The organism is Enterobacter cloacae complex sp. P47BA (assembly GCF_014930485.1).
Taxonomy (GTDB): domain Bacteria; phylum Pseudomonadota; class Gammaproteobacteria; order Enterobacterales; family Enterobacteriaceae; genus Enterobacter; species Enterobacter bugandensis.
Genome location: NZ_JADBRF010000003.1, coordinates 170,343 through 226,897 on the forward strand (window position 1 = coordinate 170,343; position 56,555 = coordinate 226,897).

The following is a 56,555-nucleotide window of genomic DNA, read 5'->3' on the forward strand; positions in this document are numbered from 1 at the left end:
AGGCAAAGCTCAGCACGCCAGAGATAATGAATGCCATCTGCCAGCTGTGCATCACGATGGCCCACACCACCAGCGGCGGCGCAATCATTGCGCCGATGGACGAGCCCACGTTGAAGTAGCCCACCGCGATGGAACGCTCTTTTGCCGGGAACCACTCAGAGCTGGCTTTCAGCCCCGCCGGGATCATTGCGGCTTCTGCCGCACCGACCGCGCCACGGGCCAGCGCCAGGCCGCCCCAGCTGCCTGCCAGTGCGGTTGCACCGCAGAATACCGCCCAGGCGATGGCGAAGAAGGCATAGCCGATTTTGGTACCCAGAATATCGAGAACATACCCAGCAACAGGCTGCATGACGGTGTAAGCGGCAGAATAGGCCGCGATGATGTAAGAGTATTGCTGCGTGGAGATATGCAGCTCTTCCATCAACGTTGGCGCCGCGGCTGCCACGGTGTTACGTGTCAGGTAGCCCAGCACGGTGCCCAGCGTCACCAGTGCGATCATATACCAACGTAACCCTTTAATTTTACGCATCTAAAACCTCATCGTTATGTTATTTCCGCGCCAGAGCACGGCAACCTCTCAACCGTTGCCGGGAGCAGTTGTGTAACGGGAGGGGCGTAGCCGGGAGAATGTCCCGGAACGGCCCGAACCTTGCCATAAGTAAGCGTGCATAAGTCGGTATCCGTACCGTTAAATCCGATGTGTCTCACACCGGTAACGCATTCCGTCGGCTTAGTGTTTGCGACGGCGAAACGATAACTTGTCATACAACTTTAAAAGGTGAGTGACATCACAAATGTATGATTCTTTGTAGGGACATTAATCGCTGCGCGCAAAGCCAGAAACGGCGCGGCCTGTAGAAGGGTTTAACCCATTGAGGGTGATTTATTTGTTAGCGTTTATTGATCTCACTCACGAAAAAAGCTTCGGTGGGTGGAAATTGGTGTGATAACTTTGCAGCATATGAACATACGCTTTCTGACGCTCCCGTAATGAGGAAGACGATAATGACGCCGTTTATGACCGACGATTTTCTGCTAGATACCGAATTTGCCCGCCGCCTGTACCACGACTACGCTAAAGACCAGCCGATTTTCGACTACCACTGCCACTTACCGCCGCAGCAGGTTGCCGAAAATTACCGCTTCAAAAACCTGTATGATATCTGGCTGAAGGGTGACCACTATAAATGGCGCGCAATGCGCACCAACGGCGTGGCCGAGCGCCTGTGTACCGGCGACGCGACCGATCGCGAGAAGTTCGACGCCTGGGCGGCGACCGTTCCGCACACTATCGGCAACCCGCTTTACCACTGGACGCACCTCGAACTACGCCGTCCGTTTGGCATCACCGGCAAGCTGCTTTCTCCCGCTACGGCGGATGAGATCTGGGACCAGTGCAATGCGCTGCTGGCGCAGGATAACTTCACCGCGCGCGGCATCATGAAGCAGATGAACGTGAAGATGGTGGGCACCACCGACGATCCTATTGACTCCCTGGAGCATCATGCCGTTGTCGCCAAAGACGCCTCTTTTGACATTAAAGTGCTGCCAAGCTGGCGCCCGGACAAAGCCTTCAACATTGAGCAGGCCACATTCAACGACTATATGGCGAAGCTGGCGGAAGTGTCCGATACCGACATCCGTCGTTTCGCTGACCTGCAAACCGCGCTGACCAAACGCCTGGACCACTTCGCGGCGCACGGCTGTAAAGTCTCTGACCACGCGCTGGACGTGGTGCTGTTCGCAGAATCCAACGAAGCCGAACTGGACAGCATCCTGGCGCGTCGCCTCTCCGGTGAATCGCTTAGCCAGCATGAAGTGGCGCAGTTCAAAACCGCGGTGCTGGTGTTCCTCGGCGCGGAATACGCCCGTCGCGGCTGGGTACAGCAGTACCACATCGGCGCGCTGCGCAATAACAACCAGCGCCAGTTCAAACTGCTGGGCGCGGACGTGGGCTTTGACTCCATCAACGACCGCCCGCTGGCGGAAGAGCTGTCAAAACTGTTGAGCAAACAGAACGAGCAAAACCTGCTGCCGAAAACCATTCTCTACTGCCTGAACCCGCGCGATAACGAAGTGCTGGGCACCATGGTGGGCAACTTCCAGGGCGAAGGTATGCCGGGCAAGATGCAGTTCGGATCCGGCTGGTGGTTCAACGATCAGAAAGACGGCATGGAGCGTCAGATGACGCAGCTGGCGCAGCTCGGTCTGTTAAGCCGCTTCGTGGGTATGCTGACCGACAGCCGCAGCTTCCTGTCCTATACCCGTCATGAATATTTCCGCCGCATTCTGTGCCAGATGATTGGCCGCTGGGTGCATGCGGGCGAAGCGCCAGCGGATCTCCAGCTGCTGGGCGACATGGTGAAAAACATCTGCTTTAACAATGCACGTGACTACTTCGCCATTGAACTGAACTAAGGCCGTCTGAGGTTGATATGCAATACATCAAAATCCATTCGCTGGATAACGTGGCCGTCGCGCTGGCAGATTTAACCGAAGGCACGGAAGTGGCCTTCGATAACCTGTCGGTCACGTTGCGCCAGGCCATTGGACGTGGACACAAGTTTGCCCTGATCCCCATTGCAAAAGGGGAGAACGTGGTGAAGTACGGTTTGCCCATCGGCCATGCGCTGGCGGATATTGCGCCGGGTGAATATATTCATTCCCACAATACCCGCACCAATCTCAGCGATCTGGACGAGTACAGCTATCAGCCTGAACTACCGAAGGCAGACGTGCAGGCGGGGGATCGTGAGGTGCAAATCTACCGTCGCGCAAACGGTGATGTGGGGATCCGCAACGAGCTGTGGATCCTGCCGACCGTCGGCTGCGTGAACGGCATTGCGCGTCAGATCCAGACCCGCTTTCTGAAGGAGACCCACGATGCCGAGGGCATCGACGGGGTACATCTGTTCAGCCACACCTACGGCTGCTCCCAGCTGGGTGACGACCACATCAACACCCGCACCATGCTGCAAAACATGGTGCGCCACCCGAATGCGGGCGCGGTGCTGGTGATCGGCCTCGGCTGCGAGAACAACCAGGTCGACGCCTTCCGCGAGACGCTGGGAGAATTCGATCCTGCGCGCGTGCACTTCATGGTGTGCCAACATCAGGACGACGAAGTGGAAGCGGGCGTTGAGCAGCTGCATCAATTGTATGAGGTGATGCGCCACGACAGGCGCGAGCCGGGGAGGCTGAGCGAACTGAAGTTTGGCCTGGAGTGCGGCGGGTCTGACGGTCTTTCCGGCATTACCGCTAACCCAATGCTGGGCCGCTTCTCGGATTACGTGATTGCCAACGGCGGCACCACGGTGCTGACCGAAGTGCCGGAAATGTTTGGCGCGGAGCGCATTCTGATGAGCCACTGCCGCGACGAAGAGACGTTTGAGAAGACCGTCACCATGGTGAACGACTTCAAACAGTACTTCATTGCCCACAATCAGCCGATTTACGAGAATCCGTCCCCGGGGAACAAGGCGGGCGGAATCACCACGCTGGAGGAGAAATCCCTCGGCTGCACCCAGAAAGCGGGGGCCAGCCAGGTGGTGGACGTTCTGCGCTACGGCGAACGCCTGAAAACCCACGGCCTGAACCTGCTGAGCGCACCGGGTAACGATGCGGTCGCCACCAGCGCGCTGGCGGGGGCGGGCTGTCACATGGTGTTGTTCAGCACCGGTCGCGGTACGCCGTACGGCGGTTTTGTGCCGACGGTGAAAATCGCCACCAACAGCGAGCTGGCGGCGAAGAAAAAGCACTGGATCGATTTCGACGCAGGCCAGCTGATCCACGGCAAAGCGATGCCGCAGCTGCTGACGGAGTTCGTGGACACTATCGTGGAGTTTGCTAACGGCAGGCAGACCTGTAACGAGAAGAACGACTTCCGCGAGCTGGCGATCTTTAAGAGTGGTGTGACGCTTTAAATGTTTTATCGGGTGGCGCTAGCGCTTACCCGACCTACTGAACTTTAATCGGTGCGGGCTGGTGCCCTCACCCTGGCCCTCTCCCACGGGGAGAGGGTAGAAACACTAAAAACGGCAACCTCAGGGTTGCCGTTTTGCTGTTAACCTCGCAGCGCGTTCTTCGCTAAACGCGCGTCTTCCGCCTGACAGGCCGCTGCGGTGAACAGCACGTCTGTAGAGGAGTTCAGCGCGGTTTCGCAGGAGTCCTGCAGCACGCCGATGATGAAGCCGACGGCCACAACCTGCATGGCGATCTCGTTCGGGATGCCGAACATATTGCACGCCAGCGGGATCAGCAGCAGCGAACCGCCCGCCACGCCGGATGCGCCACAGGCACACAGCGACGCCACCACGCTCAGCAGCAGCGCCGTTGGCAGATCCACAGGAATACCCAGCGTTTGCACGGCCGCCAGGGTCAGCACGGTGATGGTGATCGCCGCACCTGCCATGTTCACTGTCGCACCCAGCGGGATCGACACGGAATAGGTATCGCGGTCCAGGTTCAGCTTCTCCGCCAGCGCCATGTTAACCGGAATGTTTGCCGCCGAGCTGCGGGTGAAGAAGGCGTATACGCCGCTCTCGCGCAGGCAGGTGAGCACCAGCGGATACGGGTTACGGCGGATCTGCCAGAACACCAGCAGCGGGTTGATCACCAGCGCCACCAGCAGCATACAGCCGACCAGCACCATTAGCAGCTGCGCGTAGCCCCACAGCGCGTCAAAGCCGGTTGTGGCCAGGGTAGACGACACCAGACCGAAGATACCGATGGGCGCAAAGCGAATCACGACCTTAACGATAAAGGTCACGGCGTTGGACATGTCGTTGACCAGGTTTTTCGTCGTTTCGTTGCCGTGACGCAGGGCGAAGCCCAGGCCGATCGCCCACACCAGAATGCCAATGTAGTTGGCATTCAGCAGAGCATCAATGGGGTTCGTAACCATGCTCATCAGCAGGCCGCGCAGCACTTCCACAATGCCTGAAGGCGGCGTGACGTCGCCCGCCGCAGAGGTCAGATGTAGCGTGGAGGGGAAGAGGAAGCTAAAGACCACTGCGGTCAGCGCAGCAGAAAACGTGCCCAGCAGATATAAAAAGAGAATCGGGCGAATGTTGGTTTTTTGTCCGTGTTGGTGATTGGCGATAGAAGCCATGACCAGCATCAGTACCAGCACCGGCGCAACGGCCTTCAGCGCGCCCACGAAAAGCGTTCCGAGAAGCCCCGTCGCTTCCGCGGCGGGTTTTGACACCAGCGCCAGCAGAATACCCAGAACCAGACCTACCAGGATTTGTTTAACCAGGCTACCCTGCGTCAGACGCGCAAGCAGGCCCTTAGATTGTGTGCTCATACTAAATTCCTAAGTGAAATTGTGTTCCATCCTGGATGTGCTCTAAGTCACATTTATTTCAGGATGTAAATATTTGTTTGCCTGGTTGAGTATCAAGGAAAGCGGGGAAAGGCGGAAGAGTAAAATGCTGGATTTTACGTGTCACATCATATTTTTTAACTATTGAGTCACAAAAGTGTGTTAACCCTCTCCCCTTTGAGGAGAGGGTTAGGGTGAGGGGATTACTCCGCCTGCTGCTTTTTATCGTGCTGGCGGTTAACCCAGGTATTGATAACCAGCGTCACCAGCAGAATGCCGAACACCACGCCAAGCGAAATGGCGATCGGGATGTGGTAGAAATCCACGATCAGCATCTTGATACCGATAAACACCAGGATCACCGACAGACCGTACTTCAGCATCGAGAATCGCTCTGCCGCGCCTGCCAGCAGGAAGTACATCGCGCGCAGACCGAGGATCGCAAACAGGTTAGAGGTCAGCACGATGAACGGATCAGTCGTCACCGCGAAGATTGCCGGGATGCTGTCTACCGCGAAAATCACGTCGCTCAGCTCGACCAGAATCAGCACCAGCAGCAGCGGGGTAGCAAACAGCAGGCCGTTCTTACGCACGAAGAAGTGCTCGCTCTCGATCTTGTCCGTCATGCGCAGATGGCCGCGGATCCACTTCACCAGCGGCTTATCACCGATACCGGTATCGTCTTCTTTCGCCAGCGCCATCTTGACCCCGGTGAACAGCAGGAACGCGCCGAACACGTACAGCAGCCATTCGAACTGGGTAATTAGCCAGCTGCCGGCGAAGATCATGATGGTACGCAGGACAATGGCACCCAGCACGCCGTAGACCAGCACGCGGCGCTGCAAGGCTGCAGGCACAGCAAAGTAGCTGAACAGCATCAGCCAGACGAAGACGTTATCAACCGCCAGGGCTTTTTCAATCAGATAACCGGTGAGGAAGGCGAGCGCCTGAGGATCGGCCACCGCACGGCCTTCAGTCGAGGCCAGGTACCACCAGAAGGCGGCGCAAAAGAGGAGCGAGAGGGTAACCCAGACCAGCGACCAGACGGCGGCCTGCTTAACGCTCATGCCGTGCTCGCCGCGACGACCCTGCAAAAAGAGGTCGATCGCCAGCATGATGAGCACGACAACCGCGAATCCGCCCCACAGCATTGGAGTGCCGACAGAATGCATACTATTTTCCTTACACATAAAAAACAAAAACGGCCATGGTCAGAAGACGATAGCCGTTAGCTTTTTATGCATAGACCTCGCCTTCCGGCAAGGTCTCACTTACAACCACGAAGGTTGCCCGGCGACCGGATGCATATTTTACGCATCGTAATGACGATCCACCGGCGAAGAAGTTACTCCCCTTTGCAGGTAACAAAATATGTCAGACCATCGGTTTCGTCAATGGCCTGCGCCGTTTCATTACACAGCTTTACGCGATCGCTTCCGCGCCGACGCCGTCTGCCGGGAACACCACGCCGGTCTGGCGGCGGATCTCGGTTTGCAGCTTCGCCGTGGTGCGGCTTACCGCAAGGCCTGGGTGATTCACTTCGTTGTCTTCCACCAGACGGGCGAAGACCTCTGCCTCATAGAGCATAGTGTTAATATGCTGAGGCTGCGTCAGTTCCTGCGCTTTGCCGCCGCGCGGCACGAAGCTCACCTTCTGGCATTCGGAGATCTTCTCGATGACCAGCGACCCGGCTTCGCCCTGAATTTCGCTCGGCAACACGGAATCGCTCACCTTGGAGTGCTGCAGCGTGACGCTGAAATCACCGTAGTCCAGCACCACCAAACCGTGTGCATCCACGCCGCTCTCCAGCAGGCTGGCGGTGGCCGTAACGCCGTGCGGCTCGCCCCACAGCGCTACGGCAGAGGCCAGGCAGTAAAAACCGATATCCATAATCGAGCCGTTTGAGAAGGCCGGGTTAAAGGTATTCGGATTCTCGCCGTCCAGATAGCGCTGATAGCGCGACGAATACTGGCAGTAGTTGATAAAGGCTTTGCGCACTTTGCCAATTTTCGGCAGGGACTGCTGCAGCAGAAGGAAATTCGGCAGGCTGGCGGTTTTGAACGCTTCGAACAGCACCACCTGGTTTTCGCGGGCAAGCGCAATGGCCGCTTCCACTTCCTCAATATTCGAGGCCAGCGGCTTCTCGCAAATCACGTGCTTTTTGTGGCTGAGAAACAGCGCCGTTTGCGGGAAGTGCAGGGAGTTCGGGCTGGCGATATAAACCGCGTCAATGGCGTCGCTTTGCGCCATTTCATCCAGGGAGGTGAAGAGATGCTCGACGAGGTAGTCGTTAGCAAAGCTCTGCGCCTGCTCAAGGCTGCGGGAATAGACTGCGGTGAGTTTAAGTTTGCCGGTTTCGTGGGCGGCGTCGACGAACTGGCGCGTGATCCAGTTCGTTCCAATGACTGCGAAACGTATCATAAACGTTTACGTACTCCGTAGCGGGGAACCTTTAGCCACTGTAGCACGGGATTATTGCAAAACCAGTGCGCTATTCCGCATTACCATTTAACGATAAATGCGTAAGCCACAGGCGGGTATCAAACTCCAGCTGGTGATACTGCGGCTCCATGTGGCAGCACAGGGAATAGAACGCTTTGTCGTGCTCTTTCTCTTTCAGGTGCGCCAGCTCATGCACCACGATCATCCGCAGAAAGGCTTCCGGCGCGTTACGAAACACCGTCGCCACGCGGATCTCCGCCTTAGCCTTCAGCTTGCCGCCCTGCACGCGGGAGATGGCGGTGTGCAGGCCGAGCGCGTTTTTCAGCACGTGGATCTTGTTGTCGTACATCACCTTGTTGATCGGCGGCGCGCTCTTCAGATACCGGCTTTTCAGATCCTGCGTATACTGCCAGAGGGCCTTATCGGTCGCGAAATCGTGCGTGCCGGGATAGCGTTTTTCCAGCACCGCGCCGAGCTTCTGCTCGGCAATCAGGCTGCGAACCTGAGTCAGTAAATGCTCCGGATAGCCCTGGAGATAAGTAAGTTGGTTCATCAAAAGCCCAAATTAATGCGAAAACGGGTATACTCACGCACCCTTTTCAGGGATACGCCAAATTTTACCATTCAGGAGGGCCGATGAGCCACTTAGACAACGGTTTCCGTTCACTCAACCTTAAACGTTTCCCGGAAACGGACGACGTTAACCCGCTTCAGGCGTGGGAAGCGGCGGATGAATATCTGCTGCAGCAGTTGGATGAGACTGAAATCCGCGGCCCGGTTCTGATCCTGAATGACGCGTTTGGTGCCCTGGGCTGCGCCCTGGCAGAGCACACGCCGTACAGCATCGGCGATTCCTACCTGAGCGAACTGGCGACGCGTGAAAACCTGCGACATAACGACATCGACGAGTCCAGCGTGAAGTTCCTCGACAGCACCGCGGACTACCCGCAGGCGCCGGGCGTGGTATTGATCAAGGTGCCAAAAACCATGGCACTGCTGGAGCAACAGCTTCGCGCGCTGCGCAAAGTCGTCACGCCGGAAACCCGCATTATTGCGGGTGCCAAAGCGCGCGATATTCACACCTCAACGCTGGAGCTGTTCGAGAAAGTGCTCGGCCCGACCACTACCACGCTTGCCTGGAAAAAAGCGCGCCTGATCAACTGCACCTTCAGCGCACCGGAGCTGGCCGACGCGCCGGAGACGCTGAGCTGGAAACTGGAAGGCACCGACTGGACCATCCATAACCATGCGAACGTTTTCTCCCGCACCGGGCTGGATATTGGGGCGCGTTTCTTTATGGAGCACCTGCCGGAAAACCTGGAAGGGGAGATTGTCGATCTGGGCTGCGGCAACGGCGTGATTGGCCTGACGCTGCTGGCGAAGAATCCGGAAGCCAGCGTGGTGTTCAGCGACGAGTCGCCGATGGCGGTGGCCTCCAGCCGTCTGAACGTGGAAACCAACATGCCGGAAGCGGTGGATCGCTGCGAATTTATGATCAACAACGCGCTCTCCGGCGTTGAGCCTTTCCGCTTCAACGCCGTGTTCTGCAACCCGCCGTTCCACCAGAAGCACGCCCTGACGGATAACGTCGCATGGGAGATGTTCCACCACGCGCGCCGCTGCCTGAAAATCAACGGCGAGCTGTATATCGTGGCGAACCGCCACCTGGACTACTTCCACAAGCTGAAGAAGATTTTCGGCAACTGCGTCACCATTGCGACCAATAACAAGTTTGTGGTGCTGAAAGCGGTGAAGCTGGGGCGTCGTCGCTAAATAACCAGTGCAAGCTGGGTGCCCTGCGCAATCGCCCGCCGCGCATCCAGCTCCATCGCCATGTCGCACCCGCCGATCAAATGCACCGTTTTACCCGCTTCGCGCAGCGGGTCCGCCAGATCACGCTTTGGCTCCTGTCCGGCGCACAAAATCACATGATCCACGCGCAACAGCTGCGGTTCACCACCGATCAGCACATGCAGCCCGTCGTCGTCGATCTTCTGGTAGCTCACCCCCGGGATCATCTTCACTCCGCGCGAGAGCAGGGTGGCGCGGTGGATCCAGCCCGTGGTTTTGCCCAGCCCTTCACCCGGCTTACTGGCCTTACGCTGGAGCATCACGATCTGGCGCGGGCTTTTCGGCAGCTGCGGCCCTTCCGGCCGTAATCCGCCGGACTGGCTCAGGCTGGTATCAATGCCCCATTCTACGCAAAACTCGGCGATGTTCTGGCTGGTGGCCTCGCCCGGCTGGCTTAAATACATCGCGGTATCAAAGCCGATCCCGCCGCAGCCGATAATCGCCACCTTCTCGCGAACGGGCGCTTTGTCACGCAATACGTCCAGATAGCTCAACACCTTCGGATGATCGATACCCTCGATTGCAGGCGTGCGCGGTGCGATCCCGCTCGCGAGGATCACCTCGTCGAAACCGATCAGATCCGCCGCGCTGACAAGCTGGTTAAGCCGCAGATCAACACCCGTCAGATCGATCATCCGGCGGTAGTAGCGCAGCGTTTCATAGAACTCCTCTTTGCCGGGGATCTGTTTGGCGATATTAAACTGCCCGCCAATTTCACCGGCGGCATCAAACAGCGTCACGCTGTGCCCGCGCGAGGCGGCATTCACCGCAAACGCCAGCCCAGCGGGGCCAGCGCCCACCACGGCCAGGCGTTTTTTATTGACTGTCGCAACCACCGGCATTTTGGTTTCATGGCAGGCGCGGGGGTTCACCAGGCATGAGGTGACTTTGCCGGCGAATATTTGATCCAGACAGGCCTGGTTACAGCCGATGCAGGTGTTGATCTCATCCGCACGGCCGCTTTGCGCTTTGGAGAGCAGTTCGGAGTCCGCGAGGAACGGACGCGCCATCGATACCATATCGGCGTCGCCGCGTGAGATCACATCGTCCGCCACCTGCGGGTCGTTAATGCGGTTAGTGGTGACCAGCGGAACGGAGACTTTGCCTTTCAGCTTGCGCGTTACCCAGCTGAACGCCGCGCGCGGCACCGGCGTGGCGATGGTCGGGATGCGCGCTTCGTGCCAGCCAATCCCGGTGTTGATAATGGTAGCACCTGCGGCTTCAATCGCCTGCGCCAGCTGCACGGTTTCGTCGAACGTGCCGCCGCCCTCCACCAGGTCGAGCATCGACAGGCGGAAGATAATTATAAAGTCCGCGCCCGCACGTTCGCGCACCGCGCGCACCACCTCCACGGCAAAGCGCATCCGGCGGGCATAGTCACCGCCCCATTCGTCGTCGCGCTGGTTGGTGCGTGCGGCGAGGAATTCGTTAATCAGATAGCCTTCAGAGCCCATCACCTCCACGCCGTCGTAGCCCGCCTCACGCGCCAGCGCGGCGCAGCGGGCAAAATCGTCGATCAGCGCCAGGATCTCGTCGTGGCTGAGGGCGTGAGGGGTAAAGCGGTTAATCGGCGCCTGAATAGCCGATGGCGCAACCAGCTTTGGCTGATAGCTGTAGCGCCCGGTATGCAGAATTTGCAGGGCGATTTTGCCGCCTTCGTTATGCACCGCGTCCGTGACAATTCGGTGATGCGGCAGCTGTGTCGCATCATTCAGGACTGCGCCGCCCTCCATCGTCACGCCTGAAGGGGCAGGGGCTACGCCGCCGGTGACAATCAGCGCCACCCCGTGGCGGGCGCGTTCGGCATAGAAGGCTGCCAGGCGCTCGGCTCCGTCCGGACGCTCTTCCAGCCCGGTGTGCATCGAGCCCATCAGCACGCGGTTTTTGAGGGTGGTAAACCCCAGATCGAGGGGGGCGAATAGCGACGGGTAGCGGCTCATAGTCTCTTCCAGTGTAAAATTATTGTTATGTGGTCGGATGAGTTACTAATTTAGCCAGCGGCAGCAGAAAGGTAAAAGCGGGATCGAATGATTGTGATAGATCTCAAAGAACTTCCCCGGTGGCGCTACGCTTACCGGGGCTACAAAACCCCAGGACGGATAAGCGAAGCGCCATCCGGCGTTATTTACGGCGTCGCTGCCCGCGCTAACCCCGGCGCCTGCCACATCGACGTGGTCAGCCCGCTGTCCACCAGCCCGAGCTGATCCGCGTACACCGCCTGCCACTTCTCCATCATGCCGTCGTACAGCTCCCGGTGCTGCGGGTTTGGCGTAAACTCGCGGCTCCACTTCACCAGCCGCTCGCCCGTCGAGGCCATATCCGCAAACAGCCCCGCGCCCGTTCCGGCGGCAATGGCGCAGCCGAGCGCCGTTGCCTCTTTGACTTCCGGCACGCGCACCGGCAGGCCGGTGACGTCGCTTAAAATCTGGCTCCACAGGGCGCCCTTTGCGCCGCCGCCCGCAAACACCAGGCTATCAAACGTCACGCCGGAGAAGCGCGAAATCTGCGTCAGGTTACAGGCCGAGACGATTGCCGCGTTCTCCTCCAGGGCGCGGAACAGCGTCGCTTTGTTGCACTTTTCCGGGTCGATGGAGAGGTTAATAAACGACGGCGCGGCGTGGTACCACTGCTTGAAATGCATCGCGTCGGAGAAGATTGGCATTACGCCGTGGGAGCCAGCGGGTACGCGGCTTGCCATCTCTTCCAGCAGGGAATAGGTGTCCATTCCCATTCGTTCGGCAATCAGCTTTTCCTCCGCGCAGAAGGCGTCGCGGAACCAGCGCATGGTCAGCCCGGTAAAGAAGCTGATCGACTCCGCCTGCGCCATGCCGGGGATGACGTGCGGATTCACGCGGATGTTCATGTCGGGGTCGGTGCGTACCTGTGGCAGATTGACCACCTGCTGCCAGAAGGTGCCGCCCAGCACCGCCGTTTGTCCGGCGCGAACCACGCCCAGCCCCAGACAGCCCAGCTGCACGTCGCCGCCGCCCATCACTACCGGCGTGCCTTCGCGCAGGCCGCTCTGCTGCGCGGCTTCATGGGTAATGGCACCCAGCACGGTGCCGGTCTCTTTTACCGGAGAGAGAATATCTGCGCGCAGCCCGGCCATGTCGAGCAGCGCCGGACGCCAGTCGCGGGAGAAGAGATCCAGCATGCCCGTCGTGCCCGCGTTCGACGGGTCGACCGCCAGCTCGCCGGAAAGCTTCGCCGCCAGCCAGTCGCTGATCATGGTGATGGTCGCGGCCCTGCGGTAGATGTCCGGGCGATGGTGCGCCAGCCACAGCAGGCGGGGCATGGCGCTCAGCGCCAGCGTTTGCCCTGAGACGTCATACACTTCGGATTCAAAACGGTTGTCGTGGATCTCTTTGAGTTCGGCCACCTCGCGGCTGGCGCGGGCGTCGACGTTGGCACAGGCCCAGATGGCCTCGCCGTTGCGATCGTACAGCACAATCCCTTCACGCATGGAGCAGCAGGCGACGGACTGAATATCCGCCGCGCTCAGGTGCGCACGCTCCAGCGCCTGATGAATGCACCGGCAGGCCAGCCGCCAGTTGGTGTCGAGATCGAACTCCATCGACCCCGGCACGTTCTCCACGCTCAGGTGCTTCCACTCGGCCTGGCCGACGGCAATCTGGTTGCCCTGCAAATCGAAAATCACGGCGCGAACGCTGCCTGTCCCTGCATCTAACGCTAAAAGGTAACTCATGAGCTTGCCTCGTTGTTAGCGCAGGGCATGCCCTTTACGTCAGGGCCAGCACCGCGCGGGCTGTCGTCTCTTCCGTCACCAGGCCATTAATACGGCGACCTTTCAGTGCGGCATAAATCGCATCGGCTTTCTCTTCCCCGCCGGCCACGCCGACGATGGTGGGCAGTTGCGCCAGTTCATCGAGCGTGACGCCCAGCAGTTCTTTGTGGATCTCCAGCTCCTCGACGCATTCCCCTTCGGCGTTAAGGAAATAACCGAGGATATCGCCCACCGCCCCTTTACGGGCGTACATCAGCTGCTCGCCTTCGCTGATATAGCCGGAGCGCAGTATCGTCGCGTCACGGCGCTGGTTCACGGAACCAATGCCGACCACCGCCACGTCAGCGGCGGTCGCGGCGAGGATCACGTCCCGCACGCTGGTCTCACGTTTTAAGATCCCGGCGACTTCCGCAGATGAGACGCGAAGCGGGGCGGGGATCATGCTGACGCTACAGGCTGCATCCAGTTGGCCGATACCGGTCATATACGGCCCCACGCCGCCGGAAAGCGTCACCAGGCGGATCTGCTGCGAGCTGATAAAGCCGCTTAAGTGTTGCAGGCTGCTCATGGTGGTTTCACCAAACCCCACCGCCAGCAGCTGGCCGGGCTCCAGCACGCCCATCAGCGACTGCGCCGCGCCGATGCCCAGCCGCACGTTCATCGGCGGCGTATTCAGGGCGGGCATCACGCGCACCAGCTTCAGGCCAAAGCGTTGTTGCAGCTCGGTTTCCAGCGCCAGACAGCCCTCGTAGCGGGAGTTGATCTGCACGCGGATAACCCCGGACTGGCGGCCCTTCTCCAGCAGGCGGGAAATCTTCAAACGCGGCAGCCCGAGCCGTTCACCGATGTCGTTCTGGGTCAATCCGTCGTGGTAATAGCACCAGGCCACGCGCGCCACCAGCTCCTCTTCCGCCAGTGCCAGCCCGGCAAACCGACCTTCTTCCGCAGTGCGTTTATCGCTCATAATTGAACTCTTATAAAAATTTAGATCATATGTTCGTAGTGGCGCGGCGTGAAAATGTGAGCCACGCGGCAAAACGGATCTTTTAGATCGTTTCTGGTTAATCTGAATCTCAATCGATAAAACTGTGATCCCTGCACGGTTGTAAATATAGTTCACCGTCTACGCTTTTGAACATTATTAAATCTAAAAATCATTTGTTCAATAGCGGAGCGATGATGACACCACTTCTCAACGCGCGAAATATCAGCAAGCAGTTCTCAGGCGTGCCGGTCTTAAAAGGCATTGATTTCACGCTGCTTGCGGGGCAGGTGCACGCGCTGATGGGCGGTAACGGCGCGGGAAAATCGACGCTAATGAAGATCATCGCTGGGGTGGAAACGCCGGATAGCGGTGAACTTTCGGTTGCGGGCGAGTCTTTTGCACGGCTTACCCCGGCGCAGGCGCACCGGTTAGGCATTTATCTGGTGCCGCAGGAGCCTCTGCTTTTCCCCAACCTGACCGTGAGGGAAAACATCCTGTTCCGCCTGCCGCGCGAGCGCGATCGGGAAAAGCGGCTGGCGGAGAAACTCCAGCAGCTGCAATGTCAGCTTAATCTCGACGCAATGGCCAGCACCCTGGAAGTGGCGGACCAGCAGATGGTTGAGATCCTGCGCGGGCTGATGCGCAACGCCAGAATTCTGATCCTCGACGAGCCCACGGCCTCGCTGACGCCCGGCGAAACCGAACGGCTGTTTCGCCAGATCAGCGCCTTACAGGCGCTCGGCGTCGGGATTGTCTTTATCTCGCATAAGCTGCCGGAAATCCGCACGCTGTCGAGCCACGTTTCGGTGATGCGCGACGGCGCGGTGGTGCTCAGCGGAGAAACCGTCCAGTTTGACGACAGCGCCCTGATCGCCGCCATGACGCCGGTCAGCCGCGAGAAAGGCTTAAGCGATGCGCAAAAGCTGTGGCTGGCGCTGCCGGGCAACCGCCGCACCCAGCCGCAGGATTTCCCGGTGCTGCGGGTGGAAGATCTCACCGGAGAGGGCTTTATCGATCTCAGCCTGGAGATTTACGCCGGGGAGATCGTCGGCCTTGCCGGACTGGTCGGATCCGGGCGCACCGAGTTTGCCGAAACGCTTTATGGCCTGCGTCCTGTGCGCGGGGGGCGCGTCTGGCTGGAGAACCAGGAGATCACCGACGATCCGGTAAATTCACGCCTGCAAAAAGGGCTGGTTTATCTGCCGGAAGACAGGCAGGTGTCCGGCCTGTTCCTCGACGCGCCGATCCGCTGGAACACCGTGGCGCTGAACGAGCCGTCGCTCTGGCAGCAGCGTAAAAGAGAGTCCGCGGTAGTGGAACGCTATCACCGGGCGCTGGGGATCAAGCTCAACCATGCGGATCAAACCGTGCGCACGCTCTCCGGCGGCAATCAGCAGAAGGTGCTGCTGGCGCGCTGCCTGGAGGCCAACCCGCTGCTGCTGATCGTCGATGAACCGACGCGCGGCGTGGACGTGGCGGCGCGCGCCGATATCTATCAGCTGCTGAAAAGCGTGGCGGCGCAGAACGTGGCGGTGCTGATGATCTCAAGCGATCTCGACGAGTTTCCGGGCCTCGCTGACCGGGTGCTGGTGATGCACCAGGGCGTACTCAGCGGTGAACTGCCGCGCCATGCCGTCAGTCTCGACAGGATGATGGCGCTGGCGTTCGGAGGGCAATCATGAAGACCTTACTGAAAAACCGCGAGCTGAGCGCGTTTCTCGCCATTCTGGCGCTGTTCGCCGTGCTGGTGGCGCTTAATCCGTCCTACTTCAGCCTGCAAACGCTGGGGATGATCTTCGCCAGCGCGCAGATCCTGATCCTGCTGGCCATCGGCGCGGCGCTGGTGATGCTGACCCGCAATATCGACGTCTCCGTGGGCTCGACCGTCGGGCTGTCCGCGATTGCCGTCGGCGTGGCGCTCAACGGTGGCTACAGCCTGCCGGTATCGATACTTTTTGCGCTGTCGATTGGCGCGCTGGCGGGGGCGTTCAACGGTTTTCTGGTGGTGGGGCTGCGCATTCCGGCGATTGTCGCCACCCTCGGCACGCTGGGGCTTTACCGCGGGGCGATGCTGCTCTGGACCGGCGGAAAGTGGATTGAGGGGCTGCCGCCGGGACTGAAATCTATCTCCGAGCCTGCCGCCATCGGCATTTCACCGCTCGGCGTAGGAGTGTTGATTCTCGTGGTCGTTGGCGCGTGGGGGCTATCGCGCACCGCGTTCGGGCGTGATTTCTACGCGGTGGGGGATAACCTCGCCGCCGCGCGACAGCTGGGCGTGGCGGTGAACCGCACCCGCATGATTGCCTTTACCCTGAACGGCATGCTGGCGGCCTGCGCCGGGATTGTCTTTGCCGCGCAGATCGGCTTTGTGCCCAACCAGACCGGCAGCGGGCTGGAGATGAAGGCTATCGCCGCCTGCGTCCTCGGGGGGATCTCGCTTTTGGGTGGCACCGGCACGCTGATCGGTGCTCTGCTTGGGGCTTTCTTCCTCACCCAAATCGATACCGTGCTGGTGCTGTTCAGACTCCCGGCATGGTGGAACGACTTTATCGCCGGGCTGGTGCTGCTGGGCGTGCTGGTACTTGACGGACGCCTGCGTCAGGCGCTTTCAAGGCATCAGCGGGCGCTGAAGTACGGTCGCTTCCAGCCGGGTAACAAAGGGGGAAAGCACGTCACCCCGTTTCCCAAACGCAAAAAAGAGGTGGCGTAAATGAGGCTTAACTGGGAAAGCGCGCTGCTGATTTTACTGGTGCTGGAGATCCTGCTCTTTGGCGCCATCAATCCGCGCATGCTTGATATCAACATGCTGCTGTTCAGCACCAGCGATTTTATCTGCATCGGCATTGTGGCGCTGCCGCTGACGCTGGTGATTATCAGCGGCGGGATCGACATTTCGCTGGGCTCCACCATCGGCCTGTGCGCCATCGCGCTGGGGGTGATGATGCAGGCGGGGTGGCCCATGACGATCGCCGTTCCGCTGACGCTGCTGCTTGGCCTGCTGTGTGGGCTGGTGAATGCGGCGCTGATCCACTACACCGGCATTAGCCCTTTAGTCATTACCCTCGGCACGCTCTACCTCTACGGCGGCGGCGCGCTGCTGCTCTCCGGCATGGCGGGGGCGACGGGCTATGAGGGCATCGGCGGCTTCCCGGACAGCTTTACCGCCTTTGCTAACCTCACGGTGCTGGGGCTGCCGATCCCGCTGGTGTTGTTCGCGGTGATTACCGCTTTCTTCTGGCTGATGACCCACCGCGGGCGCTTTGGCCGTCATCTGTTTTTGATTGGGCAGAACCCGCGCGCGGCGCGCTATGCGGCGCTGTCGGTCAACGGCATGCCGTATGCGCTGTACGGCCTGGTGGGCGTGGCCTCGGCGGTGGCCGCGCTGGTGATGGTCTCCTATTTCGGCTCGGCGCGTTCGGATCTGGGGCGCGATTTACTGATGCCTGCGCTGACCGCCGCGGTGCTGGGCGGCGCGAATATCTACGGTGGTTCAGGTTCGGTTGTCGGTACGGCGCTGGCGGCGCTGCTGGTGGGGTATCTCCAGCAGGGATTACAGATGGTCGGCATCCCCAACCAGGTGTCGAGCGCGCTGTCGGGGGCGCTGCTGGTTGTGGTGGTGATGGGACGTTCGCTAAGTCTGCACCGCGAATGGGTGCGATCTCTCTTCAGAAAACACTCCGGAGCGTAAGATGAAAACAAAACTGCTCGTCCTGGCAATGGCCCTCAGCTTCGCCTCGGCGCAGGCGGCGGACCGCATTGCCTTTATCCCCAAGCTGGTGGGCGTGGGTTTCTTCACCAGCGGCGGCAACGGCGCGAAAGAGGCGGGGAAAGATCTTGGCGTGGACGTGACCTACGACGGCCCGACCGAGCCGAGCGTTTCCGGCCAGGTGCAGCTCATCAACAACTTCGTCAACCAAGGCTATAACGCCATCATCGTCTCCGCCGTGTCGCCGGACGGTCTCTGCCCGGCGCTGAAGCGCGCGATGCAGCGCGGCGTCAAGGTCCTGACCTGGGACTCCGACACCAAACCGGAGTGCCGCAGCATCTACATCAACCAGGGGACGCCGGAACAGCTCGGCGGCCTGCTGGTGGACATGGCGGGCAAGCAGGTCACCAAACCGAACGCGAAAGTGGCGTTCTTCTACTCCAGCCCCACCGTTACCGACCAGAACCAGTGGGTAAAAGAGGCGAAGGCCAAAATCGAGAAAGATCATCCGCAGTGGCAGGTCGTCACCACCCAGTTTGGCTATAACGACGCCACCAAATCTCTGCAAACCGCCGAGGGGATCTTAAAAGCGTATCCGGATCTGGATGCGATTATCGCCCCGGACGCCAACGCGCTGCCGGCGGCGGCGCAGGCGGCGGAAAACCTGAAGCGGGAAGGGGTGGCGATTGTCGGCTTCAGCACGCCGAACGTGATGCGCCCGTACGTTGAGCGCGGCACGGTGAAGGCCTTCGGCCTGTGGGACGTGGTGCAACAGGGCAAAATTGCGGTCAATGTCGCCGATCGCCTACTGAAAAAAGGCGATCTTAACCCTGGCGACAGCGTCGACGTGAAAGATATCGGGACGCTGAAGGTCGAGCCGAACAGCGTGCAGGGCTACCAGTATGAGGCGAAGGGCAACGGCATCGTGCTGCTGCCGGAGCGGGTGGTGTTCACCAAAGAGAACATCAGCAAATACGATTTCTGACGGGGGAGCAAATGGCTGATTTAGACGACATCAAAGACGGCAAGGATTTTGGCATCGGCACGCCGCAGCAGAATGTGCCTTACACCCTGAAGGGCTGCGGCTCGCTGGACTGGGGCATGCAGTCGAGGCTTTCGCGCATCTTCAACCCGCAGAGCAACCGCACGGTGATGCTGGCCTTTGACCACGGCTACTTTCAGGGGCCGACCACCGGCCTTGAGCGTATCGATCTCTCCATTGCGCCGCTGTTCGGTGAAACAGACGTGCTGATGTGTACCCGCGGCATTCTGCGAAGCCAGGTGCCCGCCGCGACAAACAAACCGGTGGTGCTGCGCGCCTCCGGCGGTAACTCCATTCTGGGCGAGCTGTCGAACGAGTGCGTGGCGGTGGCGATGGAAGATGCCCTGCGCCTGAACGTCTGCGCGGTGGCGGCGCAGGTGTACATCGGAAGCGAGTTTGAGCATCAATCTATCAACAACATCATCAAGCTTGTCGATGCAGGGGCGCGCTACGGCATGCCAACGCTGGCGGTAACGGGCGTCGGCAAGGAGATGGCGCGTGACGCGCGCTACTTCTCGCTCGCCAGCCGCATCGCCGCCGAGATGGGGGCGCAGTTCGTCAAAACCTACTACGTGGACGAGGGCTTTGAAAAAGTGACCGCCAGCTGCCCGGTGCCGATCGTCATCGCCGGGGGCAAAAAGCTGCCGGAGCTCGAGGCGCTGGAGATGTGCTGGCGGGCGATTGATCAGGGGGCGTCCGGCGTGGACATGGGACGCAATATCTTCCAGTCCAGCGCGCCGCTCGCCATGCTGAAAGCGGTGAAAAAAGTGGTTCACGAGAACGTGAGCGCCCGGGAGGCGTTCCAGTTCTGGCAGGACGAGAAACAGGGAGAAGCAAAATGAACGTGACGCTGGTTGAAATTAACATCAAGCCCGAGCGGGTGGACGAGTTTCTTGAGGTGTTTCGCGCCAACCACGAGGGGGCCATCAAGGAGCCGGGAAACCTGCGCTTTGACGTATTGCAGGACCCGCGGGTGAAAACCCGCTTCTTTATCTACGAGGCCTATAAAAACGAAGAGGCGGTGCTGGCGCATAAGCAAACGCCGCACTATCTGGCGTGCGTGGATAAGCTCGAGGAGCTGATGTCGGAGCCGCGCAAAAAACGCAGCTTTGTGGGATTGTTGCCCGAGTAGCGGCTTTGCCCGGTGGCGCTGTTCAGGCCAGCTCCAGCAGCTTCACCTGCACCGTTGCCCCCGGCATCAACTGCTGCAAATTGTTGACCAGCTCTTGCCCTGCCTCTTCCAGTGCCGCAAGCGGCATCGACGGCAGGCTTTCAAGGATAAACCACATCGATTGCGCCTGGCTGTCCAGGCGGGTCCGTATCCCCTGTCGCCAGTTCCAGCGGCGGCAGGTGACGCCGAGATCGTCACGCCAGATAACCTCGCCCGGTTCCGGATGTTCCACCACCGGCTCTCCCTCTTTAAAGGTATCAAACGGCTCGCTGCCGTCGGCCAGCGTCAGGCGCGGCGCGCCCGAGTACGCCGCGAGATTTTCCCCACCCACCGGAATGGCGTAGCGAATGCTCACCGCGTTATAGATATCCACGACCGGATCCAGCGACGGCAGCGAACAGTCTTTCAGTACCCGCTTGCGCAGGGCTGTGGCGGAACAGGGCGTGCGTTTCGGTTTCGCGCCGAAGGCTTTAAACACCTCATCCCAGCCTGAAAGGTGCGCATCAGCCCACGGCACATCATCATTCAACATCTGCTGGCAGGCCTGCGCCAGCGCGGCGGGCACCGCGGGGCCGGACATGATTGAGCTGTGGCAGTGGGAGATGCATCCGGGGGAGTATTTCACTTCGACAGGGCATCCGGCGGGAACCTTTGAGCTGCTGCACGTGAACGAAGGCGTCTTGACGCTGACGGTGGACGAGACGGTGACGCAGGTGAATGCTGGCGCGTCGGCGGTGGCGAAAACCGAAGCGGCGCACGGCTATGCGAACGAAGGGGTGAGCGTGCTTCGCTTCACTATGACGGTGGCGGAGTTTCACCGTTAGTGTCGGGTTTGTGGGTTCCTCGATGCAGTGTCTGAACCATCATGGGCAACACCCGCCCGGCGTCATTGAGGGTTTGCCAGCGTATCTCGCAGCGCGGTGCGCGACGGCACCATTCGGTTTTTCGTTGGCTGAAGGGAGCAACAACACCAGCGTTAACAACGGGCGTGCCGTTGATGACGGTCTGGAAAAGCGTCACGTAATACGGGGTAGGATTCGTCGCGATTAATCCCTCATCGGAGTAAGACCAGCGTATTTCCCGATAGGCGCGATCGGGGTTTCCTTTTAATCCCTCCGGGCGATAGAGCAGCTTAAACGCCGAACGTACCGCTATCTGCACATCCCGACTGCCCTCATGGGCTGACGGAATACTGGCGATGTTAAGCGTAAAGAGTGATTCGCGATCGGCTGGCAGGTCAGCCTCTGCCTGCAGCAGGCGGATAATATGTTCATGTCCGGGTTTTATGGCAAATAGCGGTGGTATAACCACCAGCGAACGGCCCGCAGACCCGGGCGCTTCTGCGCCGGGCCATTTTCCACCGGGAGAGATTCGGACAGTAACAAGGTAAGGTATGTCCGACTTGTTGCGCACCGAGACGGTGGTTGATTTATCTCTTTGCTGAATGATAAACCGGGTTCCACCAACAACTACGCCCGCATGTCCCTGCGCGTTGACCAGCAACACAATCATCAGTGAAATCGCGAATATTTTCGCCGACATGACAAATTTATGCATAAGTCAAAACAAAGGTTGCTGCCGCGTTTGCGGTACCTGGGGTGACGGTATCCGTGACGGCGAGATAGCGGGCAAAGAAAACGAGCTCGGCGGTCGTTTGATTTCCGGTAAGCACAAAGGGAAGGCTCTCTCCGCTCAGCGGCAGCGGGGATTTATCGGTGTTGAAAAGGCCGATTGCGACACCGCTGGCGCTATTTTGCGCCTCGGTAATCGCCAAAAGCGCGTTGTTTTGTCCGTCAGGTGTTCCTTCGAAACGGGTAGTAATGGTGTTAAGCCCCGCCCCGCACTGCTCGACGTCAATCGTGAACCGCTCATACGGTGTCTCATTTTTGGCCTTCTCAAGCTGGGTCGCATTAACCTGCGTCATGGTAACGACCAGATGTTCTGAGTCGGGGGAAATGACGCAGGTTTTGTTTTTTATCGTTCCCGTAATATAAATCGTTCCGTCATGCGACATTGTTTTGGCCAGCGGGAACAGTGCCAGAGATACGCTAAGTAAAGCTAATCTGATGAAGGGTTTCACGCGGTGCCTCACTGATACAGCAGATCGAAATACATCACCGCCGTGGCTTCGCCTGATGTGACGGTGGGCAAGGTGGATTTGTAGCGTAAAAAGAAGGACAACAGATTGTCCCCCGGCGCGAGCGGATAGTGGGCAGATTCGGTGTTGTTAATATCGATGGGCGTGAGAGCGCTATCCAGAAGCTCTACGCCCAGACCGGTCGCCATGGTTGAGAGATGGCCTTTACCGGTATCTGAAAGCGCCAGCAGGGAGGGATTGTCCCGATCCGCCTGTCCGGTAAACCACACCTGAGTATCGGTAATCGCAGCGGTACAGCCTTTGAGACTAATATCGAATTTTTTCGGGGGAGTGGTGGAGCCCGGTACGGGAAAATCGCCTGCGGAAAACTCGCCCATGTCGACAGTCTGCTCCACGTTTTGCGTATCGACATTGCAGGATTCACCGACAATGGTACCGAAAACGTGAAGGTTATAACTGCCGTCAGCCATGACGAACGGGGTGAATAACAGGGCTGTCAGATACAGCCCTTTTTTCCAGGTAATATTCATCATTTATCCTCAGGCGAAATCAATGCGTAACAGTGCCAGAGCGGTGAAAACACCCAGCTCGGGAGAAAGACCCGTGGTGCTGATTGGATACGCTTGCAGCGTCACGTTGGCTTTTCCAGAGATATCCGTCTCGAAGGGCGCGTTACTTGAAAAGACGTTCGGCGTAAGGGGCGTGCCGTCCTCACGGGTGACGACGACCCCCACGTCCGGATTGTCCGTAGCCAGCGCCTGTGGATAACGACTGTCCGCCGTGCCCGTTAAGCGCAGCGTTAACTGCGCGGGAGATTCAACGTCCCCATTGCATTCGACCGGAACGTTAAAGGTTTTTGGACGGACATTATCGGGCATCTGCCCCGCCTGTCTGAAATCACCGTGGTAGAGTTTACCCAGATCCACCGTGACGGTTTGCCCGGCGTTGATGACGCAGTTTTGCGGAACGCTAATCACCCCGCTGTAGATGATTTTATAAACAACCGTATTAACCGGCTCATGATCCGTTGTGGTGATATAGACGTTAAACATGAGCCTTGAGGGGATCACGACGGTGCCGATAAAGGGTTTTACAATTTGCAGCCTGAACACAAGATGACTGTCGTTGACGGGGAATACCCCTCCCGTATCGACTTCGTCATGGCCGCCCATATGCACATATTCAACTGGCGGATAGAAATCGCCGATGGTGGCATCGTGAATTTTCATGGCCCCAATGATGTAATCCGGATCAAGCTGCAGATACTTCCATTCGCCTTCGGTTTTGATGACGGGATATGGGCTCAGGTAAGTACGATAGGTTCGTTTGTCCCAGTCCCCCGCCGGACATCTGGCACCGATATTAACATCCTGACTTTTCTCTAATTCTGTACCGCTACCGGGGCGATTCTGATCGGTCGTGAGTGTAGTGGTCAGGTCGTAGTTAACGATGGAAATGCTGCCATTGGCGTTAACGCAGGTTTTGGCGAGGCCATTACCGCTAAACGCCAGCCCCGCTACGCTGATTAACATTATCCATAGCTTCATTTATAAACACTCCATTTTCAGCCGTACCAGCGGCGCTTTACTTTCCGGTAGTTGATATCTCGCCGTACACTGCCGGTTTGCACCTTCTCCCCATTGAATATTCAGCGTTCCCGTTGGGTTCAGGCCGGACAGATAGGTCTCACCCTCTTCACCGACAATCGTGTTGCTGCCACCGTCGTCACGGGTCACCATGGCGCCGAAAGGGACGGGTTTTCCACGATAGAGCAGGGTCATTAAGGCGCGCGTTCCGGGACGCGCTTTGAACGTCGCGCGCACAACGGCACCTCGTGTCGGCACAACGTGCGTCACCGCATCGTCAATATCCACATCGTCGGCCAGCGAGTTGGTATCCAGTGCCATGCGATTGAGGCGATAGGAAGAGGCGTAGGGAACAACGGCATAACCGCGCCAGTCCGTATGGATGCCGGGTTCATTTTCAATCTTGACCTCTTTTGCTCCCGGCGCAGCAATGAGCACGTTGGTATCGCCCAGAGGCTGGCTCAGGGTGATGCCGTTGCGGTGCGCGATAACACCGCCATTTAACCCGTAGTTGACCTGCTGATAGTCCCCGTTTTGACTATAGTTATACCCGACGCTGGCATTACCATATGCGCCGTCATATTCCATGCTGCTCGCCCCCTGAGCGTGCGAGCCATGGCGGGTATAGCCTTGCTGCACGCTGTAGCTGAGGTTGTTGTCCTCCAGCAGCGTGCCGTTTACCCCTGCGTTCTGGGACGTGTCCCCCTGTTTGTTTGTGCTCAGGCTATAGGTTGCATAGGCATAATTATGTTTTTGTCCCACTTCATTTTGTGGGGATAACCACTGGCTTAATGGCAGCGATATATTCAGCGCGTAGATTTCATCGCTTCCCGACATGCCGGGGGCTTTATTGTAGTTATAGGAGAGGCTCCAGGAGACGTCTGCCCAGGTTCCGCTGTATCCAATCTGGAGAAGCGTGTTTTTCTCATCCGTGTGCCAGTAGCTTTGCTGGCTACCGGTAATATAAACAGAGCCCGAACCAGGCAATTGCTGAGAGAGATTGAACTGCACCTTGCCGCGTTTGGTGTAGTAAAGGTTGTAGTAATCCATCCAGAGGGTTTGCGCGCTATCCTCCTGGTCCTCGCCTTTGTAGCCCCGCATTTGTCTGTAGGCGGTTTCATCCAGGGTGTAAAACCCGGAGGTGGAGTAGCGATAGCCCAGCAGCTGAAAGTTTGTGCCAATGGCGTTTAAGGATTTCGCGTACAGAAAACGAATGGACTGTCCGGAGTGACTGCTGCCATCGGCGAGGAGGCTTTTCGCGTGCGTCACGTCAAAAGAGAGGGCTCCTGCCTCCCCCATGTTTAGCCCTGCGCCCAATGCGGCGGCAGTGTAGTCCCGGGTCAATTGCGATCCGCCGTACGCGGTAAGGCCGTGAGGAAGCCCCCAGATCAGGGAGCCCTGAATAAACTCAACGTCATCCTGCTGGCTACCGCTGCTACGGTATTCAGCCGCCGTCAGGGCGTATTTTAGCCGTCCTTCTCGCTGCAAAATGGGCACTGCGGAATAGGGCACGGAGTAACTATTGATGCTGCCGTCTGCCTCTTTGACTTCGACCATTAAGTCACCGCTGGATGAGGTGGGGAAAAGGTCGTTGATCGCGAATGCGCCGGGCGGCACGTAGCTTTGATAAATGACGTAGCCGTTCTGCCTGATGGTGACCTGGGCATGACTTTTCGCGATTCCGCGAATGGTTGGCGCAAAGCCCTTCATGCTGTCCGGCAGCATATTGTCATCAGAGGCGATTTGCGCACCGCGAAAGGGCAGGCTGTCAAAGACATCTGAAGGCGTATAGCTGTCTCCCAGCGTCAACCTTCCCTTAAGAGGGATAACCGCACGCTCCGCATAGGTGCTGATATGCTGCCAGCTATCGCTTTCGCCCTGAGCGCTGCTGGAATGGTTCCAGGAGGCATTGTCACGCAAACGCCACGGGCCGATATTTAACCCGCTGTTAAGGCCGAGAAAGGCGTTATTGCTGGTTCCATTATCGGTTCCGCGATCGCGACTGCGCGATCCGGAAAAATTATAATTAAGCAGGAGCGCGTTAATCCCCTCATCCCACTGGTCGGGAGGAATATAGCCACGCGCATTGTTTCTCATGGCAACCTGGGGGATGCTGATATCCAGTCTGAGCTTTTCAAAATCAAACGTGGTGGTGGCATCTGGAATGGCGCCCGCCACATCAATACAGTTATCTTTTTGCACCGATGCCTGTAAAGAGAGGGCCTGAAGGTTGACCCCCATATTCTCAAGTGACTTCGCCGACAGGCAGGCGACAAGGCCAGTGTCATCCGTCGATTTTGCCGGGGCGTTATCTTTCACTTTCCGGACCCCGAAGGTGATATCGCGCGTAGCGATAAAGTGCTCATTCAGCCATATATCCACGCGGTAGACGCCGGGGGCCTGACCGTTAGTGGAAAAACGCGACAGATCGGCAACCGCTGAAGGATCGCCTGACAAAAAGGCGGGATTGAAAAAATACTCTGCGCGCGCTTCGGTAAGTGCGAGAAGTGCCGTAACGGCTACTGCCACGGGCGTCAGCGAGGTTACATAGGCTTTGTCTGGAGCCGGTGAATCGTTACGCTTCATCTACTTTTCCTGCTATCCATGGCAAGGCACTTTTTGTCTGCTTGTTTAACGCGCAGACCGTGGTTTCCAGTCTGTTATCAAGAACACGTTTGTGCAGGTGTATTAGCGCCAAAATCGTTCACCGTCTGGAACCTGACGCGCCCGGCACCACCACCTGGAACAGGTAAGGTAAGGGTGTTGAAGGGGGCCACCATCGAATTTGGCAGCTGTGTATCACCGACGAAAAACTGCACAAGCGAAACGTAATAGGGTGACGGATTTTTAATGGACACTTTGCCGTTGGCTGTCTGGCAGGAGAGTGTTTTGGGCGCATCGGCGGAGAGAGACGCCAATTTTTTCGGGCGGACAAACAGTTTTATTACGCTTTGCGTGGCAATCTGCAGCGTGTTTCCATTCAGCTTACTTTTATCAATAGAGGGGATTGCTTTGCTGTTCAGATAAAATACGCTTTCACGATCGGTGGGCAGGTCAGGCCCCGCATACATAATACGTAACGTATTTTCTTTTTTAGGATGTATAACAAACAGCGGAGGCGTAATAATAAAATCAGAAGATTTTACACCCTCAGCATTGGCCACCCAAGTCTGAATCAGGAATGTATTATTACTTGACGAGTTAATAACAGGCAGTGATGCCTGTTTATCACCTTGAGGATAAATGACACGAGTGGCTCCCAGGGCGATGCCGCCGGCATATACATCAGCCGTAATACCTACTGTAAGCGTAAACGTTGCGGCCATGAATAAGCCAGCACGTAATTGATTAATCATGAATCCTTTCATTTTCTCTTTATTCTCTCAATGAGACGACTTTATGCATTTTATTGATAGATGACGTTAAACCAGATCTGCGCATCGGCATTTCCTGCCTGCACGTGAGGGGCTGTCGACCGATATTTCGCGATGAATCTCAGCACGTTCTCACCCCCTCGGAGGGGAGCTTTCCAGAGGGGCGTGGTACCCGGAATGAGCAGATGACCTGTCGCATCAAAAATACCTATCCCAATACCCTTCGCGGCTCCTGCACCTTTGCCGGCATGAAAGATCTGGGGATCTTTTAACGCCGTCTCTCCGTAAAAAAGCACGCCAGCACGTTGGCTTACGCTGGCATCACACTCTTCAAGTTTGATTTGAAAAGGCGTTGGCATAGCCCAGTCCCCGGTCGAGATGAACTGGCTGCTACGTACCTGTCCCATGTGAACGACCTGATCCTGGCTGTCGGTGCTCACGGTACAGGCGGCATTAACGACCTGACCCATAAAGGTGACCTGCCCATCTTCACTCGCCACAGCACGCAGTGAAGCACACGCTAGCAGGCCCAGAGCGAGTAATACGTATTGAGTGGCATGCTTCATCATTCGCTGAATTCCCGTTGAACGTGTAACACCTCTCCGTCAGAGAGGTGTTACAGACGTTAGCGAATCAGGAGTAAACCATCTGGAATGTTGCCGTGGATGAGACGTTACCGGGTGTTGCGGCTCCCGTCGCGATGTAGTCCACGCTCAGAGGAATGATATTTTCGCCGTTGATGAGTTTTGTGGAGGAGGACGTCTCACCCAGATTCAGCCTGTTGCCATCTGGGCCAAACAGCTGCAGAGCAACGTTGGTGGCGGCACCTGCGCCTGCGGTATTCGCCAGGGAGCCCACCTGAGCGGCATCCTGCTGACCGTTAAAGATGACCGCAGCGTTTTGGCTGACGGTCGTGTCGCAATCTTCCAGCACGATGCTGAAATCTTCTTTTTGATTTGCCTGCATACCGGCTGCGGTCAGTTTGACAGTACGGACCTGGCTCAGAATGACGGTCTGATCGACGGAATCAGCCGCAACGGAACACGCGGCGTTAACCACCTGACCGACGAAGTTCACCGTACCGCCGGAGACGGTTACGGTATCGGCCTGAGCGTTCATCGCCAGCCCGCCCAATAACGCTGCAGTCACAGCCATACCCAACAATTGCTTTTTCATAGAAATCCTTTTTTAAAACAAAATTAACGTTAATAATATCTGGAATACCAGAAAGGCCTTGCTATACATCCAAAAATATCAACAGTAAAAAATATTATATTAGACATTTCGTTATTGTAATTTATAATTTCATCTTCACATGGTAGAAATGTGTCGAAGCTAATGCAATCGATTTATTCGGTGTTTCTTATTAGAACTTCTTAATTTATGATTAAAATAATCTTAATCTATGGGAACCTATTTGTCGGGGTTATATTAATTTATTTGAATATATAATATGTGAAAACGGTGATATCAGTAGCGAGGCATGCGAGCGCTGTTTGAATAACTATTATCAGTGCCTGAGTTATTTACGGTTGTGGTAAATGTTGCCGTAATCATTATTTTATTACGTTAAGAAATAACAGGAGCCCCCACTAAACAGGGGGCTCATTATTATGCCTCTTCCACGCTTACGCGCAGGGCTGCCAGCGCTTTGCGCGCCGCTTTCAGCACCTGCTCACACTGCTCAATCGTCAACGTCAGCGGTGGCTCAATGCGGATGGTTTTCGAGTTGTTGAGCGTCCCGGCCACCAGCACCCGCTGGCGGAACATCTCGCTCGCGAAGCTGTAGCCGATTTCGTTGTCCACAAACTCGATTGCCATGAGCATCCCTTTGCCGCGCGCCTCCTGCACAAGGTCCGGGTATTCCCGGCCCAGCTGGCGGAAGCCGTCCAGCAGCATGTCGCCTTTCTGCTCCGCCTGCGCAGGCAGGTTTTGCTCCAGCAGCACGTTGATGGTCGCCAGCGCCGCCGCGCAGGCCAGCGGGTTACCGCCAAAGGTGGTGGTATGCAGGAACGGGTTGTCGAACAGCACCGAGAACACCTCTTCCGTCGCCACCGTCGCACCAATCGGCATCACGCCGCCGCCCAACGCTTTCGCCAAGCACAGGATGTCCGGCTGAACGTTCTCGTGCTCGCAGGCAAACATCTTGCCGGTGCGCCCCATCCCGGTCTGGACTTCGTCGAGGATCAGCAGCGCGCCAAACTCATCGCACAGCTGTCGCACGGCGGGCAGATAGCCCTGCGGAGGGAGGATGACGCCGCCTTCACCCTGAATCGGCTCCAGGATCACCGCCGCCACGTCATCGCCGGTTTTACGGCATTCACTCAGCACGGTGCGCATGGCGTTAATGTCACCGAACGGCACGTGGCGGAAGCCCGGCAGCAGCGGCATAAACGGTTTGCGGAAGGTGGATTTGGCGGTCGCCGACAGTGCGCCCAGGGATTTACCGTGGAACGCGCCGCTGGTGGCGATAAAGGTGAATTTCCCGCGCGGCGACTGGTACGCTTTGGCGAGCTTAATCGCCGCTTCGACCGATTCCGTGCCGCTGTTGCTGAAGAAGCTGTATTTCAGTTTGCCGGGCGTTAAGGCCGCCAGCGTTTTCGCGAGCATGGCGCGAAGCGGGTCGAGCAGTTCCTGGCTATGGAGAGGTTGTTTCGCAAGTTGATTCTGTACGGCGGAAACCACTACTGGATTACGGTGCCCCACGTTGAAGATACCGAAACCACCCAGGCAATCTATGAACTCCTGTCCCTGGGTGTCGACAAGCGTATTAAGACTTCCCGCTTGCCACTCTACGGCTCCGTAATCCCCGCCGGCGGTAACAGATTTGCGATACTCCAGAAAACCAGGATTCACATGCTCTTTAAAGTAATCAATGACCTCTCGGTTAAGTTGTTTCATCTCCTCATGATCGAGCGTTCGCTTCTCAATGAGATTCAGTGCGTGCGCGGTACAGGCAAGAGCCGAGGCGCTGGAAGGTAACCTGTTCAAAATATGCTCCCGGGGATCGCGTATCACATGATACTGAGTTAAGTATTGCAGGGATTACGCCACTTCAGATGACTTAACGAAAATCGGGATAAACGCCAGGTTAAAATTATGTTGCGCAATATTTAATCATGCCGGAGCAATCGAAACGGGATTTAGGGGTACAGGGCAACCCGCATTCTCAGGTGCATAAAAAGGCAATTGCACTAAAGGAGTGCATGGCTTGCGGCTTAAGTGGGCGTTAACAGGTCATGCTTTATAGGTAATTTCTTTGCGAAAGTATTTGGAATCAATGAATTATAAAATCTCACAAAAAGTGCGGTTTAAGTGAAATCTGCGATCTCCATCAAGTTTAACAACTAAAGATAAATTGTTTACCGCCGAAAAAACAATAAACCACAAAATTAACATTCGAATAACCTGCAAGGAATGCCCGTCATGTCTTCTCCTTCCTGTGTCACCCAGAATAATTATCCTCTGGACGATGACACCACCTTAATGTCGACCACCGACGTCCACAGCTATATGACCCATGCGAACGACACCTTTGTGCAGGTGAGCGGCTATCAGCTTGATGAGCTGATGGGCCAGCCGCACAATCTGGTGCGCCATCCCGACATGCCAAAAGCGGCGTTTGCCGATATGTGGTACACCCTGCAGCAGGGTGAGCCGTGGAGTGGCATTGTCAAAAACCGACGTAAGAATGGCGATCATTACTGGGTGCGCGCGAATGCGGTACCGATGGTGCGGAATGGGCAGGTGACGGGGTATATGTCGATCCGCACCAAAGCCACGGAGGAAGAGATCGCTGCCGTAGAGCCGCTCTACCGGGCGCTGAATAACGGGAGCTGTAAAAAACGCATCCAAAAAGGACTGGTGGTGCGTAAGGGCTGGTTGGGTAAACTTCCTTCCATGCCGCTACGCTGGCGCGTACGCAGCGTGATGGCGGTGCTCTTTGCCGCGCTTGCCGCTACCCTGGTGACCACCTCCGCAGGCTGGGTGCCGCTCGCCGCGGCCGCCGTGGTAACGCTGCTGGGAACGCTGCTGTTTGAGCAACAGATTGTCCGCCCGATCGAAAACGTCGCGCATCAGGCTCTGAAGGTGGCGACCGGCGAGCGCAACAGCGTGCAGCATCTGAACCGCAGCGACGAGCTGGGGCTGACCCTGCGCGCGGTAGGACAGTTGGGGCTGATGTGCCGCTGGCTCATCAATGACGTCTCAAGCCAGGTGATGAGCGTCCGTGACGGCAGCGACAGGCTGGCGCAGGGGAACGAAGCGCTGAACGATCGTACGCGTCAGACCGTGGCGAACGTTCAGCAGACCGTCGCAACGATGAACCAGATGGCCGCGTCCGTTCAGAGCAACTCAGAAACCGCCGCCGAAGTGGACAAACTCTCCGTAGCCGCGAGCAGCGCGGCGACGAAAGGCGGTAACGCGATGCAGACCGTGGTGAAAACGATGGATGACATCGCCGATAGCACGCAGCGCATCGGCTCGATTACCTCCCTGATTAACGACATCGCTTTCCAGACCAATATCCTGGCGCTGAATGCGGCCGTTGAAGCGGCAAGAGCCGGCGAGCAGGGGAAAGGCTTTGCCGTGGTCGCGGGGGAAGTTCGCCACCTTGCCAGCCGCAGCGCGAATGCGGCTAACGATATCCGCAAGCTGATTGATGCCAGCGCCAGCAGGGTACAGTCCGGTTCCGAGCAGGTGCACGCCGCAGGCCGCACGATGGATGACATTGTCGAGCAGGTGAAAAACGTCACGCAGCTCATCGCGCAGATCAGCCACTCGACGTCCGAACAGGCGACCGGGTTGTCAGAGCTAACCCGCGCGGTGGCGGAACTGGACAGCATTACGCAAAAAAATGCCGACCTGGTCGAGGAGAGCGCGCACATCTCTGCCATGGTGAAACACCGCGCCGGGCGTCTTAAGGATGCGGTGACGGTGCTCCATTGAGCCAGTAATGTTCCGGAAAAGTCGTTTATACCGTAAGGAATAAACGGCTTTTTTATTTGTGATTGTGACTATTAATGTTATTTATTGTTAATAAGATATTAAGTAACTAAAGAAATTGCCTCAGTTATTTATTCCTGCCTAAGTCAGTTTTCCCCGATGCTATTTTGCAAAACCCTGTTCTGGTGGTCTGGTAACGATCGATGTGGCGGTATTAATAGCCTCTACCTATCCATTGTGATGGTTATGAAATAAAAAAACGATCAAAGTCATAAAGTTAGCGGATTCGTTACCGATAACAGCGATCGTCTGAGAAATAATCACATCGATGGAGAAAATATGTTCTTACATGACGTAAAGATCGGCACGAAATTATTTCTGGCGTTTGGATTCTTTATTGTCCTGATGGTGATCAGCGCCAGTATGTCCTTACTGAGCCTGAACCGGGCTAACAACGGGATGCAATCCATCATTACCCATGATTATCCCACCACGGTAAAAGCGAACCAGTTAATCGACAACTTCCAGGAATTTATTAGCACTCAGCAGCTCATGCTGCTGGATGAACAGGGAACGTACACGGCACAGTCGCAGCAGCATCTTAAAGAGATCAGCGAGCATATCACGGTGATTTTGGGCGAGCTGAATACGGTGTTGCAGGACCCGAAATCGCAGCAGGTCCTTGCCGAGATCCGCGACGTTCGTCAGCAGTATCTGGACTCGCGCTATCGCATTTTGCAGGCGGTGCAGAATAATGACCGTGCGGGTGCTATCCAGGAGATGATGACCCATACCCTCACCGTGCAGCAGGCCTATAAAGCTAAAGTGCAGGAGCTGATTGCGATTCAGAACCATGAGATGCAGAGCGCGGGGGCGCAGGTGGAAGGAGACTTCAGGTCCAGCCGACTGCTACTGATCCTGATCACCCTCTTTAGCGTCGCCGCTGGCAGCCTGATTGGCTGGTTTATCGTGCGCGCTATTACCCGCCCACTCGGCGAGGCGGTGAATTTTGCCAATGCCATTTCAGAGGGCGACCTGACGGGCAGCATCACGCCGCACGGCAAAGACGAAACGGGCCTATTGCTGCACGCGCTGATGGAGATGAAAAACCGCCTGCTGGATATTGTGCAGCAGGTGCAAACGGGCTCGGAGAATATCTCCAGCGCAGCCGCGCAGATTGTCGCTGGTAACCAGGACCTTGCCGCGCGCACCGAGGAGCAGGCAAGTTCCGTTGAACAGACCGCCGCCTCGATGGAGCAGATCACCGCGACGGTGAAAAACACCGCCTCGCACACCGGGGAAGCGACTAATCTCTCGGCAGATGCCGCCACGGTGGTCAAAAACAACGGGGAGATGATGAAGCAGGTAACCAGCAAAATGCGCCTGATTAACGAGACGTCGAACCGGATGTCCGACATTATCGACCTGATCGACGCCATTGCGTTCCAGACCAACATTCTGGCGCTCAACGCAGCGGTGGAAGCGGCGCGTGCGGGCGAGCACGGCCGCGGCTTCGCGGTGGTTGCCGGTGAGGTTCGCCAGCTTGCCCAGAAGAGCGCGTCGTCTGCCAGTGAAATTCGCGAGCTGATCGAGAGCTCCACCAGCCAGACCCAGGACGGGATGAATCTGGTGGAAAAAGCGAGCGCGTTGATCAATGGCATGGTCGGCAACGTGGAGGAGATGGACACGATCCTGCGCGAGATCCGCCAGGCCAGCCACGAGCAGACGGAAGGGATCTCGCAGATCAACAGCGCGATTGGCCTGATTGATGCCACCACCCAGCAGAATTCTGCGCTGGTGGAGGAGTCCGTCGCGGCGGCGGCATCCCTTAACGAGCAGGCGATGCACCTGAAAGAGCTGGTACGCGTATTCCGAGTGAGCGAGCACGCGCCGGCTTAATCCAGCTGGGAGATCTCCAGCGCTGCGCGGTCGATTATGCCGATAATCTGCTTGAGCTGCGCGTCGCTGAGCTCTCCCTGATTTACCTTCAGGTCTAACACCGCTTTAAAGTTATCCAGCGCCCGCTTCATCTGCGGGTTTTTGCGCAGCTCAAAGCCGACGCTGCGCGCCTTAATACGCACCTGGATCTGTTCCAGCTGTTCCCGGTTTTCGTCCAGCCAGCGTTGTCCTTCAGCGGTAATCGCAATCTTCTTACGACCGCTCTCTTCTTCCGTAATGGTGATAAAGGTTTGATCCTGAAGATAATCCAGCGTCGGGTAGATCACACCGGGGCTCGGCGTGTAGTTCCCCTGGGTCAGGTTCTCGATCTCTTTGATCAGCTCATAGCCGTGGCTGGCGCTGCGGGTCAGGATATCCAGAATCACCAGTCGCAGGTCGCCGTGGCCGAAAAAGCGCGGTCGGCGTCCACCGGCGTCGTGTTCATGTCGCATGTTATGTCTCTTAATTTGATATATCTAAACTATATCTAAGATATATTCAGATGCAATCTAAAAAATCTTGCTTTTTTACTGATTAGTAATCATTATCATTTGAAAATCAATTCCGATATATCGTATTTACCAGAGAAGAGGCTAAAAATGGCATCTACCCGTTACCCACAGCGCGTGCGTAATGACCTGCGCTTTCGCGAGCTGACGGTGCGCCGCGTTGAGCGCGTTAGCGCAGGCTTTCAGCGCATTGTTTTAGGCGGCGAGGCGCTGGAGGGCTTTAGCTCCCGCGGCTTCGACGACCACACCAAAGTCTTTTTCCCTGCACCTGGCACCACGTTTGTCCCGCCGAAGGTCACCGATGAAGGCATCGACTGGGGCGACGGCGTACGTCCACAGGCGCGCGACTATACGCCGCTGTACGATGAGGCAAATCATGAACTGGCGCTCGATTTCTTCATTCATGACGGCGGGATTGCCAGCGGCTGGGCAGTCGAGGCGAAGGTGGGCGACAGGTTGACGATCGGCGGCCCGCGCGGTTCGCTGGTAGTGCCGGAGGATTACGCCTGGCAGCTGTACGTGTGCGACGAGTCCGGCATGCCGGCGCTGCGTCGACGTTTAGAGAGCATTGCTAAACTGCCGGTTTGTCCGGAGATTCACGCGGTGGTGACCGTAGGTGACGAATCTTATAAGGACTATCTGGCGCACCTGAGTGATTTCAACATCTCCTGGGTGGTGGGCCACAGCGAGCAGGCGGTGGCTGACCGTCTGGCGGCGCTGGCCGTGCCGGCGGAGGGTTACTTTATCTGGCTGACCGGAGAAGGGAAGGTGGTAAAAAGCCTGAGCCGCCAGTTTGAAACCAACGCGATTGACCAGCATCTGGTGCGTGCCAGCGCATACTGGCACGCTAAATAATCAGGCGGCCGAATCCATTTGCGCTTCGTTAACCTGGTGTTCGAGCGAGGCGCATACCTCTTTTAGCGCTTTTTCCTGCTGAGCGAAGTACGCTTCCATATTGTTCAGCGACGAGACCAGCAGCCAGGACTCCTCTTTCTCCAGTTCCGCCAGCTCGTTCACTAAGATGTCGATCTGCTCGCGGACCTGCGCCATTTTCTTGCGGATACGTTCCAGATCGTTCAGCCTGTCGCTTGCCATCAATGGCTCGAAGCCCTGCTGCAGGCGGGCCACAAGTGAGCGGATGGTTTTAACGTCGCCACGCTGCTTCGCCTGGTTGAGCTGCACCATCATCGCGTTGGCTTCTTCTTTCAGGTCGTCCGCCACCAGATCCGGGTGGCAGAGCTTGCTCGCCTGACGCCAGAGACGCTTGAGCTCGTTCCGATCCTCTTCCGAAAGATCCTTGCCCTTGCGCAGCCGCACTTCGGCATCGTGATGCTGCTCGCGATACTTCTCGTACTCTTCGTTAGCTTCGTCTCGTGCCTGACGCGCAGGCTCCTCTTCGCGCGTTAAGCCGCTCTCCAGCTCCAGCGCTTCAGCCAGCAGGTTGGCAATCAAATTGCTTTGCTGCTCCAGATGCTTGCGCGCCTCGGCGGCCTGAACGGAGTCGGCCGGGAGATCGCGCCAGCGCTGGGTGAGCGTTGCCAGCACCTCTACCGCCTGTGCCATATAGCGCTGGCAGCGACGGTAATCTTCTTCGCGACGACGCGCTTCCGCTTGTTGACGACGCAGGTTTAGCTCTGCCAGCGTTTTACGCAGGGCGAGGATCTGCTGCATCAGCGGGCCCAGACGGGAGAAATAGAGATCGTTGAACTCATCGAGCTGCTGCACGCGCGCGTTGCGGCGGTCAATCAGATCGCGCAGACGCTCTTCCAGCGCTTTCAGCTCCAGCTTGCTGGCAGCCACCTGCGGATCGCGCCACGGGGTCACGGCGCGCTGGCCCTGCAGCCAGGCGGTAATTGCCGCCATCGCAGAGGTGTAGTTCTTCTCCTCAAGCGCCACGACGATTGCCTGTAGCTCATCGTCAAACGCTTCATTTTTCAGGCGTGTCAGCTGGCTCTGGATGATGTCGTCATCTTCCAGTTCAATGGCATTTTTAATGATTTCTAGCCGTTTGATCGGTGTGCTCATGATGCCTTTCGCTTTGGCGCTTAAGTATTTGAGTTAAGGGTAGTTGTTGTAAAAGCTACAGGAAATAATACACACGGATGATGATCGGCGCGATGGGGGATTTCTTTAGATTTGCAGTTTGTGAGGTACGAGATATGAGCAGGAGAGCGAATACGCAAAATGGCTTCGTTTTCACTGTTTCCCGCTCTGTCCCTTAAATAACCTCGCTGTAGATCCCCACCACGCGACCCACCGTTTTTATCTCGTTGATACCGCACTCAAACGGAACTTTACCTCCCGCTACGTGAAGTTTTTTGCCCGGTAACAGCGTTAAGTCGCGGATGCTGGCGGTGCCTTCAATCTCGACCAGCCAAAGGCCGTCGGTTAACGACGCCTCTTTTTCGATAAAGTGAAGCTTTCCCTCCGCCCGAACAGCGATGCCGCGAGCCAGCGGTTTGCTAAAGAAACTGGCATCGATGCTCAAAATGGTATTTTCTTCCAGCTTACCATCACTGAGTGTGAATGCCGAAACTGAAACCGGATCGCCCGATGCGGGGTTACCTTCAAACTGCGCACCTTGCCCGGTCATCAGCCAGCGCAAGCTGGCACCGGTGTCCAGCGCGCACTGAACCGCGAAGTCGTAAGAGATGGTACCGCGCGCGTAGCGGTTCTGAAGCGAGCTGGCGGCGATATTAAAGTGCCGGGCCAGCTGGATTTTCTGCGTGAAACCATATACCTGACAGATTCTATCGAGTAACTCTTCATTATTCACTTGAGAATCCAGCATCAAAATATATTCCTTTGGGTGTTTACTAATACTCAATTGGGTATTAATATCATTGCAAATTCGAGCAATCAGCGGCAGAAGTTGGCAAACAGAGGCTAATGATTGCAGACATTATCAAAATGGGAATTTTGCAGCATGGTTTGTGAAATCGCAATCATCAAACGGCGGAAAATGCCGTGCTATGAGCGTTTTCAGCACATTAGCGTGCGTGAATTTATGCGAGGGGAGATATGGCGATAGAAGCTGCCCATGCAAGGGTTCCACTTAGCGTGGGAGCACGTCTTAACGGGCTTAACCACGTCGCTGAACTGCGCGCCCGATACGGGAGCGATAGCGGAAAAGAGCTGGCACGGTTTATGGCCGAGCTGCGCGATAAGCGCGATCCCTGTTTTGAGGAGAACAGCAGGGCGCTGGCCGCCATCTTTTACCTGGCGAGATTACCTGTCGCCCGTCATGAGTGCGATATCAGCGAGCTGACGACCGAAGAGAAACGGGCGCTAATTAACGCCATGAATCATTTTCGTGCCGTTGTGAGTTTATTTCCTGAACGGCTGACCATGCCGATATAACCCAACCAAAAACCTAATGGCGTAAACCCGCCGGGCAGCCTATTGCCTGAAATTAAGGAGAACGCGTGATGCGAAACAGTGAAAACCGCCCCTATCCGATCGGAAGTGAAGAACTGAAACGCCTGCTGATGGAGGCTAAAACAGAGGAACGATGCGCGCGAGCCCTCGCGGTCTCCCTGCGCCTGGAGGCGCTGGCGAGCCATATCTACAAAACCGGCATGAGCGGAGAGGACGTTGCCGAACTGCTGTGCCACGAGGCAGCCCGCTACGAGCGTGAATCACAGGAGCTGCACTGATGGCCGATTTTATCGATCTTGCGCAGGCGCGCGAGCAGGAAGACAGAGAGCGCCACATTAACAGCGCCCGCAGGCGACCCGCATCGCCTTCGCGTTTTCTGTGCGAGGACTGCGATGCGCCGATACCTGAGGCGCGTCGAAAGGCGGTACCTGGAGTGGCCTTGTGCATCACATGCCAGGAGATCGCGGAGATGAAAAATAAACACGTCCGGGGAGGATGAGTTGGCGACGTCATTTGCTTATCCGTGGAACGCTCCACGGTCGGCCATTGCCAGCCCTTACCTCACGCACACCCAACAGCAGCGTCGCGATCGCCTCTTCGCGGCGCTGCAGCAGGCAAGAATTGCCCTCTCACAGCAGCCTGACTGCGTGCGCTTCGAGGTCTGGCGCACGATTGACGCCCTCGAGCAGCATCAGGGCAGCCTGAAGGCTAATGCTTTCTCGATCCGCTTCTGCAAAAGGATGTTGCCTCGCCTGCGTCTGGTCTCTGAACGCTATGCCTGCAAGGGCCTGCACAATACGGTCTCCAGGGCCGTGTTTAATGACCATTTCGACACCCAGATTCTGCAATACCTCGCTTCGAGGATGGTTGAGCTGGTTACGCGCTATAACCGTCTTCCGGATATGTCCCGCGCGGACATCGACCTGCTGGCCGCAGATATCGCCAGCTTTATTCGCGGCGAGCTGGCGAATATTAACGATGCTGAGATGGGCGAATACCGGACGCTTTACGTCTGGTACCAGCGCGCCGGACTGATCGCCCGGCAGTTCAACGTTTCGCCTCCCCACTGGGAACGGGTGTCAAAGACGTTTTTCAACAAAGATGACGTTGCCTCGGCGGTGATCCGCATGTTTTCCGAGGTGTGGTGGCGCGGGCGCCTGCGCCGTATCGCGGCGGCCTGGCGCGAGCATTTGCAGATTGCCCTCGGCAACGTCAGCAAAAAGAGAACGGCGTATGCGAGCAGGCGCTGCGTGACCGAGTGGCGCGAGCAGAAGCGCCGCACCCGCGAATTTCTCAAGGGCATGGAGCTTGAAGATGAAGAGGGCAACCGCATCAGCCTGATTGAAAAATACGATACCTCGGTGTCTAACCCGGCGATACGCCGCTGTGAACTAATGACCCGCATCCGCGGTTTTGAAAATATCTGTGAGGCGCTGGGCTACGTGGGCGAGTTCTATACCTTAACCGCGCCCGCGCAGTATCACGCGACCGTGAAATCGGGCTACTCCAACGCTAAGTGGAACGGGGCCAGCCCGGCGGATACGCAAGGCTACTTTACCCGTCTCTGGGCACGTATCCGGGCAAAACTCCACCGGGACGGGCGACGTATTTTTGGTATCCGCGTTGCGGAACCCCATCACGACGGTACGCCCCACTGGCACATGCTGATGTTTATGCTGCCGGGAGATGTTGACTGCGTTCGCCAGATTATCGGGGATTACGCGCGGCAGGAGGATGCTGTTGAACTGCAGAGCGAAAGTGCCATAAGAGCGCGCTTTCACGCGGAAGCGATCGATCCTAAGAAAGGCAGTGCTACCGGTTACATAGCCAAATACATCTCAAAGAATATCGACGGCTATGCGCTCGATGGCGAGACCGATAACGAAAGCGGCGGGCTTCTGAAGGAGACGGCGTCCGCCGTTTCGGCCTGGGCGGGACGCTGGCACATTCGTCAGTTTCAGTTCATCGGCGGCGCGCCGGTAACGGTCTACCGCGAGCTGCGACGTATGGCGGATACTGAGGCCGCGCGCGGCTTGAGCGTTGAGTTTGCCGCCGTCCATGATGCCGCCGACGCCGGTGACTGGGCGGGTTACGTTACTGCGCAGGGAGGGCCGTTTGTCCGTCGCGATGATTTACAGGTGCGCACGCTGTATGGACCGCGCGCCGGGTTTAACCAGTACGGCGAGGAAACGGTCCGTATTCGTGGCGTGTACGACTCCGCCGTCGGCGCGGGCAGCCCGATTGTCACCCGGCTCACCCAGTGGAAAATTGTGCCGAAGAGGGCCTCGGAAATTAAGAATGCGCCTGAGCCCTCTCGGAGTTCTGTCAATAACTGTACGCAGGACGATCTGTCTCAGCCCCTAAGCCGGCGTGCGAGACGGGCATTAACCGAACGCATCAAATTCATCCGCCCCGGCGCTACGTCGCCCATCGTCTTCGCGAGCGACCCGCAGAACGGGGTACCAGAGAAGGTGATTGACGAGATACGGCTCGCCACCGGGATAGCCATCAGCCGGGGCGAGGCCCTGCATCTTATGGCCGGAGGCGTTAGCCGTTTTAACGACAAATGGTGCAGGGGCGCAGCTGACGGAACGCTATTTCCTGCAGCGTGTTCTTATCAGGAAAAGGCGCGGAAAATCCTTGAACGTATTGGGTATTTAACGGATTTGTTAACCAGGCGAGTACGCTAATCTTTATCGATATCATGTACATACCGTTAAAGGTTCTGATTTTTCGCTTCACTCTTTTTATGAATACATGCTACTGTATGTTTATACAGTATCTCGTGGTGGAGGTTGTGTGGACAGAGAGTTGAACGAGCAGGTCATGATTGAACGAGTCGAGATGATTGCTCGGCTGACGACAGAAGGAACGTGTCAGGAAAGAGATCGTGAGATTGCCCTGAATTTGATTGCTGAGATTGCGCGGGGAAATTTAATCAAGAACAACGCCTTTACCGTTGTTTTCTCGGCATCGCCTGTTCCGGAACGAATCAAAAAAGAGAGTAACGTTCGGGTGAACATTACTCTCGCTAAAGATCGGCTGGCTGGCCAGTCCGTCGCCGAAGCCTTTCAGTGCGAACTGACCCGCAGAATCGGGTCCCTGTTTCCGTCAACGAGGGTGACCGTGAGAGTAGGCTCGGTGACGGGGGTAGAGCTCCAGGGGCTTGAAAAAGAGGCCGATCGCGAGGCGCTGGACACTATTCTCCGGGAAGTCTGGGAAGACGAGAGCTGGCGCTAAACCCGGTTTTATTACCCGGACCGAACACCCTCATTAGATTTTTACGTTCCCATTGAACCGCGCTTCGCTTCCCTCGGATGGTTTGTTGTGTCCGCGAGCGTCCATCCGTCAGCGATAGCGAAAAGCCTGCTGGCCCGGGAAACTCTTCAGTACCTGGAAACCGGATGTTGGGAGCGACTGATGAAGATCTATGCAATGCAGGGGGACACGCTTGATGCCGTTTGCGCCCGCTTTTATGGGCGCACGGCTGGCGTCGTTGAAGCCGTTCTGAAGGCCAACTCTGGCCTCGCGGAGTTAGGGGTTATCTTGCCTCACGGAACGCCGGTAGAGATACCGGAGGTGGATAGCGCCCCCACAAAAGAATCCGTAAACCTATGGGACTGAGCCTGGAGAAAATCACCACGTTTATCGCCTACTGGCTGGCCGTGGCGCTGGCCTGGTTCGGGGCGATGTCTCCTGACAAAGTCGCGCTGTACGTGGGAAGTCTTTGCGCCATTTTTACCGCGCTGACGAATTACTGGTTTAAGCGAAAAACCTGGCGCTATCTCAAATCTCTTGGCCTCGATAAGAAGAGCATTCGTGAACTCAATCATTAAGCGTTGCAGCGTCGCCGGCGTGCTGGCCCTGGCGGTGCTGATGCCTGATTTTCGGTTACTGAAAACGTCTCCGGAGGGGCTGGCGTTGATTGCCGATCTTGAAGGATGCCGCCTCACGCCCTACCGGTGTAGTGCCGGGGTGTGGACGTCAGGCATTGGCCACACGGCAAACGTTGTGCCCACGCGGGACATTACCGAACGCGAGGTCGCGGCAAACCTGGTCGCTGATGTGCTCAACGTGGAGCGGCGGCTGGCGGCGTGCGCGCCGGTGGAGATGCCGCCTCGGGTCTACGACGCGCTGGTGAGCTTCACGTTTAATGTCGGCGCAGGCGCTGCCTGCCGTTCGACGCTGGTGTCCTTTATCAAGCGTAAACAGTGGTCACAGGCGTGCGAGCAGCTTACCCGCTGGGTGTACGTCAACGGCGTTAAAAATACCGGGCTCGAAAATCGCCGTGTCCGCGAGAAGGCATGGTGCACGAAGGGGTTGCCATGAGAGCCCTCATGCTGGCGCTGGCCGGACTGCTGGCCATCACGCTGTGGCTCCGTCATGACAACCTGACCCTGTCCCGTTCCTTAGCTACGGCTAACCGGGTCGCCAGCGAGCAAAAAAATGCCCTCGCCACGCTTAACCATCAGCTGTCCCTGTCGCAACGGATTGCCCGATCAAACGAAAACGCCCAGGTCAGGCTCCGTGAGGCGCTTGTCACTGCGGGTGAGGAGAGCGCGAAACGGGAAGCGACTATCGGGAGATTACTTAATGAAAATGAAGCGTTACGCCGCTGGTATAACGCTCGGCTGCCTGATGCTATCCGCAGGTTGCACACCCGCACGGCCTGCGCCTCCGCAGCCCATTGTTTACCACGCCTGCCCGAAGGTGAGCCTCTGCCCGATGCCGGGCAGCGAACCCGCCACTAACGGCGATCTCAGCGCGGATATTCGCAGGCTTGAGTATGCCCTTATCGCCTGCGCGCTGCAGGTTGAAACCATTAAAAACTGTCAGGATAAATTCGATGCACAAACTCAAGAGCCTGCGCCAGGCATTAATTGACGCCATCCCCCAACTGAACGCCAGCCCGGAGCGCCTGCAGATGTCGGTCGGAAACGGCCATATTGACGCCCGCCTGGCCTCCTCGCTCTCCTTTGAAAAGCACTATGAGCTGATTGCAAAGGTCAGCGGTTTCACCGGCGACAGCGAGGGATTTTTCGTTCCCGTGCTGGCCTGGCTTCGGGAGAACCAGCCGGACATTTTTACCCTTGATGAAGGCCGTAAAAACGGATGTTCCTTCACGATCGTCTTAAACGATGACGATACGATGGATATCAGCGTCAGTTTGCAATTAACCGAGCGCATGCTTGTTGCACAGGAGCAGGGCGCTCTGCACGCGACGTATTCCCCCGAACCGCCGCTGCCGGAGCCCGTCACGCGTCCGACGTCGTTGTACATCAACGGTGAGCTGGTCAGCCAGTGGGAGGCGTAAGTTCCCCCACGCCGAGAGCCCGCTGTCTGTACAGCGTGTTGTTTCATCCCGCATAAAACCCCGTCTCGTTGCTGCCGTTCTCTCTGAACGGCATTCTCTTCTCATGAATACATTAACTTCCATTAACGGTATCGCTCGCGCGATCCGCAATCTGATTCGTATCGGTGTTGTGACCGATGTTGACCTCAACAGGGGGCTATGTCGTGTCCAGACCGGCGGGATGAAAACTACCTGGCTGAACTGGCTAACCTGTCGTGCGGGACGTTCGCGCGTCTGGTGGGCGCCTTCCGAGGGCGAGCAGGTGCTGCTGCTGGCCATCGGCGGCGAGCTTGATACCGCCTTTGTGCTGCCCGGCATTTTCTCGGACGACCATCCGGCCCCGTCCGGGTCGTCTGACGCGCTCCATGTATCGTTCCCTGACGGCGCGGTGATTGAGTACGAACCCGGACGCGGGGCGCTGACGGTTACTGGCATTAAAACGGCCGACATTACCGCCTCGGAATCGCTGACCGCCACCGTGCCGGAGGTGCGGGTGACGTCAACTTCCCGCATCACGCTGGATACGCCTGAAGTGGTGTGTACCAACAAGTTAATTACCGCCTCTCTTGAAGTGCAGCAGGGCGGTGTGATGGCCGGAAATATTGAGCATTCCGGCGGTAAATTCACCTCCAACGGGGTGCAGGTGGACAACCACGCGCACGGCAGCGTGCAAAGCGGCGGAAGCTGGACTAAGGGGACACAATGACGGTGCGATACAGGGGAATGAACAGGCAGACCGGGCTGAGCATTTCAGAAGCTGAACACATCCGGCAAAGCGTGCGCGACATTCTGGTCACGCCGATTGGCTCGCGGGTCATGCGCAGGGATTACGGCTCGCTGCTGGCGGCGATGATCGACAGGCCGCAGAGCCCTGCGCTGCGTCTGCAAATCATGTCCGCATGCTATTCCGCCATCCAGAAATGGGAGCCGCGGATAAGCCTGACGGCAATCACTTTCGAGCGTTCGGAGAACGACGGGACGTTGTATGTCGATATCACCGGCACGCGCCCGACCTCCGGACAATCCTTTTCTATCACCATTTCACTGAGTTAAACGCTATGGCTATTGTTGATCTGAGCCAGCTCGCCGCGCCTGATGTCGTGGAAGAGGTGGATTATGAAACGCTGTTGGCAGAACGAAAGGCCACCTTTGTCTCGCTCTATCCCGAAGAGGAACGAGAGGCGATTGCGCGGACGCTGACGCTGGAGTCAGAGCCGATTGTGAAGCTCCTGCAGGAGAATGCCTACCGGGAAGTCATGTGGCGTCAGCGGGTTAACGAGGCCGCGCGTGCGGTCATGTTGGCCTATGCAGCGGGCAGCGATCTGGACCAGATTGGGGCAAACGCTAATCTTGCGCGTCTGGTGATCGCCCCTGCCGACGACACCACGTTCCCACCCACGCCGGCTGTGATGGAGTCCGATACCGATTTTCGTCTGCGCATCCAGCAGGCGCCGGAAGGGCTGAGCGTGGCCGGTTCGACGGGCGCGTACCAGTTCCATGGCCGCAGTGCCGATGGCCGGGTAGCGGACATCTCCGTCATCAGCCCGCAGCCGGCGAACGTCACGATTTCCGTACTCTCCCGGGAGAATAACGGCATAGCGTCTGAAGAGCTGATCGCTATTGTTCGTAACGCCCTAAACGATGAAGACATCAGGCCGGTTGCCGACCGCGTTACCGTCCAGTCGGCCAAAATAGTTGATTACAGCATCGAAGCATCGCTTTTCCTTTTTCCCGGCCCCGAAAGCGAGCCGGTACTCAACGCGGCAAGAACCCGGTTACAGGCCTATATCACGGCTCAGCATCGTCTTGGACGCGATATTCGCAAGTCCGCCATTTATGCCGCTCTTCACGTAGAAGGGGTGCAGCGGGTGGAACTGACCGCACCCGCGGCTGACATCGTGCTTGATGAAACCCAGGCCTCATGGTGCAGCCACTACAGCGTAACCGTGGGAGGGAACGATGAGTAACACCCGCCTTTTACCGGTTGGCTCATCGCCCCTTGAGGTCGCGGCAGCGCGCGCCTGTGCGGACATCGAAAATACGCCCGTTCCGTTGCGCCACCTCTGGAATGTGGATACCTGCCCGGCGAATTTGCTGCCGTGGCTGGCATGGGCATTTTCGGTTGACCGCTGGGACGAGAGCTGGCCGGAAGCCACCAAGCGGGACGTGATCCGCGCGGCGTGGTTTATCCATGCCCACAAAGGGACGATTGGCGCCGTGCGTCGCGTGGTGGAGCCGCTTGGCTATCTGATTAACGTCACCGAGTGGTGGGAAACCAACGATCCGCCCGGCACTTTCCGCCTTGATATTGGCGTGCTGGACACCGGTATTAACGAGGAAATGTATTACGAAATGGAGAGGCTGGTTGCTGATGCAAAGCCTGCCAGCCGCCACCTTATTGGCCTGAATATCATCCAGGACATTCCGGGTTATCTCTATACCGGCGCCTTGGGCTATGACGGCGACATCATCACGGTTTATCCCGGATAAGTGAGAGCACAATGACAGTGAAATATAAAACGGTTATCACCAAAGCCGGTGCCGAAAAACTGGCTGCAGCGACCGTCCCGAACGGCAAGAAAGTGAATTTTACGGCGATGGCGGTGGGTGACGGTGGTGGCACGTTGCCGGTGCCTGATGCCGGGCAGACGAAGCTGGTTAATGAAGTCTGGCGCCATGCGCTGAATAAAATCAGCCAGGATAACAAGCATCAAAATTATGTGATCGCGGAGCTGCTCATTCCGCCTGAAACCGGTGGTTTCTGGATGCGAGAAATGGGCCTCTATGATGACACCGGGACACTGATTGCCGTTGGGAACATGGCTGAAAGCTATAAGCCGTTGTTGGCGGAAGGATCCGGACGTGCGCAGACCGTGCGTATGGTCATCATGGTAAGCGACATTGAGTCAGTCGAACTCTCGATAGATACGTCTACGGTAATGGCGACCCAGGAGTACGTTGATGAGAAGCTTGAAGAACATGAGCAGTCTCGTCGCCATCCTGATGCAACGCTAACGGCTAAAGGGTTTACTCAGCTTAGTAGTGCGACTGATAGCTCCTCAGAAGTGCTGGCGGCGACGCCGAAAGCGGTTAAGGCTGCTAACGATAATGCTAATGGCCGTGTGCCATCAGGAAGAAAGGTTAACGGACATATTCTGACGGAAGATATCAGTATCACCGCCCAGGATATTTTTAATACTCAGGCTGTGGAAATAGGTAATGCTGCTGATCTGAATGCCTACACCACACCGGGACTGTATTATCAGCCCTCAAACGCGCAGGCGCAAACCGGGAAAAACTATCCTGAGGCTGTTGCCGGGGCGCTTGAGATTTTTAAACACGCAGGTATTACGCAGGTTTACCGGATATACGTTGGATCTCGTTCATATATCCGTACGCTGTACAGCGGTATGTGGTCACCATGGACAAAACAGTATGATACCGTAAATAAACCCACCCCTGACGAGGTTGGCGCGGTATCAGCGAATGGCGGAGGTTATAACGGCACATTCAGGTTTAGAAGTGTGGGCACGCTGCCATCTGAAAGAAACACAGCGACACTTGTAAGTGCTCAGCCTGGTGTGGGTGGGATTGTCTCTGGCGCGGTGTTTGAATGGTATGACAATTCAATGGCTATCGGTCTGACGAGAGGGGGAGGAACCGACGTTACCGGCTTCGCTATTTTGATGAATAATCATCTTCTGGCAACAGTTGCTCCTGATGGAGCGATTGCGAATAGTGGAAATATCTATTCAGGGCAAGGTGTATTTGAATCTGGTGGCAGAGTACGAGTTTACTCATCAAACAATCCACCCCCTCAGCAGGATTTAAGCCCTTATGCACGACAGGACTGGACACTGCAATACTTTGTCCGGGATGTTGCCATGGGGGCGGAGGGAGCATTTACGATTGTAAAAAATGCCTGGCAGCGTGTGCCTCCTGGATGTGCTATGACAGGCTACAACTTTGAAGGTGATAACCCCGGTGGCGATACCATTTTCTATCGCCCAATTCAGAAGTACATGTCTAATATCGGATGGATTACCGTAGGTCATACAGCATGATTACCCTTAAAAATTTCATTCAATATGAACCAAAATACAAAGAGTTTTTGTTTAATGCTATATTTCTTCAGTCAGATGAGGGGCTTGACTGGTATTACCATATGTCACGATTTCAGCCTGAAACACTGAAAATTTGCTACGACAAAAATAATATTATTCGCTCTTTTAGTAATGATGCTGATCGCCTTTTTCCTCTGGGGATGTCAGTTTCAGAAGTCGATCCAACAGAAGTGCCCGAAGGGCTGAATATACACGGTGAGTGGGTATGGAATGACACTAAAATTATTCCACGCCAGTTGACCCGGGAGGAATTAATTCAACAGGCGGAAACCAGAAGAGGTGAATTGCTTGCCGAAGCTTCGGATGTTATTGCCCCCCTCCAGGATGCTTTCGAGCTCGGCATTGCAACAAACGAGGAAGCTGCCACGTTGTTACTCTGGAAGCGCTACCGGGTGACGCTAAACCGGCTGGATCTCAGTACTGCCCCTGATATCGACTGGCCCGAACTCCCTGCCTGACCCCAAGCCCTCCTTCCGGAGGGCTTTTCGTTTGTTGTGTAATCCTTTCCCCAACCCCAATACGTCGCATCAATCGCGCGCTCCACAGACAATAGCCTCACCACTAAACGAAGGAGTTAACCGGATGGGCGACTATCACCACGGCGTGGAAGTTATCGAAATCAACGATGGCACCCGCACCATTTCCACCGTCTCGACGGCAATCATCGGCATGGTCTGTACGGCCAGCGATGCTGACGACAAGACATTTCCTTTAAACGAGCCCGTGCTCATTACTAACGTACAAACTGCGATTGCGAAAGCCGGCAAGGCGGGGACGCTGTCCGCTTCTCTGCAGGCGATCGCCGACCAGTGTAAACCGGTTGTTGTGGTTGTTCGCGTGGCTGAAGGCACTGCAGAGACCCCGGAAGAGGCCCGCAAACAGACCGTTTCCAACATCATCGGTACCACTGATGAAAACGGTAAATACACCGGTCTGAAGGCGCTTCTCACGGCGAAAACGGTGACCGGCGTTAAGCCACGCATTCTCGGCGTACCGGGGCTGGACTCTCAGGAAGTCGCGACCGCTCTGGCCGCCACGTGCCAGAGCCTGCGCGCGTTTGGCTATGTCAGCGCATGGGGGTGCAAAACCATTTCTGAGGCGATCAACTACCGCAAAAACTTTAGCCAGCGCGAGCTGATGGTTATCCACCCTGATTTTCTGGCGTGGGATACCACTACGAATGCGACGACAATGGCCTGGGCGACCGCCCGTGCGCTTGGCCTGCGTGCCAAAATCGATCAGACAATGGGCTGGCATAAAACCCTGTCAAACGTTGGCGTTAACGGCGTCACTGGCGTAAGCGCTTCGGTCTCCTGGGATCTGCAGGAACAGGCCACCGACGCGAACCTGCTTAACCAGGCTGGCGTCACCACGCTGATTCGCAACGACGGCTTCAAATTCTGGGGTAACCGCACCTGCTCAGACGATCCGTTATTCGTCTTTGAAAACTACACCCGTACCGCGCAGGTGCTGGCCGATACCATGGCGGAAGCGCACGCGTGGGCGATGGATAAACCCATCACGCCAACGCTTATCCGCGACATCGTCTCCGGTATTAATGCCAAGTTCCGCGAGCTGAAAACCAACGGCTATATCGTCGACGGCTCCTGCTGGTATGACCCTGAGTCGAACGACGCATCAACCCTGAAAGCGGGGAAACTGTATATCGATTATGACTACACCCCTGTCCCGCCGCTGGAAAATCTGACCCTGCGCCAGCGCATCACCGATACCTATCTGGCAGACCTGTCAGATTCGGTTAATAGCTAAGGAGCTGAAGCATGGCGTTACCACGCAAACTGAAATATCTGAATATGTTCAACGATGGCCTGAGCTACATGGGCGTTGTTGAGTCCGTCACCTTGCCGAAGCTTACCCGCAAGCTGGAGAAGTATCGCGGCGGCGGTATGCCCGGCTCGGTCTCTGTCGATCTCGGCCTGGACGATGATGCCCTGGCGCTGGAGTGGACCGTTGGCGGGCTGCCGGACGCCGCTCTGTGGGCGCAGTATGCCTCTCCGGGCGCGGACAGCGTGCCGCTGCGCTTTACCGGCTCTTATCAGCGCGATGACACCGGCGAAATTTCCGCCGTCGAAATCGTCATGCGCGGTCGTCATAAAGAGTTTGATGGTGGTGAAAACAAGCAGGGCGAGAGCGGCACCACCAAAATGTCCACCGAGTGCGCCTACTACCAGCTGACCATTGATGGCAAAGAGATCATCGAAATCGACATCATCAACATGGTGCTGAAAGTCGATGGTGTCGATCGCCTGGCAGAACACCGTAAGGCCATCGGCCTGTAGCCCTTTAACCGGCCGGGATCGCCGGCCGGTAAGTTAACTTTGTGAAGAGTAACGAAATGGAAAATACCAACGAGATCGCCATGAATGAAAATCCACATATCGTCACGCTTGATAGCCCCGTTCAGCGAGGTGAGCAAAAAATTGAAAAGGTGACCGTTTCAAAACCGAATGCAGGGACCCTGCGAGGGGTATCGCTGGCGTCGCTGGCGCAATCTGACGTAGATGCGCTGATCAAGGTGCTGCCGCGAATGACCTCGCCAGCCCTGACCGAGCATGAGGTTGCGCGCCTGGATGCCTGCGATCTGCTCTCTTTTGCTGGCAAGGTGATCGGTTTTTTGTCACCGGCTTCGGCTCGCTGAAATTTCCTGAAAATCTGTCGGTCGACGATCTGATGGCGGATATCGCGGTGATATTTCACTGGCCGCCGTCAGAGCTGTACACCCTGAGCGTGACCGAACTCCTCTTATGGCGCGAAAAAGCGCTGCAGCGAAGCGGAAACCACCATGAGTAATAATGTCAGACTTCAGGAATTGCTTAAGGCTGTCGACCGGGCAACCCGACCGCTTAACGCTCTCCATAACGCCAGCCTCACTCTCGCGAACGATATCCGCGATGCGCAGGTGGCGCTCGGGGCACTCGATGAGCAGGCGGGGCGTATCAACGGCTTCAGGAAAGCAAACGGCCAGCTCGCCATGGCGGAGCAGTCCCTTGCTCAGGCGAAACAGCAGGCAGCGGCGCTGGCGGTGCAGTTTAAAAAAACGCAAAACCCAACCCAGGTACAGGCTGATGCGCTGTCCGCGGCCCGAAAATCGGCAGCCGATCTTAAGCTTGAGTACAACAGCTTACGCTACTCGGTACAGCGTCAACGTGCTGAGCTCGCACAGGCGGGGATAAACACGCGTACGCTCTCGTCGGACGAGCGTCGTCTACGAACCAACATCAGCGAAAAAACGCAGCAGCTTAACCGGCAGCGGGATGCGCTGGCCCGCGTCAACCAGCAGCAGGAGCGGCTGAGTACCGTTCAGAACCGCTACGAGTCAGGCAAGCGCGCTATCTCGCGAGTGCAGCAACTGGCTAATGCGGGCGTGAGTATGGCAAAAGCGGGCTTTGACCAGACGTCCCGCTTTATGGCGCCAGGCATCAGTTTTGAAAAACAGATGTCTGCCATTCAGGCAAACCTTGGCCTGGAGAAGGGAGACCTCCGGCTTGAGGCCATTCGCCGGCAGGCACGGGAAGTTAGTGTTAGCACCGGAACGCCTGCGGATGCGGTCGTCCGGACACAGAGCGAACTGGCCCGTTCAGGCTATGACGCCGATGGAGTGCTTGCGGCCACTGTGCCAACGATCTACCTCAGTCAGGCGGGGAATATCGACGCTGCAAAAGCGGCCGATATTCTCAGCAGCACGCAGGCCGCGTATAACCTGGCAGATGCAGATGCCGGACGCATCGCAGACGTGCTTACGCGCGGTTTTACCTCTTCGAATACCAGCCTCGCTGATATGGCGGCGGCCCTGAACGCCGCTGCGCCAGCCGCGGACGCCGCTGGTATGGGGCTTGAAGAGACAACGGCGCGGCTTGGCGTTCTGGCGAAAAAGGGGATGTACGGTGCCGCCGCCGGGGACGCGCTCAGCGCGATGTTGCGCCATGTTCAGACGCCGGATGCCATAAAAGCCGCAGGGGCGCTGGTTTCCGCCGCGGGTGATGGATCGCTTGATGAAAAACGTAAGCAGCTGCTGGGAGCAAAGGGCAGTACCGCACTCACGGCGTCCGTTCAGACCGATAATATTGACGGCGATATCAACCGATTCCAGGCTGCGTGGAGCGGGTTAAAGATTGATGTATTTGATAAAGCGGATGGCGCTCTGCGCAACCTGATAACAACCGCAACCGGCTGGCTCAGCACGGCCTCCCGTTGGGTGAATGCCAACCCTGAGCTGACGCAGACCCTCGCCAGCATTGTTGTCGGCGCGCAGGCATTTGCTGGCGTACTGGGCGGCGTAGGAACGGTTATCGCCCCGGTTCTGACGGGCGTCAATATGATCATCACCGCGGCCGGGATGTTGGGAACGGTGTTCAGCGTAGTGGGGGGCACCATCATGACGGTGCTGGGTGCCCTTAGCTGGCCGGTGATTGCCCTTGGCGCGGCGATTGCCGCCGGAGCCTTGCTGATTTTTAAATACTGGGAACCCATCAGCGCCTTCTTTGGCGGGGTGATGGAAGGGCTTTCGACGGCCTTCGCACCGCTGGGGGCGCTGTTCTCACCGGTGATAACGGTATTTGATGCTATCTCGGAGAAGCTGGGCGGTATCTGGCAGTGGTTCACCGATTTGGTTGCGCCGATCAAGGCGACGCAGGAAACGCTGGATGGCTGTAAAAATGCTGGCGTGATTTTTGGGCAGGCGCTGGGCGATGCGTTAACGGCACCGCTTGATCTCTTTAACAGCCTGAGCGGCAAGGCCAGCTGGCTGCTGGAGAAACTCGGTCTTATCAAAAACGAGTCGGGGAATCTCGACTCCGCTGCGGCAAAAGCAGAAGCGGCATCCTCTCCTGTGGGCAGCTCTTATATTCCGGGTACGGGGACCTATGGCGGTTACCAGGGGTATCAACCAACCATCGCCACAGGGGGACGCTCTTACGTCGATCAGAGTAAAAGCGAGTACAACATTACCCTGCAGGGAGGCACGGCCTCCGGGATGGATCTGACGCGTCAAATCCGGGAGGCAATAGATAACATTGAACAGGATAAAGCGAGACGGCAGCAATCCAGCTTTATGTTTGGTTGAGGAGAGAGAAAATGTTAATGGTGCTGGGTCTGTTTGTCTTTGAACGACGAACCTTACCGTATCAGACAATGCAGTTTACAAAGGACTACCGCTGGGCGTCCAACGATCGCATCGGGAAACCCAAAGCCTGGCAATATCTTGGCGAAGGTGAGACCTCCTTTAGCCTCACCGGAGTACTTTACCCGGAGCTCACGGGAGGGCGGCTTTCTCTCAAGGCGGTTGAGCTGATGGCGAATGAAGGGCGGGCATGGCCGTTGATAGATGGTACCGGCATCATTCACGGCATGTTTATCATTGAGAAAGTCACGCACACGCATTCGGATTTTTACAGTGATGGTACCGCGCGAAAAATTGAATTTTCCCTGTCGCTAAAACGCGTGGACGAATCGCTGATGAAGATGTTTGGCGATCTGAGAACGCAGGCTGAAGAGCTGGTGACTAGCGCACGTAATAGCATTGGAGGGCTGGTGGGATGATCGCCGAGATGAATATCCGGGCGGGCGGCAAAATCGCCCCTGACTTTATGCTTAAGCTTAACGACCGTGATATCACGCAAAATTTCAGCCACCGCCTTATCAGTTTATCCATGACCGACAAACGTGGGCTGGAAGCCGATCAGCTGGATATTCAACTGGATGATTCCGATGGGCTGTTAGACCTGCCAGCCCGGGGAGCAACGCTCTCCTTATGGCTGGGGTGGGAGGGAGCTCCGCTCCAGCCGAAAGGGAACTTCACGATCGACACAATTGAATTTCGGGGGGCGCCGGATACCCTGACCATTCGGGGATGCAGCGCGGATTTTCGTGGGAAGCTAAACGTGCGGCGCGAACAGTCGTGGCATGACACGACGATCGGCGCGATAGTCACTACTATCGCTCAGCGGAACCAGTTGACCACAAGCGTTGCGGCTGGGCTTTCATCCATTGCCATTTCTCATATTGACCAGTCTCAGGAGACTGACGCGGCGTTTCTCACCCGCCTGGCCGAACGCAATGGTGCATTTGTTTCCATCAAAGCCGGGAAGGTCATTTTCATGAAAGCGGGCCAGGCCGTGACGGCCAGCGGCACAGCGATTCCCTTAATGATGATTGAACGTGGGGATGGCGATCGGCACCTTTTTTCCGTCGCCGACCGTGAAAGTTATTCCGGCGTGACGGCCAAATGGCTGCAAACGCGCGATCCAAAACAGCAAAATCCTCAATTGAGTATTAATCGCCAGATTGGGGGGCAGCCCACAGAGGTGCTACAGCATCCGGATGCCGCCGCGTCGGGAGCTAAAGGCATGGAGCCGAAGCCGCAAGAGAGGCTGGTGGGATCGGCGGAGAACGTGTTTGAGCTTGCTACGGTGTATGCGTCTGAAGAGCAGGCGCTCAGGGCTGCGGAGGCGAAGTGGCGCGCGCTTCAGCGGGGAACCGTGAAATTTTCTATCCAGCTGGCGCTGGGGCGAGCCGATCTGTTTCCCGAAACGCCGGTGCTGGTTAACGGCTTTAAACGAGTCATTGACGAGCAGGCGTGGATCATCAGCGAAGTGGTTCATACGCTGAGCGGGAGTGGATTTACCACGCAGCTGAACCTTGAGCTGAACGTCACCGACGAAAAATTTTCTGTGGATAGAGAGTAATTCATTTGCCATTACGTTGTTTTTGAGTATCATTGATTCACATAAAGTGAATTAAACGGAGGGTATATGTTTCATTGTCCTAAGTGCAAGCATTCAGCGCATGCGCGTACCAGTCGCTATTTAAGTGAAAACACCAAAGAGCGCTATCATCAGTGCACCAATGTGGACTGCAGCTGTACGTTCGTGACGATGGAATCCGTGGAGCGTCTGATTGCAACTCCTGGCGCCTCTGAACGTGTCCGAACGGCTTCGATGAGTCACGGTTAACGGCGGTACCACCGGCTCATAAAAAACCAATAAAGAAGCCACTCAATCGAGTGGCTTAATTCTTTGATTCTACATCTAAAATTTGGTGGCCCCTGCTGGACTTGAACCAGCGACCAAGCGATTATGAGTCGCCTGCTCTAACCACTGAGCTAAGGGGCCGTGGCGGTGAATTATAAAGTAACTCCCCGCAGCAATCCAGCCATTCACACCTGCCTGCTGTTTTTATAAACAACGCATTATCAATCCTTTATACTTCCATAACGACGTATCAGCGGGAGTAAAGATGATCAACGACATTCTGGCCCCTGGCCTGCGGGTGGTGTTTTGCGGAATCAACCCGGGTAAGTCCTCGGCGCACACCGGTTTTCACTTCGCCCATCCGGGCAATCGCTTCTGGAAGGTGATCTATCAGGCCGGGTTTACCGACAGGTTACTCAAGCCTGAAGAGGAGCAGCACCTGCTGGACACGCGCTGCGGGATCACCATGCTGGTAGAGCGGCCGACGGTACAGGCAAGCGAGGTCAACCTGCATGAACTGCGCAGCGGCGGGCGGGAGCTGGTGAAGAAGATTGAAGACTACCAGCCGGCCGCGCTGGCGATCCTCGGTAAGCAGGCCTACGAGCAGGCGTTCAGCCAGCGCGGGGCTAAGTGGGGCAAGCAGAGCATCATGATTGGCGTTACGCAGGTGTGGGTCTTGCCGAACCCGAGCGGGCTCAACAGGGCAACGCTGGACAAGCTGGTAGAGGCGTATCGGGAGCTGGATGAGGCGCTGATGGTGCGGGGGCTTTAGCTCCTTTGCGGCCTGATGCCCTTACCCTGGCCCTCTCCCATGGGGAGAGGGAATAAACAAAAAAAAAGCTCCCGATTGGGAGCTTTTTGCTGTTTATCAGGATTAGTCGTCCAGGAAGCTACGCAGCACTTCAGAGCGGCTTGGATGACGCAGCTTACGCAGCGCCTTCGCTTCGATCTGACGGATACGTTCGCGTGTCACGTCGAACTGTTTACCCACTTCTTCCAGCGTGTGGTCGGTATTCATGTCGATACCGAAACGCATACGCAGCACTTTTGCTTCACGGGCGGTCAGGCCAGCCAGAACGTCGTGAGTGGCGGCACGCAGGCTCTCGGTTGTAGCCGAGTCCAGCGGCAGCTCGAGGGTGGTATCCTCGATGAAATCCCCCAGATGCGAATCTTCATCGTCACCGATTGGTGTTTCCATGGAGATTGGCTCTTTGGCGATCTTCAGCACTTTACGGATCTTGTCTTCCGGCATCAGCATGCGCTCGGCCAGCTCTTCCGGCGTAGGCTCGCGGCCCATCTCCTGCAGCATCTGGCGGGAGATACGGTTGAGCTTGTTGATGGTCTCAATCATATGAACCGGAATACGGATGGTGCGTGCCTGGTCCGCGATAGAGCGGGTGATCGCCTGACGGATCCACCATGTCGCGTAAGTAGAGAACTTGTAACCACGACGGTATTCAAACTTATCTACCGCTTTCATCAGACCGATGTTGCCTTCCTGAATCAGATCCAGGAACTGCAGACCGCGGTTGGTGTATTTCTTGGCGATAGAGATAACCAGACGCAAGTTCGCCTCAACCATCTCTTTCTTCGCACGGCGCGCTTTCGCTTCACCGATGGACATACGACGGTTGATGTCTTTGACCTGCTCGATGGTCAGGCCGGTCTCTTCTTCAATTTGCTGCAGCTTCTGTAGACCGCGATAGACATCGTCCTTCACGTCGTGCAGTTTTTCAGACCACGGCTTGTTCATCGCGATAGCCGCGTTGAACCAGGTTTCGCTGGTTTCGTTGCCGGTGAAGAGGGTGATGAAGTTCTTCTTAGGCATTTTGCACTGCTCAACGCACAGCTTCATGATGATGCGTTCCTGGGTGCGTACGCGATCCATCATCACGCGCATGCTGTTTACCAGGTAGTCGAACTGTTTTGGCACCAGGCGGAACTGTTTGAACACTTCAGACAGCTTCAGGATCTCTTCCTGAGCGGCGGCATGGCTG

The 56,555-nt window shown here is 56.9% G+C and carries 60 protein-coding genes, 1 tRNA gene and 1 pseudogene (2 of these 62 cut by a window edge); 39 read left to right on the plus strand and 23 right to left on the minus strand.

The window, feature by feature from the left end:
- A protein-coding gene (locus IM299_RS05600; protein WP_028014505.1) for an MFS transporter crosses the window boundary here: on the minus strand, positions 1-529 show its beginning. Its footprint begins 770 nt before the window's first position; the window shows 529 of its 1,299 coding nt (coding positions 1-529); it begins with the start codon at positions 527-529; its stop codon lies off the left edge, out of view.
- A 476-nt stretch (positions 530-1,005) separates the two neighbouring features.
- Between IM299_RS05600 and uxaC the strand changes: the two genes are divergently transcribed.
- Positions 1,006-2,418, plus strand: coding sequence for a glucuronate isomerase (gene uxaC / locus IM299_RS05605; RefSeq protein WP_048956668.1), 1,413 nt, complete (start codon positions 1,006-1,008; stop codon positions 2,416-2,418).
- Between the two features lie 17 nt (positions 2,419-2,435).
- A complete protein-coding gene (locus tag IM299_RS05610) occupies positions 2,436-3,923 on the plus strand; it encodes a UxaA family hydrolase (RefSeq protein WP_193357137.1) in 1,488 nt (495 codons plus the stop codon).
- Positions 3,924-4,063: 140 nt separating this feature from the next.
- Here the strand turns inward: IM299_RS05610 and sstT are convergent, their stop codons facing one another.
- From sstT to IM299_RS05630, 4 genes are all read right to left on the minus strand, one after another.
- Entirely contained in the window at positions 4,064-5,305 is a 1,242-nt protein-coding gene (sstT, locus tag IM299_RS05615) for a serine/threonine transporter SstT (protein WP_041907970.1), read from the minus strand.
- Between the two features lie 221 nt (positions 5,306-5,526).
- Complete coding sequence (locus IM299_RS05620) at positions 5,527-6,495, minus strand: TerC family protein (RefSeq protein WP_047367080.1); 969 nt, start codon at positions 6,493-6,495, stop codon at positions 5,527-5,529.
- 250 nt (positions 6,496-6,745) lie between these two features.
- Positions 6,746-7,744 carry a Gfo/Idh/MocA family protein gene (locus IM299_RS05625; protein WP_193357138.1) on the minus strand — a complete coding sequence of 333 codons (999 nt, stop codon included), beginning with the start codon at positions 7,742-7,744 and terminating at the stop codon, positions 6,746-6,748.
- Between the two features lie 70 nt (positions 7,745-7,814).
- Positions 7,815-8,318, minus strand: a complete 504-nt coding sequence (locus IM299_RS05630) for a YgjP-like metallopeptidase domain-containing protein (protein ID WP_023333531.1) — start codon at positions 8,316-8,318, stop codon at positions 7,815-7,817.
- A gap of 83 nt (positions 8,319-8,401) precedes the next feature.
- Here IM299_RS05630 and rlmG point away from each other — a divergent pair, with 83 nt between their 5' ends.
- Positions 8,402-9,538, plus strand: coding sequence for a 23S rRNA (guanine(1835)-N(2))-methyltransferase RlmG (gene rlmG / locus IM299_RS05635; RefSeq protein ID WP_028014499.1), 1,137 nt, complete (start codon positions 8,402-8,404; stop codon positions 9,536-9,538).
- On the opposite strand, the gene IM299_RS05640 is transcribed toward rlmG, so the two are convergent.
- From IM299_RS05640 to lsrR, 3 genes are all read right to left on the minus strand, one after another.
- Positions 9,535-11,556, minus strand: a complete 2,022-nt coding sequence (locus tag IM299_RS05640) for an NADPH-dependent 2,4-dienoyl-CoA reductase (RefSeq protein WP_193357139.1) — start codon at positions 11,554-11,556, stop codon at positions 9,535-9,537. The two genes, rlmG and IM299_RS05640, sit on opposite strands and share 4 nt — an antisense overlap.
- Before the next feature lie 185 nt (positions 11,557-11,741).
- On the minus strand, positions 11,742-13,322 hold the full coding sequence (gene lsrK, locus IM299_RS05645; RefSeq protein WP_193357140.1) for an autoinducer-2 kinase: 1,581 nt from the start codon (positions 13,320-13,322) through the stop codon (positions 11,742-11,744).
- 34 nt (positions 13,323-13,356) lie between these two features.
- Entirely contained in the window at positions 13,357-14,325 is a 969-nt protein-coding gene (gene lsrR, locus IM299_RS05650; protein ID WP_010435856.1) for a transcriptional regulator LsrR, read from the minus strand.
- A gap of 215 nt (positions 14,326-14,540) precedes the next feature.
- Here lsrR and lsrA point away from each other — a divergent pair, with 215 nt between their 5' ends.
- Genes lsrA through lsrG form a run of 6 tightly spaced genes read left to right on the plus strand, consistent with a single transcriptional unit; the run spans position 14,541 to position 20,226 of the window.
- On the plus strand, positions 14,541-16,028 hold the full coding sequence (gene lsrA, locus IM299_RS05655) for an autoinducer 2 ABC transporter ATP-binding protein LsrA (RefSeq protein ID WP_193357163.1): 1,488 nt from the start codon (positions 14,541-14,543) through the stop codon (positions 16,026-16,028).
- A complete protein-coding gene (gene lsrC, locus IM299_RS05660) occupies positions 16,025-17,056 on the plus strand; it encodes an autoinducer 2 ABC transporter permease LsrC (protein WP_193357141.1) in 1,032 nt (343 codons plus the stop codon). Before lsrA ends, lsrC begins: the two co-directional genes overlap by 4 nt.
- Positions 17,057-18,034 (plus strand): autoinducer 2 ABC transporter permease LsrD, encoded by a 978-nt coding sequence (gene lsrD, locus IM299_RS05665; RefSeq protein ID WP_193357142.1) that lies wholly within the window; start codon positions 17,057-17,059, stop codon positions 18,032-18,034.
- Position 18,035: 1 nt separating this feature from the next.
- Complete coding sequence (lsrB, locus tag IM299_RS05670; protein WP_193357143.1) at positions 18,036-19,037, plus strand: autoinducer 2 ABC transporter substrate-binding protein LsrB; 1,002 nt, start codon at positions 18,036-18,038, stop codon at positions 19,035-19,037.
- Positions 19,038-19,048: 11 nt separating this feature from the next.
- On the plus strand, positions 19,049-19,936 hold the full coding sequence (gene lsrF, locus IM299_RS05675) for a 3-hydroxy-5-phosphonooxypentane-2,4-dione thiolase (RefSeq protein ID WP_193357144.1): 888 nt from the start codon (positions 19,049-19,051) through the stop codon (positions 19,934-19,936).
- On the plus strand, positions 19,933-20,226 hold the full coding sequence (lsrG, locus tag IM299_RS05680; RefSeq protein WP_193357145.1) for a (4S)-4-hydroxy-5-phosphonooxypentane-2,3-dione isomerase: 294 nt from the start codon (positions 19,933-19,935) through the stop codon (positions 20,224-20,226). Before lsrF ends, lsrG begins: the two co-directional genes overlap by 4 nt.
- A gap of 22 nt (positions 20,227-20,248) precedes the next feature.
- Here lsrG and IM299_RS05685 read toward each other — a convergent pair whose 3' ends face one another.
- On the minus strand, positions 20,249-20,869 hold the full coding sequence (locus IM299_RS05685) for a B3/4 domain-containing protein (RefSeq protein WP_370567627.1): 621 nt from the start codon (positions 20,867-20,869) through the stop codon (positions 20,249-20,251).
- Between IM299_RS05685 and IM299_RS05690 the strand changes: the two are divergent.
- A pseudogene (locus tag IM299_RS05690) lies at positions 20,823-21,089 on the plus strand (cupin domain-containing protein); the annotation flags it as partial. The gene IM299_RS05685 and the pseudogene IM299_RS05690 overlap by 47 nt on opposite strands.
- On the opposite strand, the gene IM299_RS05695 reads toward IM299_RS05690, so the two are convergent.
- The 9 genes from IM299_RS05695 to ygjG all read right to left on the minus strand — a co-directional run bounded on the left by IM299_RS05695 (position 21,061) and on the right by ygjG (position 30,314).
- On the minus strand, positions 21,061-21,807 hold the full coding sequence (locus IM299_RS05695; protein WP_227013040.1) for a fimbria/pilus periplasmic chaperone: 747 nt from the start codon (positions 21,805-21,807) through the stop codon (positions 21,061-21,063). The pseudogene IM299_RS05690 and the gene IM299_RS05695 overlap by 29 nt on opposite strands.
- Positions 21,808-21,814: 7 nt before the next feature.
- Entirely contained in the window at positions 21,815-22,345 is a 531-nt protein-coding gene (locus IM299_RS05700) for a fimbrial protein (protein WP_320701386.1), read from the minus strand.
- A gap of 8 nt (positions 22,346-22,353) precedes the next feature.
- A complete protein-coding gene (locus IM299_RS05705) occupies positions 22,354-22,893 on the minus strand; it encodes a fimbrial protein (protein WP_193357165.1) in 540 nt (179 codons plus the stop codon).
- Between the two features lie 9 nt (positions 22,894-22,902).
- Positions 22,903-23,910 carry a fimbrial protein gene (locus IM299_RS05710; RefSeq protein WP_041908003.1) on the minus strand — a complete coding sequence of 336 codons (1,008 nt, stop codon included), beginning with the start codon at positions 23,908-23,910 and terminating at the stop codon, positions 22,903-22,905.
- Positions 23,911-26,535 carry a fimbrial biogenesis usher protein gene (locus IM299_RS05715; RefSeq protein ID WP_193357146.1) on the minus strand — a complete coding sequence of 875 codons (2,625 nt, stop codon included), beginning with the start codon at positions 26,533-26,535 and terminating at the stop codon, positions 23,911-23,913.
- 77 nt (positions 26,536-26,612) lie between these two features.
- Positions 26,613-27,275 (minus strand): fimbria/pilus periplasmic chaperone, encoded by a 663-nt coding sequence (locus tag IM299_RS05720; RefSeq protein WP_048957344.1) that lies wholly within the window; start codon positions 27,273-27,275, stop codon positions 26,613-26,615.
- An 80-nt stretch (positions 27,276-27,355) separates the two neighbouring features.
- On the minus strand, positions 27,356-27,892 hold the full coding sequence (locus tag IM299_RS05725; RefSeq protein ID WP_227013041.1) for a fimbrial protein: 537 nt from the start codon (positions 27,890-27,892) through the stop codon (positions 27,356-27,358).
- Positions 27,893-27,956: 64 nt separating this feature from the next.
- Positions 27,957-28,499: a fimbrial protein BcfA gene (locus IM299_RS05730; RefSeq protein WP_048957236.1), complete on the minus strand. Its 543-nt coding sequence runs from the start codon at positions 28,497-28,499 to the stop codon at positions 27,957-27,959.
- 435 nt (positions 28,500-28,934) lie between these two features.
- The gene (gene ygjG, locus IM299_RS05735; protein ID WP_042715413.1) at positions 28,935-30,314 is read right to left on the minus strand and encodes a putrescine aminotransferase; all 1,380 of its coding nucleotides are present in this window, start codon (positions 30,312-30,314) and stop codon (positions 28,935-28,937) included.
- A gap of 435 nt (positions 30,315-30,749) precedes the next feature.
- On the opposite strand from ygjG, the gene IM299_RS05740 reads away from it, so the two are divergent.
- Both IM299_RS05740 and IM299_RS05745 read left to right on the plus strand, forming a co-directional pair.
- On the plus strand, positions 30,750-32,270 hold the full coding sequence (locus tag IM299_RS05740; protein ID WP_045631367.1) for a PAS domain-containing methyl-accepting chemotaxis protein: 1,521 nt from the start codon (positions 30,750-30,752) through the stop codon (positions 32,268-32,270).
- Positions 32,271-32,606: 336 nt separating this feature from the next.
- A complete protein-coding gene (locus tag IM299_RS05745) occupies positions 32,607-34,166 on the plus strand; it encodes a methyl-accepting chemotaxis protein (protein WP_028014479.1) in 1,560 nt (519 codons plus the stop codon).
- Here IM299_RS05745 and IM299_RS05750 read toward each other — a convergent pair.
- On the minus strand, positions 34,163-34,657 hold the full coding sequence (locus IM299_RS05750) for a PadR family transcriptional regulator (protein WP_048957237.1): 495 nt from the start codon (positions 34,655-34,657) through the stop codon (positions 34,163-34,165). The genes IM299_RS05745 and IM299_RS05750 overlap by 4 nt on opposite strands.
- 147 nt (positions 34,658-34,804) lie before the next feature.
- Between IM299_RS05750 and IM299_RS05755 the strand changes: the two genes are divergently transcribed.
- On the plus strand, positions 34,805-35,569 hold the full coding sequence (locus tag IM299_RS05755; RefSeq protein WP_048957238.1) for a siderophore-interacting protein: 765 nt from the start codon (positions 34,805-34,807) through the stop codon (positions 35,567-35,569).
- Here the strand turns inward: IM299_RS05755 and IM299_RS05760 are convergent, their stop codons facing one another.
- Both IM299_RS05760 and IM299_RS05765 read right to left on the minus strand, forming a co-directional pair.
- Positions 35,570-36,739 carry a DNA repair protein gene (locus IM299_RS05760; protein ID WP_048957239.1) on the minus strand — a complete coding sequence of 390 codons (1,170 nt, stop codon included), beginning with the start codon at positions 36,737-36,739 and terminating at the stop codon, positions 35,570-35,572.
- 193 nt (positions 36,740-36,932) lie between these two features.
- A complete protein-coding gene (locus IM299_RS05765) occupies positions 36,933-37,508 on the minus strand; it encodes a phage repressor protein CI (protein ID WP_163332905.1) in 576 nt (191 codons plus the stop codon).
- 227 nt (positions 37,509-37,735) lie between these two features.
- On the opposite strand from IM299_RS05765, the gene IM299_RS05770 reads away from it, so the two are divergent.
- From IM299_RS05770 to IM299_RS05885, 25 genes are all read left to right on the plus strand, one after another.
- Positions 37,736-38,074, plus strand: a complete 339-nt coding sequence (locus IM299_RS05770; RefSeq protein WP_048958928.1) for a DUF5347 domain-containing protein — start codon at positions 37,736-37,738, stop codon at positions 38,072-38,074.
- Between the two features lie 68 nt (positions 38,075-38,142).
- On the plus strand, positions 38,143-38,370 hold the full coding sequence (locus tag IM299_RS05775; RefSeq protein WP_041908021.1) for a DUF2732 family protein: 228 nt from the start codon (positions 38,143-38,145) through the stop codon (positions 38,368-38,370).
- Positions 38,370-38,591, plus strand: a complete 222-nt coding sequence (locus IM299_RS05780; protein WP_041908022.1) for a TraR/DksA family transcriptional regulator — start codon at positions 38,370-38,372, stop codon at positions 38,589-38,591. Before IM299_RS05775 ends, IM299_RS05780 begins: the two co-directional genes overlap by 1 nt.
- Before the next feature lies 1 nt (position 38,592).
- Positions 38,593-40,782: a replication endonuclease gene (locus tag IM299_RS05785; protein ID WP_193357147.1), complete on the plus strand. Its 2,190-nt coding sequence runs from the start codon at positions 38,593-38,595 to the stop codon at positions 40,780-40,782.
- A gap of 109 nt (positions 40,783-40,891) precedes the next feature.
- Positions 40,892-41,332 carry a DinI-like family protein gene (locus IM299_RS05790; RefSeq protein ID WP_193357148.1) on the plus strand — a complete coding sequence of 147 codons (441 nt, stop codon included), beginning with the start codon at positions 40,892-40,894 and terminating at the stop codon, positions 41,330-41,332.
- 180 nt (positions 41,333-41,512) lie between these two features.
- On the plus strand, positions 41,513-41,716 hold the full coding sequence (locus tag IM299_RS05795) for a tail protein X (RefSeq protein WP_193357149.1): 204 nt from the start codon (positions 41,513-41,515) through the stop codon (positions 41,714-41,716).
- A complete protein-coding gene (locus IM299_RS05800) occupies positions 41,707-41,928 on the plus strand; it encodes an HP1 family phage holin (protein WP_045260131.1) in 222 nt (73 codons plus the stop codon). The genes IM299_RS05795 and IM299_RS05800 overlap by 10 nt, the downstream gene beginning before the upstream one ends.
- Complete coding sequence (locus IM299_RS05805) at positions 41,912-42,421, plus strand: lysozyme (protein WP_193357150.1); 510 nt, start codon at positions 41,912-41,914, stop codon at positions 42,419-42,421. Before IM299_RS05800 ends, IM299_RS05805 begins: the two co-directional genes overlap by 17 nt.
- Positions 42,418-42,843, plus strand: coding sequence for an Rz-like lysis system protein LysB (lysB, locus tag IM299_RS05810; protein ID WP_045631363.1), 426 nt, complete (start codon positions 42,418-42,420; stop codon positions 42,841-42,843). Before IM299_RS05805 ends, lysB begins: the two co-directional genes overlap by 4 nt.
- Positions 42,731-42,976, plus strand: a complete 246-nt coding sequence (gene lysC, locus IM299_RS22845) for an Rz1-like lysis system protein LysC (protein WP_255518111.1) — start codon at positions 42,731-42,733, stop codon at positions 42,974-42,976. The genes lysB and lysC overlap by 113 nt, the downstream gene beginning before the upstream one ends.
- Positions 42,939-43,406, plus strand: a complete 468-nt coding sequence (locus tag IM299_RS05815) for a phage tail protein (RefSeq protein WP_041908035.1) — start codon at positions 42,939-42,941, stop codon at positions 43,404-43,406. The genes lysC and IM299_RS05815 overlap by 38 nt, the downstream gene beginning before the upstream one ends.
- A gap of 103 nt (positions 43,407-43,509) precedes the next feature.
- A complete protein-coding gene (locus tag IM299_RS05820; protein ID WP_193357151.1) occupies positions 43,510-44,151 on the plus strand; it encodes a phage baseplate assembly protein V in 642 nt (213 codons plus the stop codon).
- Complete coding sequence (locus IM299_RS05825; RefSeq protein WP_041908038.1) at positions 44,148-44,498, plus strand: GPW/gp25 family protein; 351 nt, start codon at positions 44,148-44,150, stop codon at positions 44,496-44,498. Before IM299_RS05820 ends, IM299_RS05825 begins: the two co-directional genes overlap by 4 nt.
- A gap of 5 nt (positions 44,499-44,503) precedes the next feature.
- Positions 44,504-45,412: a baseplate assembly protein gene (locus tag IM299_RS05830; protein WP_041908040.1), complete on the plus strand. Its 909-nt coding sequence runs from the start codon at positions 44,504-44,506 to the stop codon at positions 45,410-45,412.
- Positions 45,405-45,935, plus strand: coding sequence for a phage tail protein I (locus tag IM299_RS05835; protein WP_041908042.1), 531 nt, complete (start codon positions 45,405-45,407; stop codon positions 45,933-45,935). Before IM299_RS05830 ends, IM299_RS05835 begins: the two co-directional genes overlap by 8 nt.
- Before the next feature lie 11 nt (positions 45,936-45,946).
- On the plus strand, positions 45,947-47,509 hold the full coding sequence (locus tag IM299_RS22850; RefSeq protein ID WP_065366020.1) for a phage tail protein: 1,563 nt from the start codon (positions 45,947-45,949) through the stop codon (positions 47,507-47,509).
- Positions 47,506-48,027 carry a tail fiber assembly protein gene (locus IM299_RS05845; RefSeq protein WP_193357152.1) on the plus strand — a complete coding sequence of 174 codons (522 nt, stop codon included), beginning with the start codon at positions 47,506-47,508 and terminating at the stop codon, positions 48,025-48,027. Before IM299_RS22850 ends, IM299_RS05845 begins: the two co-directional genes overlap by 4 nt.
- A 124-nt stretch (positions 48,028-48,151) precedes the next feature.
- Complete coding sequence (locus IM299_RS05850) at positions 48,152-49,339, plus strand: phage tail sheath protein (RefSeq protein WP_048958915.1); 1,188 nt, start codon at positions 48,152-48,154, stop codon at positions 49,337-49,339.
- Between the two features lie 11 nt (positions 49,340-49,350).
- Positions 49,351-49,869 carry a phage major tail tube protein gene (locus IM299_RS05855; RefSeq protein ID WP_023309235.1) on the plus strand — a complete coding sequence of 173 codons (519 nt, stop codon included), beginning with the start codon at positions 49,351-49,353 and terminating at the stop codon, positions 49,867-49,869.
- A 56-nt stretch (positions 49,870-49,925) separates the two neighbouring features.
- Entirely contained in the window at positions 49,926-50,228 is a 303-nt protein-coding gene (locus IM299_RS05860; RefSeq protein WP_041908050.1) for a phage tail assembly protein, read from the plus strand.
- 32 nt (positions 50,229-50,260) lie between these two features.
- A complete protein-coding gene (locus tag IM299_RS05865) occupies positions 50,261-50,380 on the plus strand; it encodes a GpE family phage tail protein (RefSeq protein ID WP_041908052.1) in 120 nt (39 codons plus the stop codon).
- The gene (locus tag IM299_RS05870; protein WP_193357153.1) at positions 50,373-52,652 is read left to right on the plus strand and encodes a phage tail tape measure protein; all 2,280 of its coding nucleotides are present in this window, start codon (positions 50,373-50,375) and stop codon (positions 52,650-52,652) included. The genes IM299_RS05865 and IM299_RS05870 overlap by 8 nt, the downstream gene beginning before the upstream one ends.
- An 11-nt stretch (positions 52,653-52,663) precedes the next feature.
- On the plus strand, positions 52,664-53,128 hold the full coding sequence (locus IM299_RS05875; protein ID WP_041908056.1) for a phage tail protein: 465 nt from the start codon (positions 52,664-52,666) through the stop codon (positions 53,126-53,128).
- Positions 53,125-54,273, plus strand: coding sequence for a phage late control D family protein (locus IM299_RS05880; protein WP_041908058.1), 1,149 nt, complete (start codon positions 53,125-53,127; stop codon positions 54,271-54,273). Before IM299_RS05875 ends, IM299_RS05880 begins: the two co-directional genes overlap by 4 nt.
- 66 nt (positions 54,274-54,339) lie before the next feature.
- Positions 54,340-54,540 carry an ogr/Delta-like zinc finger family protein gene (locus IM299_RS05885; protein WP_045631357.1) on the plus strand — a complete coding sequence of 67 codons (201 nt, stop codon included), beginning with the start codon at positions 54,340-54,342 and terminating at the stop codon, positions 54,538-54,540.
- Positions 54,541-54,623: 83 nt separating this feature from the next.
- Here the strand turns inward: IM299_RS05885 and IM299_RS05890 are convergent.
- A tRNA-Ile gene (locus tag IM299_RS05890) sits at positions 54,624-54,699 on the minus strand.
- Positions 54,700-54,823: 124 nt separating this feature from the next.
- Here IM299_RS05890 and mug point away from each other — a divergent pair.
- The gene (gene mug / locus IM299_RS05895; protein ID WP_008503183.1) at positions 54,824-55,330 is read left to right on the plus strand and encodes a G/U mismatch-specific DNA glycosylase; all 507 of its coding nucleotides are present in this window, start codon (positions 54,824-54,826) and stop codon (positions 55,328-55,330) included.
- Between the two features lie 102 nt (positions 55,331-55,432).
- Here mug and rpoD read toward each other — a convergent pair whose 3' ends face one another.
- Positions 55,433-56,555 carry the 3' portion of an RNA polymerase sigma factor RpoD gene (gene rpoD / locus IM299_RS05900; RefSeq protein WP_028014473.1) on the minus strand. Its footprint extends 722 nt past the window's final position, so the window shows 1,123 of its 1,845 coding nt (coding positions 723-1,845); its start codon lies off the right edge, out of view — the gene reads right to left on this strand; it ends in the stop codon at positions 55,433-55,435.

Coding starts and splice junctions, on each gene's coding strand:
- uxaC (WP_048956668.1), top strand. CDS start 1,006: ATGACGCCGTTTATGACCGACGATTTTCTGCTAGATACCGAATTTGCC.
- IM299_RS05730 (WP_048957236.1), bottom strand. CDS start 28,499: ATGAAAAAGCAATTGTTGGGTATGGCTGTGACTGCAGCGTTATTGGGC.
- IM299_RS05825 (WP_041908038.1), top strand. CDS start 44,148: ATGACGGTGCGATACAGGGGAATGAACAGGCAGACCGGGCTGAGCATT.
- IM299_RS05775 (WP_041908021.1), top strand. CDS start 38,143: ATGCGAAACAGTGAAAACCGCCCCTATCCGATCGGAAGTGAAGAACTG.
- IM299_RS05625 (WP_193357138.1), bottom strand. CDS start 7,744: ATGATACGTTTCGCAGTCATTGGAACGAACTGGATCACGCGCCAGTTC.
- IM299_RS05865 (WP_041908052.1), top strand. CDS start 50,261: ATGGCGGATATCGCGGTGATATTTCACTGGCCGCCGTCAGAGCTGTAC.
- IM299_RS05855 (WP_023309235.1), top strand. CDS start 49,351: ATGGCGTTACCACGCAAACTGAAATATCTGAATATGTTCAACGATGGC.
- rlmG (WP_028014499.1), top strand. CDS start 8,402: ATGAGCCACTTAGACAACGGTTTCCGTTCACTCAACCTTAAACGTTTC.
- IM299_RS05755 (WP_048957238.1), top strand. CDS start 34,805: ATGGCATCTACCCGTTACCCACAGCGCGTGCGTAATGACCTGCGCTTT.
- IM299_RS05695 (WP_227013040.1), bottom strand. CDS start 21,807: ATGTCGGCGAAAATATTCGCGATTTCACTGATGATTGTGTTGCTGGTC.
- IM299_RS05795 (WP_193357149.1), top strand. CDS start 41,513: ATGAAGATCTATGCAATGCAGGGGGACACGCTTGATGCCGTTTGCGCC.
- IM299_RS05630 (WP_023333531.1), bottom strand. CDS start 8,318: ATGAACCAACTTACTTATCTCCAGGGCTATCCGGAGCATTTACTGACT.
- IM299_RS05850 (WP_048958915.1), top strand. CDS start 48,152: ATGGGCGACTATCACCACGGCGTGGAAGTTATCGAAATCAACGATGGC.
- IM299_RS05820 (WP_193357151.1), top strand. CDS start 43,510: ATGAATACATTAACTTCCATTAACGGTATCGCTCGCGCGATCCGCAAT.
- IM299_RS05860 (WP_041908050.1), top strand. CDS start 49,926: ATGGAAAATACCAACGAGATCGCCATGAATGAAAATCCACATATCGTC.
- IM299_RS05750 (WP_048957237.1), bottom strand. CDS start 34,657: ATGCGACATGAACACGACGCCGGTGGACGCCGACCGCGCTTTTTCGGC.
- lsrB (WP_193357143.1), top strand. CDS start 18,036: ATGAAAACAAAACTGCTCGTCCTGGCAATGGCCCTCAGCTTCGCCTCG.
- lsrC (WP_193357141.1), top strand. CDS start 16,025: ATGAAGACCTTACTGAAAAACCGCGAGCTGAGCGCGTTTCTCGCCATT.
- IM299_RS05835 (WP_041908042.1), top strand. CDS start 45,405: ATGAGTAACACCCGCCTTTTACCGGTTGGCTCATCGCCCCTTGAGGTC.
- IM299_RS05740 (WP_045631367.1), top strand. CDS start 30,750: ATGTCTTCTCCTTCCTGTGTCACCCAGAATAATTATCCTCTGGACGAT.
- IM299_RS05725 (WP_227013041.1), bottom strand. CDS start 27,892: ATGATGAAGCATGCCACTCAATACGTATTACTCGCTCTGGGCCTGCTA.
- IM299_RS05885 (WP_045631357.1), top strand. CDS start 54,340: ATGTTTCATTGTCCTAAGTGCAAGCATTCAGCGCATGCGCGTACCAGT.
- IM299_RS05770 (WP_048958928.1), top strand. CDS start 37,736: ATGGCGATAGAAGCTGCCCATGCAAGGGTTCCACTTAGCGTGGGAGCA.
- lysC (WP_255518111.1), top strand. CDS start 42,731: ATGCTATCCGCAGGTTGCACACCCGCACGGCCTGCGCCTCCGCAGCCC.
- IM299_RS05830 (WP_041908040.1), top strand. CDS start 44,504: ATGGCTATTGTTGATCTGAGCCAGCTCGCCGCGCCTGATGTCGTGGAA.
- IM299_RS05800 (WP_045260131.1), top strand. CDS start 41,707: ATGGGACTGAGCCTGGAGAAAATCACCACGTTTATCGCCTACTGGCTG.
- IM299_RS05845 (WP_193357152.1), top strand. CDS start 47,506: ATGATTACCCTTAAAAATTTCATTCAATATGAACCAAAATACAAAGAG.
- IM299_RS05815 (WP_041908035.1), top strand. CDS start 42,939: ATGCACAAACTCAAGAGCCTGCGCCAGGCATTAATTGACGCCATCCCC.
- mug (WP_008503183.1), top strand. CDS start 54,824: ATGATCAACGACATTCTGGCCCCTGGCCTGCGGGTGGTGTTTTGCGGA.
- IM299_RS05640 (WP_193357139.1), bottom strand. CDS start 11,556: ATGAGCCGCTACCCGTCGCTATTCGCCCCCCTCGATCTGGGGTTTACC.
- IM299_RS05780 (WP_041908022.1), top strand. CDS start 38,370: ATGGCCGATTTTATCGATCTTGCGCAGGCGCGCGAGCAGGAAGACAGA.
- IM299_RS05745 (WP_028014479.1), top strand. CDS start 32,607: ATGTTCTTACATGACGTAAAGATCGGCACGAAATTATTTCTGGCGTTT.
- lsrD (WP_193357142.1), top strand. CDS start 17,057: ATGAGGCTTAACTGGGAAAGCGCGCTGCTGATTTTACTGGTGCTGGAG.
- IM299_RS05870 (WP_193357153.1), top strand. CDS start 50,373: ATGAGTAATAATGTCAGACTTCAGGAATTGCTTAAGGCTGTCGACCGG.
- IM299_RS05760 (WP_048957239.1), bottom strand. CDS start 36,739: ATGAGCACACCGATCAAACGGCTAGAAATCATTAAAAATGCCATTGAA.
- lsrF (WP_193357144.1), top strand. CDS start 19,049: ATGGCTGATTTAGACGACATCAAAGACGGCAAGGATTTTGGCATCGGC.
- IM299_RS05610 (WP_193357137.1), top strand. CDS start 2,436: ATGCAATACATCAAAATCCATTCGCTGGATAACGTGGCCGTCGCGCTG.
- IM299_RS22850 (WP_065366020.1), top strand. CDS start 45,947: ATGACAGTGAAATATAAAACGGTTATCACCAAAGCCGGTGCCGAAAAA.
- lsrG (WP_193357145.1), top strand. CDS start 19,933: ATGAACGTGACGCTGGTTGAAATTAACATCAAGCCCGAGCGGGTGGAC.
- IM299_RS05710 (WP_041908003.1), bottom strand. CDS start 23,910: ATGAAGCTATGGATAATGTTAATCAGCGTAGCGGGGCTGGCGTTTAGC.
- lysB (WP_045631363.1), top strand. CDS start 42,418: ATGAGAGCCCTCATGCTGGCGCTGGCCGGACTGCTGGCCATCACGCTG.
- IM299_RS05875 (WP_041908056.1), top strand. CDS start 52,664: ATGTTAATGGTGCTGGGTCTGTTTGTCTTTGAACGACGAACCTTACCG.
- IM299_RS05720 (WP_048957344.1), bottom strand. CDS start 27,275: ATGGCCGCAACGTTTACGCTTACAGTAGGTATTACGGCTGATGTATAT.
- IM299_RS05705 (WP_193357165.1), bottom strand. CDS start 22,893: ATGAATATTACCTGGAAAAAAGGGCTGTATCTGACAGCCCTGTTATTC.
- sstT (WP_041907970.1), bottom strand. CDS start 5,305: ATGAGCACACAATCTAAGGGCCTGCTTGCGCGTCTGACGCAGGGTAGC.
- IM299_RS05715 (WP_193357146.1), bottom strand. CDS start 26,535: ATGAAGCGTAACGATTCACCGGCTCCAGACAAAGCCTATGTAACCTCG.
- lsrK (WP_193357140.1), bottom strand. CDS start 13,322: ATGAGTTACCTTTTAGCGTTAGATGCAGGGACAGGCAGCGTTCGCGCC.
- lsrA (WP_193357163.1), top strand. CDS start 14,541: ATGACACCACTTCTCAACGCGCGAAATATCAGCAAGCAGTTCTCAGGC.
- lsrR (WP_010435856.1), bottom strand. CDS start 14,325: ATGAGCGATAAACGCACTGCGGAAGAAGGTCGGTTTGCCGGGCTGGCA.
- IM299_RS05620 (WP_047367080.1), bottom strand. CDS start 6,495: ATGCATTCTGTCGGCACTCCAATGCTGTGGGGCGGATTCGCGGTTGTC.
- IM299_RS05880 (WP_041908058.1), top strand. CDS start 53,125: ATGATCGCCGAGATGAATATCCGGGCGGGCGGCAAAATCGCCCCTGAC.